59 protein-coding genes (1 of these 59 only partly in view) are annotated in these 56132 nt (G+C 71.1%); 25 read left to right on the top strand and 34 right to left on the bottom strand.

Annotated features, from left to right (window positions below):
* Nucleotides 1-10: 10 nt before the first annotated feature.
* The 4 genes from QYS60_RS15625 to QYS60_RS15610 form a co-directional block, all read right to left on the bottom strand.
* Nucleotides 11-1141 (bottom strand): ferredoxin reductase, encoded by a 1131-nt coding sequence (locus QYS60_RS15625; protein WP_003939120.1) that lies wholly within the window; start codon nucleotides 1139-1141, stop codon nucleotides 11-13.
* 99 nt (nucleotides 1142-1240) lie between these two features.
* Nucleotides 1241-1753: a hypothetical protein gene (locus QYS60_RS15620; protein ID WP_003939119.1), complete on the bottom strand. Its 513-nt coding sequence runs from the start codon at nucleotides 1751-1753 to the stop codon at nucleotides 1241-1243.
* 3 nt (nucleotides 1754-1756) lie between these two features.
* Entirely contained in the window at nucleotides 1757-3169 is a 1413-nt protein-coding gene (locus QYS60_RS15615) for a wax ester/triacylglycerol synthase family O-acyltransferase (protein ID WP_371383604.1), read from the bottom strand.
* Nucleotides 3166-3624: an HAD-IA family hydrolase gene (locus QYS60_RS15610; RefSeq protein WP_371383602.1), complete on the bottom strand. Its 459-nt coding sequence runs from the start codon at nucleotides 3622-3624 to the stop codon at nucleotides 3166-3168. The genes QYS60_RS15615 and QYS60_RS15610 overlap by 4 nt, the downstream gene beginning before the upstream one ends.
* Before the next feature lie 171 nt (nucleotides 3625-3795).
* On the opposite strand from QYS60_RS15610, the gene QYS60_RS15605 reads away from it, so the two are divergent.
* Entirely contained in the window at nucleotides 3796-4299 is a 504-nt protein-coding gene (locus tag QYS60_RS15605; protein WP_371383600.1) for an Rv3235 family protein, read from the top strand.
* A gap of 58 nt (nucleotides 4300-4357) precedes the next feature.
* Here QYS60_RS15605 and secA read toward each other — a convergent pair whose 3' ends face one another.
* From secA to QYS60_RS15535, 14 genes are all read right to left on the bottom strand, one after another.
* Nucleotides 4358-7159, bottom strand: coding sequence for a preprotein translocase subunit SecA (gene secA, locus QYS60_RS15600; protein WP_371383612.1), 2802 nt, complete (start codon nucleotides 7157-7159; stop codon nucleotides 4358-4360).
* 209 nt (nucleotides 7160-7368) lie between these two features.
* Nucleotides 7369-8043: a ribosome hibernation-promoting factor, HPF/YfiA family gene (gene hpf / locus QYS60_RS15595; RefSeq protein ID WP_371383598.1), complete on the bottom strand. Its 675-nt coding sequence runs from the start codon at nucleotides 8041-8043 to the stop codon at nucleotides 7369-7371.
* A 256-nt stretch (nucleotides 8044-8299) separates the two neighbouring features.
* Complete coding sequence (locus QYS60_RS15590; RefSeq protein WP_371383597.1) at nucleotides 8300-8944, bottom strand: ComF family protein; 645 nt, start codon at nucleotides 8942-8944, stop codon at nucleotides 8300-8302.
* A 41-nt stretch (nucleotides 8945-8985) separates the two neighbouring features.
* The gene (gene lpqB, locus QYS60_RS15585; RefSeq protein ID WP_003939113.1) at nucleotides 8986-10752 is read right to left on the bottom strand and encodes an MtrAB system accessory lipoprotein LpqB; all 1767 of its coding nucleotides are present in this window, start codon (nucleotides 10750-10752) and stop codon (nucleotides 8986-8988) included.
* Nucleotides 10749-12500 carry an MtrAB system histidine kinase MtrB gene (gene mtrB, locus QYS60_RS15580; RefSeq protein ID WP_289381409.1) on the bottom strand — a complete coding sequence of 584 codons (1752 nt, stop codon included), beginning with the start codon at nucleotides 12498-12500 and terminating at the stop codon, nucleotides 10749-10751. The genes lpqB and mtrB overlap by 4 nt, the downstream gene beginning before the upstream one ends.
* Complete coding sequence (gene mtrA, locus QYS60_RS15575; RefSeq protein WP_003939111.1) at nucleotides 12497-13174, bottom strand: MtrAB system response regulator MtrA; 678 nt, start codon at nucleotides 13172-13174, stop codon at nucleotides 12497-12499. The genes mtrB and mtrA overlap by 4 nt, the downstream gene beginning before the upstream one ends.
* Before the next feature lie 5 nt (nucleotides 13175-13179).
* Complete coding sequence (locus QYS60_RS15570) at nucleotides 13180-13845, bottom strand: dTMP kinase (RefSeq protein ID WP_003939110.1); 666 nt, start codon at nucleotides 13843-13845, stop codon at nucleotides 13180-13182.
* Between the two features lie 25 nt (nucleotides 13846-13870).
* Nucleotides 13871-15358, bottom strand: a complete 1488-nt coding sequence (gene ahcY / locus QYS60_RS15565) for an adenosylhomocysteinase (protein WP_371383596.1) — start codon at nucleotides 15356-15358, stop codon at nucleotides 13871-13873.
* Nucleotides 15359-15416: 58 nt separating this feature from the next.
* Nucleotides 15417-16079, bottom strand: coding sequence for a TetR/AcrR family transcriptional regulator (locus QYS60_RS15560; RefSeq protein ID WP_289381404.1), 663 nt, complete (start codon nucleotides 16077-16079; stop codon nucleotides 15417-15419).
* A 46-nt stretch (nucleotides 16080-16125) separates the two neighbouring features.
* Complete coding sequence (locus QYS60_RS15555) at nucleotides 16126-16548, bottom strand: amino acid permease (RefSeq protein WP_328517625.1); 423 nt, start codon at nucleotides 16546-16548, stop codon at nucleotides 16126-16128.
* Nucleotides 16481-17749: a mannose-6-phosphate isomerase, class I gene (gene manA / locus QYS60_RS15550; RefSeq protein WP_371383594.1), complete on the bottom strand. Its 1269-nt coding sequence runs from the start codon at nucleotides 17747-17749 to the stop codon at nucleotides 16481-16483. The genes QYS60_RS15555 and manA overlap by 68 nt, the downstream gene beginning before the upstream one ends.
* Entirely contained in the window at nucleotides 17749-18834 is a 1086-nt protein-coding gene (locus tag QYS60_RS15545; RefSeq protein ID WP_003939105.1) for an SIS domain-containing protein, read from the bottom strand. The genes manA and QYS60_RS15545 overlap by 1 nt, the downstream gene beginning before the upstream one ends.
* A gap of 82 nt (nucleotides 18835-18916) precedes the next feature.
* A complete protein-coding gene (locus QYS60_RS15540) occupies nucleotides 18917-20284 on the bottom strand; it encodes a phosphomannomutase/phosphoglucomutase (RefSeq protein ID WP_371383592.1) in 1368 nt (455 codons plus the stop codon).
* Nucleotides 20285-20356: 72 nt separating this feature from the next.
* Complete coding sequence (locus tag QYS60_RS15535) at nucleotides 20357-20752, bottom strand: DUF3499 domain-containing protein (protein WP_193788811.1); 396 nt, start codon at nucleotides 20750-20752, stop codon at nucleotides 20357-20359.
* Between the two features lie 87 nt (nucleotides 20753-20839).
* Between QYS60_RS15535 and QYS60_RS15530 the strand changes: the two genes are divergently transcribed.
* Nucleotides 20840-21334, top strand: a complete 495-nt coding sequence (locus tag QYS60_RS15530; RefSeq protein WP_040784265.1) for a metallopeptidase family protein — start codon at nucleotides 20840-20842, stop codon at nucleotides 21332-21334.
* A gap of 4 nt (nucleotides 21335-21338) precedes the next feature.
* Here QYS60_RS15530 and QYS60_RS15525 read toward each other — a convergent pair whose 3' ends face one another.
* Complete coding sequence (locus QYS60_RS15525) at nucleotides 21339-21602, bottom strand: WhiB family transcriptional regulator (protein ID WP_193788813.1); 264 nt, start codon at nucleotides 21600-21602, stop codon at nucleotides 21339-21341.
* 402 nt (nucleotides 21603-22004) lie between these two features.
* Between QYS60_RS15525 and cofD the strand changes: the two genes are divergently transcribed.
* From cofD to QYS60_RS15510, 3 genes are read left to right on the top strand one after another with little or no spacing between them, the layout of a single operon-like run.
* Nucleotides 22005-22994 carry a 2-phospho-L-lactate transferase gene (gene cofD / locus QYS60_RS15520; RefSeq protein WP_371383591.1) on the top strand — a complete coding sequence of 330 codons (990 nt, stop codon included), beginning with the start codon at nucleotides 22005-22007 and terminating at the stop codon, nucleotides 22992-22994.
* On the top strand, nucleotides 22991-24373 hold the full coding sequence (locus QYS60_RS15515) for a coenzyme F420-0:L-glutamate ligase (RefSeq protein WP_371383590.1): 1383 nt from the start codon (nucleotides 22991-22993) through the stop codon (nucleotides 24371-24373). Before cofD ends, QYS60_RS15515 begins: the two co-directional genes overlap by 4 nt.
* 1 nt (nucleotide 24374) lies before the next feature.
* Nucleotides 24375-24938, top strand: a complete 564-nt coding sequence (locus tag QYS60_RS15510; RefSeq protein ID WP_371383589.1) for an NUDIX hydrolase — start codon at nucleotides 24375-24377, stop codon at nucleotides 24936-24938.
* Here the strand turns inward: QYS60_RS15510 and QYS60_RS15505 are convergent.
* The 4 genes from QYS60_RS15505 to rfbD are packed head-to-tail and all read right to left on the bottom strand — an operon-like array spanning nucleotide 24935 to nucleotide 28591.
* The gene (locus QYS60_RS15505; protein WP_371383588.1) at nucleotides 24935-25690 is read right to left on the bottom strand and encodes an SGNH/GDSL hydrolase family protein; all 756 of its coding nucleotides are present in this window, start codon (nucleotides 25688-25690) and stop codon (nucleotides 24935-24937) included. The genes QYS60_RS15510 and QYS60_RS15505 overlap by 4 nt on opposite strands.
* A gap of 16 nt (nucleotides 25691-25706) precedes the next feature.
* A complete protein-coding gene (locus QYS60_RS15500) occupies nucleotides 25707-26792 on the bottom strand; it encodes a sugar phosphate nucleotidyltransferase (protein WP_010594761.1) in 1086 nt (361 codons plus the stop codon).
* A complete protein-coding gene (locus QYS60_RS15495) occupies nucleotides 26789-27694 on the bottom strand; it encodes a glycosyltransferase family 2 protein (RefSeq protein WP_289381646.1) in 906 nt (301 codons plus the stop codon). Before QYS60_RS15495 ends, QYS60_RS15500 begins: the two co-directional genes overlap by 4 nt.
* Nucleotides 27695-27730: 36 nt before the next feature.
* On the bottom strand, nucleotides 27731-28591 hold the full coding sequence (rfbD, locus tag QYS60_RS15490) for a dTDP-4-dehydrorhamnose reductase (RefSeq protein WP_054374220.1): 861 nt from the start codon (nucleotides 28589-28591) through the stop codon (nucleotides 27731-27733).
* Nucleotides 28592-28726: 135 nt separating this feature from the next.
* Between rfbD and QYS60_RS15485 the strand changes: the two genes are divergently transcribed.
* Nucleotides 28727-30256: an LCP family protein gene (locus QYS60_RS15485; RefSeq protein ID WP_371383587.1), complete on the top strand. Its 1530-nt coding sequence runs from the start codon at nucleotides 28727-28729 to the stop codon at nucleotides 30254-30256.
* A 48-nt stretch (nucleotides 30257-30304) separates the two neighbouring features.
* Nucleotides 30305-31012: a TIGR03089 family protein gene (locus tag QYS60_RS15480; protein ID WP_289381644.1), complete on the top strand. Its 708-nt coding sequence runs from the start codon at nucleotides 30305-30307 to the stop codon at nucleotides 31010-31012.
* Here the strand turns inward: QYS60_RS15480 and QYS60_RS15475 are convergent.
* The 3 genes from QYS60_RS15475 to QYS60_RS15465 form a co-directional block, all read right to left on the bottom strand.
* Nucleotides 30990-31337, bottom strand: coding sequence for a hypothetical protein (locus QYS60_RS15475; protein WP_003939091.1), 348 nt, complete (start codon nucleotides 31335-31337; stop codon nucleotides 30990-30992). The two genes, QYS60_RS15480 and QYS60_RS15475, sit on opposite strands and share 23 nt — an antisense overlap.
* An 82-nt stretch (nucleotides 31338-31419) precedes the next feature.
* Nucleotides 31420-31923: a 5-(carboxyamino)imidazole ribonucleotide mutase gene (purE, locus tag QYS60_RS15470; RefSeq protein WP_274521200.1), complete on the bottom strand. Its 504-nt coding sequence runs from the start codon at nucleotides 31921-31923 to the stop codon at nucleotides 31420-31422.
* Nucleotides 31916-33211, bottom strand: coding sequence for a 5-(carboxyamino)imidazole ribonucleotide synthase (locus tag QYS60_RS15465; RefSeq protein ID WP_371383586.1), 1296 nt, complete (start codon nucleotides 33209-33211; stop codon nucleotides 31916-31918). Before QYS60_RS15465 ends, purE begins: the two co-directional genes overlap by 8 nt.
* Nucleotides 33212-33346: 135 nt before the next feature.
* Between QYS60_RS15465 and QYS60_RS15460 the strand changes: the two genes are divergently transcribed.
* On the top strand, nucleotides 33347-33895 hold the full coding sequence (locus QYS60_RS15460; protein WP_054372189.1) for a GtrA family protein: 549 nt from the start codon (nucleotides 33347-33349) through the stop codon (nucleotides 33893-33895).
* 46 nt (nucleotides 33896-33941) lie between these two features.
* Here the strand turns inward: QYS60_RS15460 and QYS60_RS15455 are convergent, their stop codons facing one another.
* The 4 genes from QYS60_RS15455 to QYS60_RS15440 are packed head-to-tail and all read right to left on the bottom strand — an operon-like array spanning nucleotide 33942 to nucleotide 37437.
* Nucleotides 33942-35246, bottom strand: a complete 1305-nt coding sequence (locus QYS60_RS15455) for a HAMP domain-containing sensor histidine kinase (protein ID WP_054372188.1) — start codon at nucleotides 35244-35246, stop codon at nucleotides 33942-33944.
* A 10-nt stretch (nucleotides 35247-35256) separates the two neighbouring features.
* Nucleotides 35257-35940: a response regulator transcription factor gene (locus tag QYS60_RS15450; RefSeq protein WP_054372187.1), complete on the bottom strand. Its 684-nt coding sequence runs from the start codon at nucleotides 35938-35940 to the stop codon at nucleotides 35257-35259.
* 38 nt (nucleotides 35941-35978) lie between these two features.
* The gene (locus tag QYS60_RS15445; RefSeq protein ID WP_289382218.1) at nucleotides 35979-36524 is read right to left on the bottom strand and encodes a PH domain-containing protein; all 546 of its coding nucleotides are present in this window, start codon (nucleotides 36522-36524) and stop codon (nucleotides 35979-35981) included.
* Nucleotides 36525-36570: 46 nt separating this feature from the next.
* Entirely contained in the window at nucleotides 36571-37437 is an 867-nt protein-coding gene (locus QYS60_RS15440; RefSeq protein WP_371383585.1) for a biotin--[acetyl-CoA-carboxylase] ligase, read from the bottom strand.
* A gap of 117 nt (nucleotides 37438-37554) precedes the next feature.
* On the opposite strand from QYS60_RS15440, the gene QYS60_RS15435 reads away from it, so the two are divergent.
* The 5 genes from QYS60_RS15435 to QYS60_RS15415 all read left to right on the top strand — a co-directional run bounded on the left by QYS60_RS15435 (nucleotide 37555) and on the right by QYS60_RS15415 (nucleotide 41571).
* On the top strand, nucleotides 37555-39195 hold the full coding sequence (locus QYS60_RS15435) for an acyl-CoA carboxylase subunit beta (RefSeq protein WP_371383584.1): 1641 nt from the start codon (nucleotides 37555-37557) through the stop codon (nucleotides 39193-39195).
* Nucleotides 39196-39346: 151 nt separating this feature from the next.
* Nucleotides 39347-39664 carry an acyl-CoA carboxylase subunit epsilon gene (locus tag QYS60_RS15430; RefSeq protein ID WP_289382215.1) on the top strand — a complete coding sequence of 106 codons (318 nt, stop codon included), beginning with the start codon at nucleotides 39347-39349 and terminating at the stop codon, nucleotides 39662-39664.
* Between the two features lie 2 nt (nucleotides 39665-39666).
* Nucleotides 39667-40323 (top strand): nucleoside triphosphate pyrophosphatase, encoded by a 657-nt coding sequence (locus QYS60_RS15425; protein ID WP_371383583.1) that lies wholly within the window; start codon nucleotides 39667-39669, stop codon nucleotides 40321-40323.
* A 25-nt stretch (nucleotides 40324-40348) separates the two neighbouring features.
* Nucleotides 40349-41146, top strand: a complete 798-nt coding sequence (locus tag QYS60_RS15420) for a class I SAM-dependent methyltransferase (RefSeq protein ID WP_289382211.1) — start codon at nucleotides 40349-40351, stop codon at nucleotides 41144-41146.
* A gap of 65 nt (nucleotides 41147-41211) precedes the next feature.
* Entirely contained in the window at nucleotides 41212-41571 is a 360-nt protein-coding gene (locus QYS60_RS15415) for a cupin domain-containing protein (protein ID WP_054372180.1), read from the top strand.
* On the opposite strand, the gene QYS60_RS15410 is transcribed toward QYS60_RS15415, so the two are convergent.
* Nucleotides 41537-41938, bottom strand: coding sequence for a group III truncated hemoglobin (locus tag QYS60_RS15410; RefSeq protein ID WP_289378720.1), 402 nt, complete (start codon nucleotides 41936-41938; stop codon nucleotides 41537-41539). The genes QYS60_RS15415 and QYS60_RS15410 overlap by 35 nt on opposite strands.
* A 90-nt stretch (nucleotides 41939-42028) precedes the next feature.
* On the opposite strand from QYS60_RS15410, the gene QYS60_RS15405 reads away from it, so the two are divergent.
* From QYS60_RS15405 to QYS60_RS15365, 9 genes are all read left to right on the top strand, one after another.
* Entirely contained in the window at nucleotides 42029-42922 is an 894-nt protein-coding gene (locus QYS60_RS15405) for a sulfurtransferase (RefSeq protein ID WP_054372178.1), read from the top strand.
* A complete protein-coding gene (locus QYS60_RS15400; protein WP_289378718.1) occupies nucleotides 42919-43332 on the top strand; it encodes a SufE family protein in 414 nt (137 codons plus the stop codon). The genes QYS60_RS15405 and QYS60_RS15400 overlap by 4 nt, the downstream gene beginning before the upstream one ends.
* A 6-nt stretch (nucleotides 43333-43338) precedes the next feature.
* Complete coding sequence (locus tag QYS60_RS15395) at nucleotides 43339-44775, top strand: condensation domain-containing protein (protein ID WP_371383582.1); 1437 nt, start codon at nucleotides 43339-43341, stop codon at nucleotides 44773-44775.
* A 120-nt stretch (nucleotides 44776-44895) separates the two neighbouring features.
* Nucleotides 44896-46692: a biotin carboxylase N-terminal domain-containing protein gene (locus tag QYS60_RS15390; RefSeq protein WP_371383581.1), complete on the top strand. Its 1797-nt coding sequence runs from the start codon at nucleotides 44896-44898 to the stop codon at nucleotides 46690-46692.
* Between the two features lie 80 nt (nucleotides 46693-46772).
* Nucleotides 46773-47363 (top strand): DUF1707 domain-containing protein, encoded by a 591-nt coding sequence (locus tag QYS60_RS15385; RefSeq protein WP_371383580.1) that lies wholly within the window; start codon nucleotides 46773-46775, stop codon nucleotides 47361-47363.
* A 20-nt stretch (nucleotides 47364-47383) separates the two neighbouring features.
* Nucleotides 47384-47767 (top strand): DUF1707 domain-containing protein, encoded by a 384-nt coding sequence (locus tag QYS60_RS15380; RefSeq protein WP_371383578.1) that lies wholly within the window; start codon nucleotides 47384-47386, stop codon nucleotides 47765-47767.
* Nucleotides 47768-48028 carry a hypothetical protein gene (locus QYS60_RS15375; protein ID WP_371383576.1) on the top strand — a complete coding sequence of 87 codons (261 nt, stop codon included), beginning with the start codon at nucleotides 47768-47770 and terminating at the stop codon, nucleotides 48026-48028.
* Entirely contained in the window at nucleotides 48025-48366 is a 342-nt protein-coding gene (locus QYS60_RS15370) for a VanZ family protein (protein ID WP_371383575.1), read from the top strand. The genes QYS60_RS15375 and QYS60_RS15370 overlap by 4 nt, the downstream gene beginning before the upstream one ends.
* 103 nt (nucleotides 48367-48469) lie before the next feature.
* Entirely contained in the window at nucleotides 48470-48865 is a 396-nt protein-coding gene (locus tag QYS60_RS15365; protein ID WP_371383574.1) for an MmcQ/YjbR family DNA-binding protein, read from the top strand.
* A gap of 29 nt (nucleotides 48866-48894) precedes the next feature.
* Here QYS60_RS15365 and QYS60_RS15360 read toward each other — a convergent pair whose 3' ends face one another.
* Nucleotides 48895-49719 carry a tyrosine-protein phosphatase gene (locus QYS60_RS15360; protein ID WP_371383573.1) on the bottom strand — a complete coding sequence of 275 codons (825 nt, stop codon included), beginning with the start codon at nucleotides 49717-49719 and terminating at the stop codon, nucleotides 48895-48897.
* Nucleotides 49720-49996: 277 nt separating this feature from the next.
* Here QYS60_RS15360 and QYS60_RS15355 point away from each other — a divergent pair, with 277 nt between their 5' ends.
* Nucleotides 49997-51934: a sensor histidine kinase gene (locus QYS60_RS15355; RefSeq protein ID WP_371383572.1), complete on the top strand. Its 1938-nt coding sequence runs from the start codon at nucleotides 49997-49999 to the stop codon at nucleotides 51932-51934.
* A gap of 71 nt (nucleotides 51935-52005) precedes the next feature.
* On the opposite strand, the gene lat is transcribed toward QYS60_RS15355, so the two are convergent.
* Nucleotides 52006-53349 (bottom strand): L-lysine 6-transaminase, encoded by a 1344-nt coding sequence (gene lat / locus QYS60_RS15350; protein WP_289378707.1) that lies wholly within the window; start codon nucleotides 53347-53349, stop codon nucleotides 52006-52008.
* A gap of 66 nt (nucleotides 53350-53415) precedes the next feature.
* Nucleotides 53416-53865, bottom strand: coding sequence for an Lrp/AsnC family transcriptional regulator (locus QYS60_RS15345; RefSeq protein WP_054372167.1), 450 nt, complete (start codon nucleotides 53863-53865; stop codon nucleotides 53416-53418).
* A 36-nt stretch (nucleotides 53866-53901) separates the two neighbouring features.
* Here QYS60_RS15345 and QYS60_RS15340 point away from each other — a divergent pair, with 36 nt between their 5' ends.
* Both QYS60_RS15340 and QYS60_RS15335 read left to right on the top strand, forming a co-directional pair.
* Nucleotides 53902-55407, top strand: a complete 1506-nt coding sequence (locus tag QYS60_RS15340; protein WP_289378706.1) for an aldehyde dehydrogenase family protein — start codon at nucleotides 53902-53904, stop codon at nucleotides 55405-55407.
* A protein-coding gene (locus tag QYS60_RS15335; RefSeq protein WP_289378705.1) for a hypothetical protein crosses the window boundary here: on the top strand, nucleotides 55404-56132 show its 5' portion. 429 nt of this gene lie beyond the right edge of the window; only the first 729 of its 1158 coding nucleotides appear in the window; the start codon lies at nucleotides 55404-55406; its stop codon lies off the right edge, out of view. Before QYS60_RS15340 ends, QYS60_RS15335 begins: the two co-directional genes overlap by 4 nt.

Below are 56132 nucleotides of genomic sequence, written 5' to 3'. Positions count from 1 at the left end.
GGGTAGTGCGTCAGGCGCCGAGCGTGCAGTCTCCGGCAGCCGCGGAGATGCAGGTCTGCACCCGCTCCCCCTCGGCGTGTTCCTTGCCGGACCGAAGGTCGACGACATGCCCCTTCTCCAGGGGCACCACACAAGTCTGACAGATTCCCATCCGGCAGCCGAACGGCATCAGCGCGCCGGCGCTCTCACCGGCCTCGAGCAGGGTCGTCGCACCGTCGACGGTGACGACCTTTCCGGACTTGGCGAAGGTCACCGTGCCGCCGGCGCCGGAGGTGTCCGCGCGGGAGACGGCGAAGCGTTCCAGATGCAGCCGCTCCGGCAGGCCCGCGGAATCCCAGAACCGCTCGATGTCGTCGAGCATCGCCTGCGGTCCACACGCCCACACCTGGCGGTCCCGCCAGTCGGGGCACACCGTGTCGAGCTCGGGGAGGGCGAACTTGCCCTGCTCCCGAGTCAGGCGCACGTACGGGTGGTACTGCTCGTGGTCTGCCCCGAATCGGGCGATCTCGTCGGCGAACATCACCTCGGGGGCGGTGGGCGCCGAGTGGATGTGCACCACGTCGGGCAGCTGGGCATGTGCCTGCTCGGAGCGGCGGTCGAGGGTGCGCAGCATCGAGATGATCGGGGTGATGCCGCTGCCCGCGGTGAGGAACAGAATCTTCGGCGGCGGGGGGTCGGACAGGACGAACTCGCCCTTGGGTTCGGCGAGCCGCACGATCGTGCCGGCGGGCACGCCGCTGACGAGGTGGGTCGAGAGGAACCCGTCCGTCATGGCCTTGACGGTGATCGAGATGAGCTTGCGGTCCCAGGTGGGCGAGGAGGTGAGCGAGTACGAACGCCAGTGCCAGCGGCCGTCGACGTGCAGTCCGATGCCGATGTACTGACCCGGTGCGTACCCGAAGTCGAAGCCCCAGCCGGGCTTGATGACGAGCGTCGCGGAGTCCGCGGTCTCGCGGCGGACCTCGACGATGCGTCCACGCAGCTCGCGCGCCGACCACAGCGGGTTGGCGAGATGCAGGTAGTCGTCGGGAAGGAGGGGTGTCGTCAGCCGCGCGGCCGCGCCACGCAGGATGTTCGACACGGATCGGTCCTTCGTCGCGACGTGCGCCGCCGGCCGCTCGATCCAGTCCTTCAGACCCATCCGATCACTTCTCCTCGTCCACGGGCTACGCCTCCGTAGGTTACCAGTTCCCTACGGAGGCGTAGGTTGAGTCGAGACGGCGATCACACTCGGAGCCGATCAGAGCAGCTCCAGCAGGAACTGCAGCTCCTGCGTGGCGTACCAGGCGAGTTCGTGGTCCTCGGCGTCGCCCAGCACGAACTCCGCCTCCTCGTCGCCGAGATCGGCGGCATCGACGACCGGCAGGGCCCGGGCGATGTCCGGCTCCGCAGCGGCGAGGTCCACGTGCACCGACGCCACCGCGGACAGCGGCACCGGACCGGGCAGCCGGACCACCGCGTCGTCGAGGTCAGGACGCAGGGTCACTTCGTCGACGTCCGCGGCCACCACCACCCGGCGCAGACCGAACTCGGGCGGCGGGTCGTCGTCGGCCCGGCCGGCCAGCAGCCGCAGCGAGGCGCGAGCGGCCTCGGCCATCGCGACCTCGGCGAGTTCCTCGTCGTCGCCGGAGGTGTACGCCTCGCGCAGCGCCGGGGTGACAGCGAACGCGGTACGGCTCACCGCCTCGAACTCACCGTCGGCGACCAGCCGCTTCAACGTCTCGATGGTCGCCGGTACGTACACCCGCGTCACAACTCACCTACTGGCATCCAACAACTCCTCGAGCGACTCGTGCAGCAGCGACGTCAGCACCTCCACATCGGGCATGGCGTCGCGGTCCGCATTGAGACCGTAGTAGACGTTGCCGTCGTACGACGTCAACGCGACGCTCAGCGCCTGATTCTTCAGCAGGGGCGAGATCGGATACATCTCGAGGACCCGGGCCCCGGCGAGGTAGAGGGGATGCTGCGGGCCCGGCGCGTTCGTGATCATCAGGTTGAACACGCGCTGGGAGAATCCGCTCGCGACCCGAGCCCCCACCGCATGCATGGTCGCGGGCGCGAATCCGGACAGTCGCATCATCGACCGCGCCGGTACCCGCCGGCCCTGCCGCGAGTAGGCCTCCCCGGCGTGCGAGATGTGGGACAGACGGACGACCGCGTTCGGTTCCCCGACCGGAAGGTCCACCAGGAACGTCGAGACCTCCCCGCGCGGACCCGTCTCGGACTCCTCCCGGCCCGTCTCCGGCGCGTCCGGGTCCTGTGCGTACACGGACATGGGCACCATCGCCCGGACCACCGTCGCCTCCGTCAGCGGCTCCCCGCGGGAGAGCAGCCAGTACCGCAGCGCCCCCGCGATCACTGCCAGCACGACATCGTTGACGGTGCAGCCGTACCGCGCCCGGATCTTGCGGTACAACTCGAGATCCGCCTTGACCACTGCGAACCGGCGGTTACGGGAGATCGGGGCGTTCAACGGGCTGTCGGGCGCGGACTGGGCGGCGGTGCGCGCCAACCGGCCCACCACGTCCAGCGCCTCCCCGGCCGTCGCGGCCAGATCGCCGACCGCCGCCCGCACTCCCGACACCGCCTCACCGGGCCGGGCCACCAGCTCGGCGAGCGCACCGAGCAGCAGCGCCGAGTCGCTCGGCTCCGGCTCCGGCATCCACAACTCCTCCGGATCCACCCGGGGCGTCTCGGTGGGCTCGAAGAGGACCTGTCCGATCTCGAGTGCCTGATCGCCGTCCACCAGCGCCGAGTGGGTCTTGGTGAACAGGGCGCACCGGTCGCCGGCGAGGCCTTCGACGAGATACATCTCCCACAGCGGGCGGGAGCGGTCGAGGGGACGGGAGATCAACCGGGCCAACAGGTCGTGCAGCTGCGTTTCGGAGCCGGGCCGCGGAAGTGCCGATCGCCGCACGTGATAGGTGATGTCGAAGTCGCGGTCGTCGACCCACACCGGACGCGCCAGGCCGAGCGCGACCTCGCGCGCCTTCTGCCGGTACCGCGGCACCGCGGCCAGACGGCGCTCCACGAGCCGCAGCACGTCCTCGTAGTCGAGCCCGCCGCTCGGCTGCTCCAGGATGGCGAGCGACCCGATGTGCATGGGGGTGTTGCTCGTCTCCAGAAAGTAGAACGACGCGTCCTGAGCCGACATCCGGTGGGTCATCGCCCCGCATCCCTCTCGTCTTCGTCCCGTCGCGCCGCTCCGGCCTGCGACGGGACGTCGAGACCGAACAGCACCGTCAGTTCCGCCACCACCTCGGCGGCATCGGCGTGGTGCACGCCGACCATTCCCGCGGCGACCGCACCGTCCACGTTCACCCGCAGGTCGTCGACGAACACGCACACCGACGGCTCGAGCCCGAGACGCCGGGCCACCGCCAGGTAGCTACGCGGATCCGGTTTCGCGGTGCCCACGTCTGCGGACAGCACCACCTCGTCCACCAGCCGGCCCCGCCCCAGATCACGCAGGGGTGCGGCCGCGGCACCACCCGGATCGTTGCTGAGGATCGCGGTGCGCACGCCGCGCCGGCGCACCTCGGCGAGGATCCCGCCGAGCGCGGCCGCGTCCGTGCCGGGGCCCGCGAGCACCCCACCGAAATCGAGAACCAGTCCACGCATCGCCTCACCCTAGTTCGCGCGCACCGGTCAGGCGATGCAACGACCCGAACGACACGGCGACACCGGCGCGCGGATGTGGCACCATGACCGGCGACTCCGTCCTCTCCCGGGGTCTGTGCACCGCTGTCGGCTGTTCCGCGCCGACGTCGTCCCTCGGAACCGGGAGAATCGATGACCCCTCAGCACGACGCCCGCTACGTCCGGCGCATCATTCCGTTCGAGCCGCCGGTGCAGCGTTGCTGCCCGGCCGGACCGCACCGCCGGCACGCGAAGCGGCGCCTCACCCCGCACGACGGCCGTTCGATGCGGGTGAAGGCCGTGCCGCCGACCCGGCGACCACTGCCGGAGGTGGATCCGGCGGCACGACGGTTCGCCGACCTCGCGGCCCGGTTGATCCTCGAAGTAGCCGACCGCCGCCGCCCGGAGCCCCAGCTCGCCGCCGTGCTCCATCCGTCGCTGCATGCGTCCGTCGCTGTCGGCGCGAGGACGAACGATGCGGGGACGGCGGTGCTCCTGCGGACCCGGCTGCGTGCGGTGGACGCCGACACCGCCGAGTTGTTCGGCTCCTACGGCCGCGGCCATCGCGTGTTCGCGCTGGCCGGCCGGATCTCGCGCCACCCCGTGTCACGCCGGACGCCGCACGGATGGCTGCTCACCACGGTGTGGCTGGGCTGACCATGCGTCCGGGCTGACTATGCGTCCGGGCCGGCCACCTCCCGGCCCGGACGCACCGTCAGCGGCGGCGCTGCGCCTTGGCCTGCTTGCGTGCCGCCTCCCGGCGTTGCCGACGAGTGCCCGTCGTCCCGGGTGCGGACGCGGCCGGCGACGAGGTCGCGGAACTGCGCCGAACCTGGGCACTGCCGTCCTCGGCCGGCCCGGTGTAGGTGAGATTGCGATCGTCGTCCTCGTCGAGTCCCTTCGCGCGCAGCGTCGCCGGGGCGGGCGTGGGTGCCGGAGTCGGCGCGGGGGCGGCCGGGGTCGGAGCCGGCTTCGTCAGGGTGGGGGCGGCCTGCGCGGTGGCCGCGGCGGACGCGGCGGTGACACCGACCCCCGGGGCCGGCTGCGGCCGCGCGGCCTCGACCTGCAGGTTGAACAGGAATCCGACGGACTCCTCCTTCAGGCCCTCGAGCATCCCGACGAACATGTCGTAGCCCTCGCGCTGGTACTCCACGAGGGGATCGCGCTGGGCCATCGCCCGCAGGCCGATGCCCTCCTTGAGGTAGTCCATCTCGTAGAGGTGTTCGCGCCACTTGCGGTCGAGCACCGAGAGCAGGACCCGACGCTCGAGCTCGCGCATGCCGCCCTCCCCGGCGATGGCGTCGATCTCCGCCTCACGGCGGGCGTACGCGGCGTGCGCGTCCTTCAGCAACGCCTCGCGCAGTTCCTCCCGGCTGAGATCCGCGGGTTCGCCGTCCGTGGAGGTGGCGAGCTCCTTGTGATCGAGGCCCACCGGGTAGAGGGTCCGCAGGGCCGTCCACAGCTGCTCGAGGTCCCAGTCCTCGACGTAGCCCTCGGCGGTGGCACCGTCGACGTAGGCGGTGACCACGTCCGTGATCATGTGCTCGACCTGGCCTTCGAGATCCTCCCCGCGCAGGATGCGGCGACGCTCGTCGTAGATGACGGTGCGCTGCTGGTTCATCACCTCGTCGTACTTCAGGACGTTCTTGCGGATCTCGAAGTTCTGCTGCTCGACCTGTGTCTGGGCGCTCTTGATGGCCTTCGAGACCATCTTCGCCTCGATCGGCACGTCGTCGGGCAGGTTCAAGCGGGTCATGATCGATTCGAGCGCCGCACCGTTGAACCGGCGCATCAACTCGTCGCCGAGCGAGAGGTAGAAGCGCGACTCGCCCGGGTCTCCCTGCCGGCCGGAGCGGCCGCGCAGCTGGTTGTCGATCCGGCGGGACTCGTGCCGCTCGGTGCCGAGGACGTACAGGCCGCCGGCGTCCCTGACCTTGTCGGCGTCGGCCTTGACCTCGGCGTTGATCCGCTCGACCGCCTCGTCCCAGGCCGCCTCGTACTCCTCGGGCGTGTGGACCGGGTCGAGACCCCGCTTGCGCAGCTCCACGTCGGCGAGGATGTCGGGGTTGCCGCCGAGCACGATGTCGGTACCGCGGCCGGCCATGTTGGTCGCGACGGTCACCGCACCGGACCGCCCGGCCTCGGCGATGATGGTCGCCTCCTGCTCGTGGAACTTGGCGTTGAGCACGTTGTGCGGAATGCCGCGCTTGGTGAACTGCGCGGACAGGTACTCGGAGCGTTCGACGCTGGTGGTGCCGATCAGGACCGGCTGCCCCTTGGCATGCCGTTCGGCGACGTCGTCGACGACCGCCGCGAACTTCGCCGTCTCCGTCTTGTAGATCAGGTCGCCCTGGTCCACGCGGACCATCGGCTTGTTGGTCGGGATCGGGATCACCCCGAGCTCGTAGATCTGGTGCAGCTCCGCGGCCTCGGTCTCGGCGGTGCCCGTCATGCCGGAGAGCTTGTCGTAGAGGCGGAAGTAGTTCTGCAGCGTGATCGTGGCGAGCGTCTGGTTCTCCGCCTTGATCTCGACGCGTTCCTTGGCCTCGATGGCCTGGTGCATGCCCTCGTTGTAGCGACGTCCGACGAGGATGCGGCCGGTGAACTCGTCGACGATGATCACCTCGCCGTCCCGGACGATGTAGTCCTTGTCGCGCTGGTACAGCTCCTTGGCCTTGATCGCGTTGTTGAGGTAGCTCACCAGCGGCGAGTTCGCCGCCTCGTACAGGTTGTCGATGCCGAGCTGGTCCTCGACGAGCTCGACCCCCGCTTCGTGCACGCCGATGGTGCGCTTCTTGATGTCCACCTCGTAGTGGACGTCCTTCTTCAGCAGCGGCGCGATCCGCGCGAACTCGGCGTACCACTTGCTCGACGCGTCGGCCGGGCCGGAGATGATCAGCGGCGTCCGGGCCTCGTCGATGAGGATCGAGTCGACCTCGTCGACGATCGCGAAGTTGTGGCCGCGCTGCACGAGATCGTCGAGCGAGTGCGTCATGTTGTCGCGCAGGTAGTCGAAGCCGAACTCGTTGTTGGTGCCGTAGGTGATGTCGGCGGCGTATGCGGTGCGCCGCTCGGCGGGCGTCAGACCGGACAGGATCACCGCGGTCTCGAGACCGAGGGACCGGTGCACCCGGCCCATCCACTCGGAGTCGCGCTTGGCGAGGTAGTCGTTGACCGTCACCACGTGCACGCCCTCGTCGGCGATGGCATTGAGGTATGCGGGCAGCACACAGGTCAGGGTCTTGCCCTCACCGGTCTTCATCTCGGCGATGTTGCCGAAGTGCAGGGCCGCGCCGCCCATGATCTGAACCGGGTAGTGCTTCTGCCCCAGCACTCGCCACGACGCCTCGCGGGCCGTGGCGAACGCCTCGGGCAGCAACTCGTCGAGGGACTCACCCTCCTGGTAGCGACGACGGAACTCGTCCGTCTTGGCCCGCAACTGCTCGTCGGTGAGGGACTCGAACTCGGGTGAGAGGGAATCGACGTGGTCGGCGATGTGCTTGAGCCGCTTGACCATGCGACCTTCACCGACTCGGAGCAGCTTCGACAGCGACAGCACGGGCGTGTTCGTCCTCAATCTCGGGTACAGCACGGACAACGAAAATCCGGCCGAGGCCTGTATCGACCCCGGCCGGATTCCATGGTAGGCGGTCTATCGACGAGGTGACCACGGGCGACCGCTCGGCGGGGTGGCACACACGGTGCCGCCGCTGGACGGCGCAGTGGTCACACGAGCCGGATCAACCCGTAGTCGAACGCGTGCCGGCGGTAGACGACGGACGGACTGTCGGTCTCCTTGTCGTGGAACAGGTAGAAATCGTGACCGACCAGCTCCATCTCGTACAGCGCGTCGTCGACGGTCATCGGCTCGGCTGTGTGTTCCTTCGTTCGCACGATCCGGCCGGGACCCGAGGGCTCGGGCTCGTACTGCTCCAGCGAGATCTCCGGTGAGATTCCGAGCGAGTCGTCCCGGGCGAGCTCGGCAGTGGCCTCGGCCACCGAGACGGGGGTCTTTTCCCCGTGGTGTACCTTGCGGCGGTCCTTCGTGCGGCGCAGCCGCGCCTCGAGCTTGTCCGTCACGGACTCGAAGGCAGCGTAGAAACTGTCCGCGGATGCCTCTGCGCGCACCACCGGCCCCTTGGCCCGAGCGGTGATCTCGACGCGCTGGCAACTCTTCAGCTGCCGGCGATTGCGCTCGTGCTGCAACTCGACGTCGAACAGGAAGATCGTCGGGTCGAAACGTTCGAGCCGAGCGAGCTTCTCGGACACGTAGACCCGGAAGTGATCCGGGACCTCGACGTTGCGCCCCTTGACGACGACGTCGGCGCGGGGACCGTTGGACTCCGCAGTACCGGCTTCGGTCTCAGCAGCGGGAACCTTGGACTTCGAAGGGATCGTCACTCGTACCTCCCGAGTACGGCCGGCGCAGCTCGCGCGCCGGCATGATCGACGAGCGCGAAATGCGCTCCGCCCGACACGACGGCTGAGGGGCGTTTTGCGCCCGCTACCTGTGTTTTCGGGTCTGAGGGCGACGGTAGTACGGAACGGCGGGGAGTGCCACCGTTCCGCTCAATTTCACGCCGTCGTCACCTGACGGTGGGACCGATGTCCCCGACGTGCCCGGCCCCTCGGCCTGCGGCTCGGGGTCCTCCGGCTCTCATGCGGCGGCGATCACCAGCACCCCGCACGGGCGATGTCCCGCTGCCCGCAGGACCCGCACCGATTCCGTGGCGGTGGCGCCGGTGGTGACGACGTCGTCGACGAGCAGCACGTCCGCTCCCGCCGGTGGCCCGGCCCTCCGCAGCCGCACCCGCCCGGCCAGATTGCGCTGCCGCTGCGCAGCCGACAATCCCACCGAATCCCGGACAGCACGTCCGGTGACGAGAAGGCCGCAGACCTCGAGACGCCGGTCGTAACCGGCGGCCACCCGCACCGCACGCAGCACCGGATCGCCGCCGCGAGCGCGCGCCGCGTGGGCCCTCGTCGGGGCGGGCACCGCGACGAGAGGCCCGGCGGGCAGCTCCCCCCAGCGCCGCAGCCGTGACACCGCGGTCGCCAGCGCGAGGCCGAGCGGACCGGCCAGGTCGCGCCGGCCGTGTTCCTTGGCCGCGATCACCGCGCGGCGGCGCGCACCGCCGTACGGCCCCAGGGCCCACACCGGAACGTCGGGATCGACTCGGGGCCGGACCCGGGCCGGCACGTCCGCCAGCTCCCGGGCGCAGCGCCGGCACCAGCCGACGCCGGGGCGGCCGCAACCGCCGCACTCGACGGGCAGCACCAGATCCAGCAGCGACGTCAGCACCGCGACAGTGTGACCGCCGGCCCCGACATCTTCCCGAGCCGTCAGCCCGGCAGGACGGGGACGGCCTGCAGCCCGGTCAGGCCGGGCACCTCCCGCCAGTACCGATCGCCGGCCGGATCGGCGTTGTTCAGCTGGAACACTGCCCGCGAGTCCGCCACGAACTCCGAGGTCGTCGACGCCTCGACGGCGACGACCGGCGGGGTGAGGTTGCGGCTCGGCAGGGCGTCCATTCGTGAGCCGTCGACCGCGACCTGCACGACCGGGACGTCGGAGGCGGCCCGGGCCACGACCACGGTGTCCGGGGTGCTCCAGTCCAGGGACAAGGCCGGGCTGCCGAGACCGACGGCGATCTCACGGGGTGACGTGAGCGAGAATTCCCCGTTCGATCTCTGCACGACCACCGCGACGTAGACACGTCCGTCCACGATCATCGCCGCGCGCACGCCGTCGCGGGAGAGGCGCAGATCGCTGATCGTGTTGCCCACCGCCCGCACGGCCCCGGCATCAACGGGCAGGACCGTGATCCGGCCGGTGCCCGGCTCACGCACCGCACGCACCACGTTCGTGCCGTTGACCACGGACCACACGGAATTGTCGTCGAGTGCCCACGTAGGCCGCGTGATCGAGTCGGCCTGGAGTGCGCGCGCCGCCGGGCCGTCGCGGTACGGGCCGATCAGCAACTCGGCGGTGGCTTCCGGACGCCCGGTGTCGGCGACGGCGGCCGCCAGTTCGCCGTCGTGCGACAACGCCACCGAGCGCAGGTTCGTGGCGGTGCCGAAGGTCCCGGGCACCGGAGTGACCCCGGTCTCGGCGACGCTGACCAGCCCGCCACCGCGCAGCGCGTGGAGGCCGATGGTGGCGCTCGACGTGGCCAGCGGGTTCATCGATGCGACGTCCGCGGTGGTCCAGCCGTTCGGAAACCGCTCGTCGAGGGGCTGACCGTCCGCGAGCAGGACGTACGGGCCGGTGATCTCGGCGTTGGCCAGCGTCCAGATCACCTGGGCGGCGAGCAACTCGCGGCTCTCCTTGCTCAGGGGCCGCAACCCCAGGAAGTCGATCCGGACACCCCCGAGACCGACACCGACCTGGGTGGTGCGGCCGTCGGCCTTGGTGATCGGCCCCCGCACGGACACCCCCGAGCCGAGTTCCGTGCGCACGGCCGGTGCCAGGGCTGCTTTCGGGCCCTCGATGAGCAGGTCGATCAGCTGGGCCGCGGTCTGCTCCTGAGTAGCGGCGATCCAGCGGGGGTCGGGGACGACCGTGCGCCCGGACGGGTCGACGAAGTACAGCGAACGCCGCTGGTAGCCGTTGAGGAACTGCGGGCGGTCCATGACCACGCCCGGCCCCATCTCGTCGATGCGCCACTCGCCGCCGCTGAGCACGAGGGTGATCTTGGTTTCGAACGGTCCTTCGTCGGGGCGGTAGACCCCGCCCTCCTCCAGGTGGCCGACCCGGTTGGCGCGGATGACGTACGTCGCGCGGTCGGCGCTGCGCGACTCCGGGAGCACGTCGACCTTGTCGACGATCGTCGCGCTGGCGGCGTCGTCCCACTCGGCCGACATGTCGGCGGTGAGGAACTGCCGGGCGGCGAGGTGACGATTGGCCGGGTCCGTGCTGGCGCGCAGGAAGTCCCGCAGGAGCAGGTCCGGTTCCCGCCCCGGCGCCGGAGCCGGGACCGACGTGGTGGTGGGCTCGCGAGCGATGGTGCCCACCGCCTGGGGCGACGACGAGTCCGGCAGGCTGGCACAGCCGGACACGGCGACGGTCAGGCCCGTGAGCACCGCGAGCAGCGTCTTCGTGCCCCTCATGGGGTGGCCCCCTCGGGCGGGACCGGTACCGCCGCCGGGTTCACAGCGGTCGCGGTGTCCTCGCCGGCCTCGGCGTCCACGGACGCGTCCTCGTCCGCCGCGGGCGCACCCGGCAGCGGACGGCCCTGGACCGCGCGGACCGTGCTGGGAACGAGGGGCAGCGGACTGCGGCCGACCTTGCGTCCCCGTTGTCGCGGGAGGGTGAGCCGGAAGCAGGACCCCAGGCCGGGTTCACCCCAGGCCTCGAGCTTGCCGTTGTGGAGGTTGGCGTCCTCGACGCTGATCGCCAGCCCGAGCCCGGTTCCGCCGGAGCGCCGCACCCGGGACGGGTCCGACCGCCAGAACCGGTTGAAGACGAGTTTCTCCTCGCCGGGCCGCAGACCGACGCCCTGGTCCCGGACGATGAACGCGGCGGCGGTGTCGTCGGCGCGCAGGCGCAGCAGGATGGGTTTGCCCTCCCCGTGGTCGATGGCGTTGGCGAGCAGATTGCGCAGGATGCGCTCGACGCGGCGTGGGTCGACCTCGGCCTCGACGGGCTCACCCGGCAGGTCGACGATCAGCTCGGTGCCGCTCTCGCGGGCGAGATGCCGGACGGTGGAGACCGCGGCGCGGGCACACATGCGCAGGTCGAGTTGCTCGGCGGCGAGTTCGGCGACGCCGGCGTCGTGGCGGCTGATCTCGAGCAGGTCGCCCAGCAGACTCTCGAAGCGGTCGAGCTCGGTGACGAGCAGCTCCGAGGCGCGCTTGAGGGACGGGTCGAGTTCGTCGCTGCCGTCGTGGATGAGATCGGCGGCCATCCGCACCGTCGTCAGCGGGGTACGCAGCTCGTGGCTGACGTCCGAGGTGAACCGCTTCTGCAGGTTGCCGAACTCCTCGAGCTGGGTGATCTGCCGCGACAGGCTCTCGGCCATCTCGTTGAAGGACATGGCCAGGCGCGCCATGTCGTCCTCGCCGCGTACCGGCATGCGTTCCTTGAGCCGGCCGTCGGCGAACCGGACCGCGATACGCGATGCCGAGCGGATCGGCAGGACCACCTGGCGGGCGACGATCATCGAGATCGCGGCGAGCAGCACGAGCAGCACCCCGGCACCGACGAGGAGCGTGCCCCGCACCAGCGACAGCGTGTTCTCCTCGCCCGCCAGCGGGAACACCAGGTACAGCTCGAGGGTGGAGATGTCCGATGCCGTCGGCGTGCCCACGATCAGCGCCGGACCGGAGTAGCCGTCGGGATCCGACACCGTCGCGAACTGGTAGGCGATCTGGCCCTTCTGCACGAAGGCGCGCAGGTTCTCGGGGATCTGGTCGGCGGGCCCGCTCGACGTCGGTGCGCGCGGACCGTCGCCCGGCACGATCAGCACCGGGTCGAAGGTGCCCGCGACGCCGGTGTCCTCGCCCGCGTCGCTGCCGCGATTGGTCAGCGCCGCAACGGCTCCGTCGAGCCGGACCTGCAGCGAGCCGGAGTCGTCGGCGCCGGCGAGTTGACCCTCGACGAGGGCGCGGGACCGCTCGACCTCCTCGGTGGCGGCGTTGATCTTCACCTCGAGCAGTCGTTCGGTGATCTGGCTGGTGAGGACGACACCGAGGACGAGCATCACGATCAGCGACAACGACAGGGTCGAGACCACGACCCGCAGTTGCAGCGATCGCCGCCACGTGTGGGCGAGCCGGTTGCTCACCGCACGTGACCACCTCAGCAGCGGCAGAGTCCTCCTGGTGATCCGCCGCCGCAGTCGGTACCCACCGATCACGGCGGTCCGGCCTTGTAGCCGACGCCCCGCACCGTCAGCACCACCTCGGGGTTCTCGGGATCCTTCTCGACCTTCGCCCGCAGCCGCTGCACGTGGACGTTCACCAGACGGGTGTCGGCCGCGTGCCGGTAGCCCCACACCTGCTCGAGCAGCACCTCACGAGTGAACACCTGCCGCGGCTTGCGCGCGAGCGCCACCAGCAGGTCGAACTCGAGCGGGGTGAGGGAGATCAGTTCGTCCCCGCGGGTGACCTTGTGAGCGGGAACGTCGATGGCGATGTCGCCGATGGAGAGCACCTCGGCCGGTTCCTGCTCGGTGCGACGGAGCCGCGCGCGGACCCGGGCCACGAGTTCCTTCGGCTTGAACGGCTTGACGATGTAGTCGTCGGCGCCGGATTCGAGTCCGAGCACCACGTCGACGGTGTCCGACTTGGCGGTGAGCATGACGATCGGCACGCCCGAGTCGGCGCGCAGCACCCGGCAGACGTCGATACCGTTCATGCCCGGGAGCATGAGGTCGAGCAGGACGAGGTCGGGCCGGATCTCCCGGACCGCGTTCAGCGCCTGCGAACCGTCCCCCACCACGTAGGGCTCGAATCCCTCGCCCCGCAGGACGATCGTAAGCATCTCGGCGAGCGCGGTGTCGTCGTCGACAACCAGAATCCTCGGCTTCATGGCTTCTATCGTGTCACTCCTCGACCGTGGTGAAGCTGATTTGAGATCTCGGCGGCGAGTTGTCGCGGATCGGCATCGGGTCCGGCAACCCGCCACGGCGACATCCACTGTCGGCGTGCGAGGTCGTCGTACACCTGTCCGGTGCGGGCCTGCAGACCCGAGTCCCGTTCGTAGGCGTCCCGGTCGCGGGCCGTGTCGGACGCGGCGCGGCTGCGGGCCCGGCGCGCCGCCAGCTCGACCGGCACTCGCAGCAGCAGCTGCAGATCCGGCACGGGCAGCGCGAACCGCTCGAACTCGAGCTCACGCACCCACTCCACCGCCGGTCCCGAGCCGCCCTCGTGGTGCCGGGCGGCGGTGTAGGCGGCATTGGACGCGACGTACCGATCGAGCAGGACGATGTCGTTGTCCGCCAGGAGCTTCCGCAACCCGTCGGCGGCGTCACGGCGATCGAGGGCCCACAGCAGCGCCATCGCCTCGATGCTCGAGGCGGTGTCACCGTGCCGGCCCCGCAACGCCTCGGCACCGAGGTCGGCGTGCACCGATGTCCCGTAACGCGGGAACGCAAGCGTCGAGACGACGAATCCGGCTGCGCGCCAAGCCTCGACGAGGCCGGCGGAGAGTGTCCGCTTGCCGGCCCCGTCGAGCCCCTCCACGACGATCAACGCACCCATCGGTGGTGTCCTGCGATTCCCGCGCTCAGTACCGGTAGTGCTCGGGCTTGTACGGGCCTTCGACGTCGACCCCGATGTACTCGGCCTGATCCTTGGACAGCTTGGTCAGTTCACCGCCGAGCGCCTCGACGTGGATGCGGGCGACCTTCTCGTCCAGGTGCTTGGGCAGACGGTAGACCTCGTTGTCGTACTCGTCCGGCTTGGTCCACAGCTCGATCTGGGCGATCACCTGATTGGCGAACGAGTTGCTCATCACGAACGACGGGTGGCCCGTGGCGTTGCCGAGGTTCAGCAGCCGGCCCTCGGACAGCACGAGGATGGAATGCCCGTCTGCGAAACGGAACTCGTCGACCTGCGCCTTGATGTTGATCCGGGTGACATCCGTCGCCCGCTCGAGGCCGGCCATGTCGATCTCGTTGTCGAAGTGGCCGATGTTGCCCAGGATGGCCTGGTGCTTCATGCGACGCATGTGATCGAAGGTGATGATGTCCTTGTTGCCGGTCGCGGTGATCACGATGTCGGCCTGCTCGATGAAGCCCTCGACGGTGACGACGTCGAAGCCGTCCATCAGCGCCTGCAGCGCGTTGATGGGGTCGATCTCGGTGACCGACACCCGCGCGCCCTGCCCGCGCAGCGCCTCCGCGCAGCCCTTGCCGACGTCGCCGTAGCCGCACACCAGGGCGGCCTTGCCGCCGATGAGGACGTCGGTGCCGCGGTTGATCCCGTCGAGCAGCGAGTGCCGGGTGCCGTACTTGTTGTCGAACTTGCTCTTGGTGACCGAGTCGTTGACGTTGATCGCGGGGAACGCCAGATCGCCGCCGGCCGAGAGCTGGTACAACCGCAGCACGCCGGTGGTCGTCTCCTCGGTGACGCCGCGCACCGACTCGGCGACCGCGGTCCACTTCTTGGGATCCTGTGCGAGGGATTCGCGCAGCAGCGCCAGGAAGACCCGGTACTCGGCGGAGTCCTGGTCCTCGTCCACCGGGGGCACCACGCCTGCCTTCTCGAACTGCGCACCCTTGAGCACCAGCATGGTGGCGTCGCCGCCGTCGTCGAGGATCATGTTGGCCGGGCGCGGGGTGCCGTCGGAGGCGGCGGGCCAGGTCAGCATCTGCTCGGCCGCCCACCAGTACTCCTCGAGCGTCTCACCCTTCCACGCGAACACCGGCACGCCCTTGGGCTCCTCCGGGGTTCCGTGCGGGCCGACGACGACCGCCGCGGCGGCGTGGTCCTGGGTCGAGAAGATGTTGCACGAGGCCCAGCGCACCTCGGCGCCGAGAGCGACGAGGGTCTCGATCAGCACGGCCGTCTGGACCGTCATGTGCAGCGAGCCGGAGATCTGCGCGCCCTTCAACGGCAGCACCTCCGCGTACTCGCGGCGCAGCGCCATCAGGCCGGGCATCTCGTGCTCGGCCAGCCGGATCTCCTTGCGGCCGAATTCGGCGAGGGACAGATCGGCGACCTTGAAGTCGATGCCGTTGCGCTGGTCGGCCACGAGCTTGTTGTCGGACACGTGAGGATGCCTCTCCTGTTGGCAGTCGGTTCTGCCAACAGGCTATACAACTCGCTGTTCAGTCGCGCCGGGCGGAGCGATCGATGAACGGGCCGAGCAGCTCGGCCAGGTCCGCGGCGACGTCCCGGTCGGACTCGGGCGGCATCGAGATGTAGCTCATCGCGACGCGCACGATCGCCCGCCCCAGAATGCCCGCGTCCGCCGAGGACGCCTGTACCCAACTGCGCTGGAAGGTTTCCGAGAGCCGGGCGGAGGCTCGTTCGATGAGCGGCGCCGAGTCCGTGGTGATCAGGCGCAGCAGATCCGGCTTGGCGTCGCCGCGCAGCAGCGACTGGATCAGCGGGTCGGCACTGCTCTCGACGAAGAACGAGGTGAACCCCTCGACGAGGGCGGCGCGCGCCTGTCCCACGTGGGTGTAGATCGCGTCGTCGACGGCGTCGACGAACTGATCCACCAGGCGCAGCGCGTACGCCTGAGCAAGTCCCTGCCGCGACGAGAACTCGTTGTACAGAGTCTGTCTGCTCACACCCGCGCCCCGCGCGACGTCCGTCATGGTGACCGCGGACCAGTCACGGGCGGTGAGCAGGTCCCGCATGGCGTCGAGCACCGAATTGCGCAGCAGCATCCGGCTGGCCTCGTGGAACGGTACGCGCTGCCGGTCTCCGGGTTCCCCGGCTCGCGGAGGCTCCCCGGCGGTGGCGGATTCGTGCACGATCGACATGCCGCGACGGTTTCACGCGAGGCCGATCCCGTCAACACGAACAGAGCTACCGGCGCGGTACCGCCGGTTCGGCGAGCACGGAGTGCCTGCGGCTGTAGGCGAAGTAGACGACCACACCGATCGACACCAGAACGAATGCGGACAGCGTCCCGATATCGACCATCTCCTCCAGGGCACCGAGCGGGACGAACCCGGCGAGCGCCGCGACGACGACCGGCACCGGCACGGTCGTCCGCACCGGAGTGCCGTGACGGCCCGTGTGCGAGAGACGGCGCGGGACGAGGCCGTCGCGAGCCATCGCGAACAGCACGCGGGTCCGGCCGAGCATGAGAACCAGCACCACCGTGGTCAGGCCGGCGAGGGCGCCGCCTGTCGTCGCCCGGGAACCGAGCGGGGCCACGCTAGTCGATCCGGGCGTCGACGTCCGCCAACCGGGCGCGGAACAGCTGCGCCGGCTCGCCGGCGGCACGCACGGTGACGGCCGGGTCGGACGCCGACAGCCAGACCGCCTGTCCGGCCGCCAGCTGCAGGGTCCGCCCCGCGCATTCCACGCCGGCGGACCCGGAGGTGCACAACAGGATCTGCGGGCCGCACGGCGGCAGTGCGACGTCCGGTGCCGCACCGGAGCCGGGGGCGAGATCGATCCGAGACAGGGCGAACTCCGGGGCCGGAGTCCGGTAGCGCACTTCCCCCGGGCCGGCCGGCTCGGGTTCGAGGATCGGCACGTCCACGGGCCGGAAATCGAGCACCCGCAGCAACTCCGGCACGTCGACGTGTTTCGGCGTGAGTCCGCCGCGCAGCACGTTGTCCGAGTTGGCCATGATCTCCACAGCCATGCCGTGCAGGTACGCGTGCAGGTTCCCCGCTGCGAGGAACAGGCCCTGTCCCGGCTCGAGAGTGATCCGATTGAGCAGTACGGCGGCGAGCACGCCCGCGTCGCCGGGGTAGAACTCGGCGAGCTGCAGCACCGTCCGGACCTCCTCGGCGAACGGGGCCGTGCCGTTGCCGTTGTGCGTCGCCAGGTAGGTCACGCAGCCGTCGAGTACCCGCGGCAACAGAGCCGACAGCACCGACTGCGGAAGGGTGATCCAGATGGTGAACAGGGCGCGCAGGCCGTCGGAGTCGGGTTGCCCGGCGAGCAGCCCGACGTACGGATCGAGTTCGGGTACCTCGAGGGCGGCGAGCAGCTCGACGGTGCGATGCGGATCCCGGAAACCGGCGAGTGCCTCGAAGCGGGTGAGCGCGACGACGAGCTCGGGCTTGTGGCTCGCATCGCGGTAGTTCCGCACCGGCGACTCCAGGGGCAGGCCCGCGGCCTCCTCGCGGGCGAAGCCCTCGGCAGCCTGTTCGGCACTCGGATGCGCTTGCAGCGACAGTGGTTCCTCGGCGGCCAGCAACTTGAGCAGGAACGGCAGCCGCGGCCCGAACCGGCTCAGTGTCGCCGGCCCGAGATGTCCGCCCGGATCGGCCTCGAGGACGTCGAGCAGGGAGGTGTCCTCACCCGGGCCGTCACCGTTGGTGCTCACCACCCGCGCCGGGTCCGCGGGGTGCGCACCCAGCCACAGTTCCGCTTCCGGATGCGCGGACGGCACCGTCCGGCCGCACAGCGCCGCGATCGCGGTGCGCGAACCCCAGGCATACGAACGCAGCGCACCTTCGAGTCGGAGCACTAGCGACCACCGACCAACCGCAGATAGGCAGCGGCCATCTCGAATCGCACGGCCAGCACCGCCACCTGCTCCGGCACCGACGGCACCGCCTTCGCCTCGAACTCCCCCACCACCGATACCAACTCCATGTCCGGCAGCGCTGCCGCGCGCCGCTCCGCCTGCCGCCGATCTTCCTCCACACTCAACACCAAGACCCGCACCGGGGGTGCGGGCACCGGCCCGTCGAGCTGTTCGTCGTGGAAGAACGGATCGTACGACTCCCCACCCGCCGGGGGTATCGCGACCAGTCGGTCCCGCGCGGCGAGAACGTCCGGCAACGCCGACGCCGAGGCGATCACCCCGGCCACCTGCAGCAGGGACTCCCCCGCGTGCCGGGCGAGCGCAGCCGTCACCGCCGAGTCGCCCGCCAGGGCCACCCGTCGGGACTGGATCCGGGAGGCCAGCGCCTTCGCCGGATTCCGGAACACCTCGCTGCCCGGCTGGTCGCGGCCGGCTTCGCCGTCCGCCGAGTCGGCGAGATCGGCCAGCGGGGGAACCACGCCTGCCGTGCGGGTGGCCTCCATCGCCACCACCACCGCGAGGAACACCGCCAGGTGCCGCAGGAGGGAGTACGCCACCGGCACTCGGATCCGCGGGGGCAACAGCATCGCCCGGCCCGCCGCCGCCCCACGGATCGGTCCCTCGTCCGGGGCGTCGACAACCACCTCGGCGCCGCGCCGCAGGGCCGCGGCGACCGATTCGGCGAGCTGAGGGTCGCCGGCGTCGTCGCCCGCGACGACCACGACGTCGAGCGGGCCGACCCAGGGCGGGGTGACGGGGGCCGTGACCAGCGGCACGGCCGAACGCGCCGCGAGCATCGCGACGACGAGTTCGCCCGCGCGAGCGGCGCGCGCATCGCCACACACGAGCACCACGCTGCGCGGATGCAGGCCGTGCAGGCGGTCGAGGATCTGCTCGTCGACGGCCGCGGCGGTGGCGCGGATCTGTGCCCCGCCGAGCGCGGCGAACCGCAGGATCCCGTCGACGTCGGCGTCGATCAGGGCACCGGTGTCGTCCAAGTCGAGGATCGAAGAGGGAGCCGTCATGGCTGCGCCACCGTCCTTCCGACTCGCACCGTCCCGGGACCGAGCCCCGGGAACTCGATTATCCCCGCCACGGATACTTCCGTCACGCGCGCACGATCGCCAGGATTTCCCTCACCAGCGCGTCGACCTGCTCCGCCGTGCGGGCCTCGACGTTGAGTCGCAGCAGGGGCTCGGTGTTGGAGGCCCGCAGGTTGAACCAGGCACCGTCGGCGAGATCGACGGTGACGCCGTCGAGCCGGTCGACTGCTTCGGCGCGGTCGCCGAAGGCCTCGAGCACTGCGGCGGTGCGCTCCGCGGCGTCGTCGACGGTGGAGTTGATCTCCCCGGACGCGGCGTACCGGTCGTATTCGCGCATCAGCTCGGACAGGGGCCGGTCCTGGCCGGCGAGCGCGGCGAGCACGTGCAGGGCCGCGAGCATGCCCGAGTCCGCGCCCCAGAAGTCGCGGAAGTAGTAGTGCGCCGAATGCTCACCGCCGAACACGGCCCCCGTCTCGGCCATCTGCTGCTTGATGAACGAGTGCCCGACGCGGGTGCGGACGGGCTTGCCCCCGAGTTCGGTGACGAGCTCGGGCACCGCGCGGGAGGTGATGAGGTTGTGGATGATCGTCGATCCGGGTTCCTTCGCGAGCTCGCGCGAGGCCACCAGCGCGGTGACCGCCGACGGCGTGACCGGCTCACCGCGCTCGTCGACGACGAAGCAGCGGTCGGCGTCACCGTCGAACGCGAGGCCGAGGTCGGCACCCGAGTCGCGCACCAGCTTCTGCAGGTCCACCAGGTTGGCGGGATCGAGCGGATTGGCCTCGTGGTTGGGGAAGGTTCCGTCGAGTTCGAAGTACAGCGGCACCAGGTCGATCGGGAGCGCACCGAACACCGCGGGCACCGTGTGCCCGCCCATACCGTTGCCGGCGTCGACGGCAACCCGGAGCGGGCGCATCGCGGACAGGTCCACCAGCGAGCGGACGAACGCGGCGTAGTCGGCGAGCACGTCCCGCTCGGTGACGGTGCCGGGGGCACCGTCGAAGTCCGGGACGCCGGCGACGAGTTCGGCCGTGACGGTGGCGAGCCCGGTCTCCTGTCCGACCGGCTTGGCCCCGGCCCGGCACAGCTTGATCCCGTTGTAGCGCGCCGGGTTGTGGCTCGCGGTGAACATGGCGCCGGGAGCCTCGAGGATCCCGGACGCGAAGTACAGCTGATCGGTGGAGGCCAAGCCGATGTGGACGACGTCGACTCCCTGGGCGGTGACGCCGGCGGCGAAGGCCTCGGCCAGCTCCGGGGACGATGCGCGCATGTCGTGGCCGATCACGACGCGGGTGGCGCCGCCGTCGCGCATCAGGCGAGCGAAGGAGGCTCCGACGTCCCGGACGAATCCGGCGTCGAGCTGTTCTCCCACCAGGCCACGCACGTCGTACGCCTTGACCACGGCGGACACGGACTCGGCAGTTCTCGCCACTGTTGCTGCTCCTGATCGTCGACTGGCGCCGCCGCCTCCGCGGCGGGGCACGGTCAGCCTAGTGCGCGGCGATCAGGACGTGGGATCGGGCAACACGCGCAGATGGCCACGACGGCCGGTGCGGGCGGTGGGGGGTGCGGCCAGGGTGGTGGGGACACCGGAATCGGTGTCGTCGGAGTCGGTGCGGCCCCGCTCGCCGAGTCCGGCTTCGCGCACCGCCTCGGCCAGTGCGGTCAGGTCGTCCTCGTCCGGAGTCCCGGCGGTGAAGGCGCCCTCGTAACGGACCAGCTCCCACCCCTTCGGGGCGGTGATCCGCGAGCCGTGCGATTCGCACAGATCCCACGAGTGGGGCTCGGCGACCGTTGCCAGGGGACCGACGACCGCGGTGGAGTCCGAGTACACGTAGGTCAGCGTCGCAACAGCAGGGTTCTTGCACCCAGGCCGGCAGCATCGACGCAGTGATCTCACAGTCGGAGAGTAGCGCGCCGTGCGCTCCGGGACTATCCGGACACACCGGAGAAGCGGGTTCGGATTTGCGTGTCGTACTGTCCAGGCATGCCCCGATCGCGCCGTCCCAGACCCGTGACGTCCCGCTCGGTCGCCCGTCGCGGCCGCGGTGTGCGCGGCCCGCTGTTCCCGCACGAGGTGCCGGCGTGGCGCTCGCGCGCGGAGAAGTTCGATCTGCTCGTGCTGGGGGCCTTCGCGCCGATCGACGCACAGTGGCACGACCGGCTGACCAAGCTCGACATCGCCGTCGACGAGGTGCCCAAGATCCGCGCCCTCGACCCGGACTCGGTGAACTGGCCGTCGGAGGTGGTCGCGGACGGCCCGGTGCCGCTGTCGCGGCTCGTCCCCGCAGGGATCGACCGGCGCGGCGCGGCGACGCGGGCCCGGATCGTGCTCTTCCGCCGCCCGCTGGAACTGCGGGCGAAGGATCCCGAGGATCTCACCGACCTGGTGCACGACGTGCTCGTACACCAGGTCGCGACGTACCTCGGCGTCGAGCCCGAGGTCGTCGACCCCGAACTCGGCGGTTTCGACGAGGACTGACGCCTCAGACGATGCCGCGCTTGAGGCGCCGGCGCTCCCGCTCCGACAGACCACCCCAGATGCCGAAGCGTTCGTCGTTGGCCAGCGCGTACTCGAGACATTCGTCCCGCACCTCGCACCCCAAGCAGATCCGCTTCGCCTCCCGGGTCGATCCCCCTTTCTCAGGGAAGAACGCCTCGGGATCCGTCTGCGCGCACAAGGCGCGTTCCTGCCACTGTTCGTCGGCACCGTCGGACGGGTCGCCGAAACCATCGATCAGACTGAGCACGGGCCGCGCAGGCGCGTCCCCCCCGATGCCGTCGATGTCGTCCCGGACGTCCTCGCCTGCAGTGTCGATGCCTGCAGTGTCGATCCGAGAGCTCTCGAACCATTCGCGCTCGTCGGCCATCGTTCGCCTCCTCACCTGCAGCGCTGCAACTCTCGTCGAAACCGGCCCACTCCGCGCCACCCCCATCGAACATGCGTTCGAATGCAGTTCGCCACAACCGATCTCGGCTCCGGTTCACTGGAAATGACACTTATGTGATTAGACACGTGGGGCGTGTCGCGGTCAAGCCGAGCGCCGCCGCTGTCTTACCATCCGGGGTTCTCCTCCGCGCCGCTGCGCACCTGCCGCCCGGGTGCGCAGGCACCCCGGCAGCCCTCGCGGCGCACCGCCTACGCTTGCCCTGTGAACGTGACTGTATTGGTCGGCGGCGTCGGAGGTGCGCGTTTTCTCACCGGCGTGCGCCGGCTCCTCGGCATCGAACCCGGCCGCGACCTCGACCCCGACGCCGCGCACCGGGTGACCGCGATCGTCAACGTCGGCGACGACGTCTGGATGCACGGGCTGCGCATCTGCCCCGACCTGGACACGTGCATGTACACCCTCGGCGGCGGGATCGACACCGAACGCGGATGGGGCCGGGCCGACGAGACCTGGCACGCGAAGGAGGAGCTGGCGGCGTACGGAGCGACACCGGACTGGTTCGGCCTCGGGGACCGCGACATCGCGACCCACCTGCTGCGCACCCAGTTGCTGAACGCCGGGTACCCGCTCTCGGCCGTGACCGAGGCGCTGTGCGACCGCTGGAAACCGGGCGTCGCCCTCCTCCCGGTCTCCGACGACCGCAGCGAGACCCACGTCGTCATCACCGATCCGGCCGACGGCGAGCAACGCGCCGTGCACTTCGAGGAATGGTGGGTCCGGCACCGCGCCCAGGTGCCCACGCACAGCTTCGCGCACATCAGCGCCGAGAAGGCCGCCCCCGCACCGGGTGTGCTCGAGGCGATCGACTCGGCGGACGTGGTGATCCTCGCCCCCTCCAACCCGGTGGTGAGCATCGGCGCGATCCTCGCGATCCCCGGACTGCGCGGCGCGCTGCGCACCACGTCCGCGAAGATCGTCGGACTGTCGCCGGTGATCGACGGAAAACCGCTGCGCGGCATGGCCGACGCCTGCCTCGGCGTGATCGGCGTCGAGACCACCGCCCAGGGCGTGGGACGGCACTACGGCGCCCGCAGCGGCGCAGGCCTGCTCGACGGCTGGCTGATCCACTCCACCGACGCCGCCGACGTGCCCGGCGTCGAGGTGCGCAGCGTGCCGCTGCTCATGACCGATCCCGACGCGACAGCCGAAATGGCTCGCGCCGCACTCGAACTGGCAGGAGTGACGCTGTGACCACGCCCTCCGACACGGCCGTCGGTACCGCCGCCGGGGTGCGCGACCACTCCCCCGGACGGCCGATCGAGATCCTCCCGGTGCCCGGCCTGCCCGAGTTCCGACCCGGCGACGACCTCGCCACCGCGCTCGCCGCCGCCGCGCCCTGGCTCGCCGACGGAGACGTCCTCGTCGTCACGAGCAAGATCTTCTCCAAGGTCGAGGGCCGCATCGTGGACTCCCCCACCGACCCCGAGGCCCGCGATGCGCTCCGCCGCCGCCTGGTCGACCAGGAGGCGGTGCGCGTGCTCGCGCGCAAGGGACGCACGCTCATCACCGAGAACCGGCTCGGGATCGTGCAGGCCGCTTCCGGGATCGACGGCTCGAATGTCGCCGCCTCGGAACTCGCCCTGCTGCCCGAGGATCCCGATGCGAGCGCCGCGGCTCTGCGCGAGCGTCTGCAGGCGCTGCTCGGTGTGAGCGTCGCCGTGGTCGTGACCGACACGATGGGCCGGGCCTGGCGCGTCGGCCAGACCGACGCCGCGATCGGGGCGGCCGGAATCCCGGTCCTGCACGAGTACGCGGGATCCCGTGACGGACAGGGCAACGAACTGTTCGTCACCTCCGTCGCCGTCGCCGACGAGATCGCGGCCGCGGGCGACCTCGTCAAGGGGAAGCTGGGCGGTGTCCCGGTCGCGGTGATCCGTGGCCTCGACCTGCCCGACAACGGTTCCACCGCCCGGCAACTCGTCCGTCGCGGCGAGGACGACCTGTTCTGGCTCGGCACCGCCGAGGCACTCGAGCGAGGCCGCCGCGAGGCGCTGTTGCTGCGGCGGTCGGTGCGGGAATTCTCCTCGGAACCGGTCGATCCCGAAGATCTGCGCGACGCCGTCGCCGAGGCTCTCACCGCTCCCGCGCCGCACCACACCCACCCGGTGCGGTTCGTCTGGGTCCGCACCGAGCAGGTGCGCCGCCGGCTGCTCGACCGCATGCGCGAACGTTGGGCCGCCGACCTCGCCGGTGACGGGCTCGCACCGGCGGCGATCGACCGACGGGTGGGCCGCGGCGCGATCCTCTACGACGCGCCCGAAGTGGTGATCCCGTTCTGGGTTCCCGACGGCGCCCACCGCTACCCCGACGCCCGGCGTACCGCCGCCGAGGCCACGATGTTCACCGTCGCCGCCGGCGCCGCCGTACAGGGGCTGCTGGTCTCACTCGCCGTCCGCGGGCTCGGCAGCTGCTGGATCGGGTCGACGATCTTCGCCCCGGACGTCGTGCGGCGTGAACTCGGCCTGCCCGCGGACTGGTCGCCGCTCGGCGCGATCGCGGTCGGACATCCCCTCGAGCCGGCGACGCCGCGCGTCGCCCCCGCGGCCGGCGACCGGCTGCTGGAGCTGTGAGATGACCGCGTCCACGCTGCACGCCTCGGCCGTCGACCGGCTGCAGGCCTGGCGGACCGATTCGGCGGACGCGGAGTCGCTGCGGCACACCATGCTCGCATTTCTCGACGCCGCCCCCGAGGGATGTCTGCGCCGGCACGTCCCCGGACACGTCACGGCGTCGTCGCTCGTGCTCGATGCCGACCGGCGGCACGTGCTGCTGACCCTGCATCCCCGGGTGGGACGGTGGATCCAGCTCGGTGGGCACTGCGAGGAATCCGACGAGACGGTCGTCGACGCGGCGCTGCGGGAGGCGACCGAGGAGTCCGGAATCGCGGATCTGACCATCGACCCGGGACTGCTCTCCGCGCACACCCACCCGATCACCTGCTCGCTCGGCCGCCCGACCCGGCACCTCGACCTGCGGTTCCTCGTCGTCGCGCCACCGGGAGCCGTAGCCGTCCGGAGCACGGAATCGACGGACCTGCGATGGTGGCCCGTCGACGCGCTGCCGCCCGAGGCCGAGCACGACACCCTCGGGCACCTGCTCGCTCTCGCGGGCGCACGCTTCCGGGCGGCCGGTTAGACCGGTTGCAGCGTGGGGCGTTTCGGCGCGACACCGTCCCCGGAGGACGTGCCGCGCACGCGCCGCCCGAGCCAGGGAATCAGGAATTCCCGCGCCCACCGGCGGTCCTCGGCCCGTTTCGCCGCGGACACCACCGGCGCGGCCTCGAACTCGGCCGGAGTGAGCGTGTGTGCCGCGCCGAGGAGATCGAGCACGCGGATCGCCATGTTCCGGTGCCCGGCCGCCGACATGTGGAGCCGGTCGAAATCCCACATCCGCAGGTCGCGGTACTCCGCGAAACGCCAGAAGTCGACGATCGTCGCACCGTGCCGGTCGGCGATCTCGCGGACGAGCTCGTTGTAGACGGCCCAGCGCCCGCGCAGGATCCGGAACACCGGCGCCCAGCTGCCGTCGTAGGCCGTCCACACGAGCACCCGGGCACCCGTCGCAGCGAGCTTGCCGACCGCCTCGTCGTACTCGGCGGCCAGCGCGTCGAGATCGAGCTTCGGGCGCATCAGGTTGTTGCCGCCGGCATAGATCGTCACCAGGTCGGGCCGCATCGCCACGGCCGCGTCGAGCTGTTCGTCGAGGATCGGGCGCAGCAGTCGTCCGCGCACGGCGAGGTTGGCGTATCCGAATCCCGGGTTGTCGCGGGCGAGTTCCTCGGCGACGAGATCCGCCCAGCCCCGCAACCCGTTGGGCCGGGCCGGATCCGGGTCCCCGACGCCTTCGGTGAACGAATCCCCCAGTGCCACATACCGTTCGAACTTCACTGCGGATCCCCCCGTGCTATACGTCGGTGCTGAAACGGATCCCGCCGTCGGGGATCTGCACCCCGGGCCAGACCCGGGCGCCACGCAGCAGCTCGCAGCGCGCCCCGATGTCGGCACCGTCGCCGATGACGCCGTCGCGGATCAGGGCGCGGGGGCCGACGCGGACCCCGAATCCGATGATGGACCGCTCGATCACCGCCCCGGCCTCGACCCGCGCGCCGTCGAAGATCACCGCACCGTCCAGACGCGCGCCGGCACCGATCTCGGCACCGCGGCCGACGACCGTGCCACCGATCAGCAGGGCGCCGGGCGCGACGGAGGCACCGGGATGGACGAGGGATTCGCCCCGCTGCCCACCGAGGGCCGGCGACGGCGCGATACCCCGCACCAGATCGGCCGAGCCCCGCACGAAGTCCTCCGGTGTGCCCATGTCCCGCCAGTAGGCCGCGTCGACGTGCCCGTACACCCGGCGGCCCTCCGCCAGCAGAGACGGAAAGACCTCGCGTTCGACGGACACCGGACGACCCTCGGGGATCGACTCGATGATCTCGCGCTTGAAGACGTAGCAGCCTGCGTTGATCTGGTCCGTCGGCGGATCCTGCGTCTTCTCCAGGAATGCGGTGACCCGGCCTTCCTCGTCGGTGGGCACACACCCGAACGCACGCGGGTCGCCCACGCGCACCAGATGCAGCGTCACGTCGGCGTCGGTGCGCAGGTGGGTGTCGAGCACCGCGCCGAGATCCGTTCCCCCGAGAACGTCACCGTTGAAGACCATGACGTTGTCGGCCCGCAACCTCGGCAGGACGTTGCGGATGCCGCCGCCGGTGCCCAGCGGCTCGGCCTCGGTGACGTACTCGATCTCGAGTCCCAGTTCGGAGCCGTCACCGAAGTAGTCCTCGAAGACCTCCGCCTTGAACGAGGTACCGAGCACCACGTGCTTGATGCCGGCCGCACGGATGCGGGTGAGCAGATGCGTCAGGAACGGCACGCCGGCGGTGGGCAGCATCGGCTTCGGCGCGGACAGCGTCAGCGGCCGCAGCCGGGTTCCCTGTCCGCCCACCAGGATCACCGCATCGGTGTGCGGCGCAGCATCGTTCGTCATCGTGTCCCCTGTTCCGTGGTGTTACCCGCCTCGGCTGTCCGCGCCCGTTCGCGCGCCGCCGCGGCCACCGACATCCTCGACCGGGCGGCGAGCCCGGCCCGCAGCGTCCATCGCAGCGGTGCCTGCCACCGATGCGGGTGCCGGTCCGCCTGGAACCGGTAGGCGCTCTCGTGGTGGGCCGGAAGCATGAGTTCGGGATGCCGGCCGGCAGCGTGCCCTTTCGCGTGCGTGACCTCCGCCGAGGGCACGTACACGTTGAGCCAGCCCGCCCGGCCGAACCGGTCGCCGAGATCGACGTCCTCCATGTACATGAAATAGCGCGAGTCGAAGCCGTCGACCGCGTCGAAAGCCGCCCGCCGCACCAGCAGGCACGAGCCGGACAGCCATCCCACCGGCCGCTCCGACACGGATTCGTTCTCCTGCCGGTACCGCTGCGTCCACGGGTTCTTCGGCCACACCGTGCCGAGCAGCGCGTGCCCCGCGCCGGAGACCAGCCCGGGCACCGATCGCGCCGACGGATAGACGGTGCCGTCGGGCTCGTGGATCAGCGGGCCCAGGGACGCGGCCCGCGGCCAGCGACGCGCCCCCTCGAGCAGCCGGTCCAGCGACCCGGGCCCCCAGCGCACGTCGGGATTGGCGACGACGACGAACTCCTCCGCCGGGTCGACCTCCGCGACGGCCCGGTTCACGGCCCCGCCGTAGCCGATGTTGCCGCCGGTGTGCAGCAGCCGCACGTTCGGGTGCCGCGCGGCGGCCTCTTCCGGAGCGCCGTCGGTGGACCCGTTGTCCGCCAGGATCACCCGGGTGGGCAGGGTCGTCGCGCCGGTCAGCGAGGTCAGGAAGTGCTCCAGATGCTCACCGGGCGAGTAGGTCACCGTCACCACGGTCAGCGTCGAACTCACGCCGTCACCTTAGCCGCCGGCCGCGGCCGCGCCGAATCACGCCCGGGCCCGTAGGGCGCCGATCGCGGCATGCAGGGCCGGCCGCCACGGCCGGAGCGGCGTCAGCCCGGTGGCGGCCCATGCGCTGCCGTCGAGGACGGAGTACGCCGGACGGGGTGCGGGCCGCACGAACTCGTCGCTGCCGCACGGCTGCACACGGCTCGGGTCGGCGCCCGCCTCGGCGAACACTGCCCGGGCGAGATCGAACCAGCTCGCCTCCCCGGAGTTCGTCGCGTGCAGGATCCCGCCGGGCACCGTGCCCGCGCGGGCGGCGAGTTCGAGGATCCCGTCGGCGAGATCGGCGGCGTAGGTGGGGCAGCCCACCTGGTCGTCGACGACGCGCACCGTGTCGCGTTCGCGTTCGAGCCGGAGCATGGTGGCGACGAAGTCGTTGCCGTCGCCGGTGTAGAGCCACGCGGTGCGCACCACGTGGGCGCCCGGTAGCCGGTCGAGCACCGCCCGCTCCCCGGCGAGCTTGGTCCGGCCGTAGACGGTGCGGGGCCCCGTCGGATCGTCGACCCGGTACGGGCGGTTCCCGTCGCCGGCGAACACGTAGTCGGTGGACACGTGGATCAGGTGCGCACCGGCGGCGGCGCATGCGGCGGCCAGGTTGGCAGGGCCGTGCTCGTTGACCGCGGCGGCGTCCTCGGGATGCGTCTCGGCCGCGTCCACCGCGGTGTAGGCGGCGCAGTTGAGCACGACGGCGCCGGGTTCGACGAGCGCGGCCACGGCGCCGGGATCGGTGATGTCCGCCTCCTCCGACCCGACGCCCCGGATCCGGAGGCCGGCCGCGGCGCCGCGGGCGAGCAGGTGACGGCCCAGTTGTCCGCGGGCTCCGGTGACGAGAACGGTCTGCACGGGCACGAGTGTGGCATGCCGCGGCGGCTGTCACCCGGTACGAGCCGGGCACGCCGCCGCGACGGGTGCCACAACGGCCGCCGTCTCGGCAGTAGCCTGAGTGCGACCGCCGACGCCCGACGAGAGGACCGCCAGGTGCCGCCAGAACCGCCCACACGCCGAGCTCCGGCGCGCGACGCGGGGGGAGGATCGGGGGTCCTGCGCGGTCGGCCGCTGCGGATCGCCGTCGCCGTCGCCGCGGCGCTCACCCTGGTCGCCACCGGCGTCGCGTGGCGCGGTGTCGATTCGCTGCGGTCCTCCCTCGCCACCGTGGGTGGGCTCACCCTGGGGGACGGCCGGGACGGCGCCCTCGACATCCTGCTGGTGGGCACCGACAGCCGCACCGACGCCCACGGCAATCCACTGTCCCAGCGCGAACTCGACGCGCTGCGGGCCGGCGAGGAAGTGGCCAACAACACCGACACGATCATCCTGATCCGGGTACCGCTCGACGGCACCTCGGCGACCGCCGTCTCGATCCCCCGCGACACCTACGTCGAGGTGCCCGACATCGGCATGTCGAAGATCAACGCCGCGTTCGGTGCCACCAAGGAGACCGAGCGGCTGCGACTCGTCGAGGCGGGTGAGTCCGACGCGGCTGCCGAGAAGGCGGCCACGCAGGCGGGCCGGGAGGCGCTGGTCGAGTCGGTGGCCGACCTGACCGGCATCACCGTCGACCACTATGCCGAGGTCGGCCTGCTCGGGTTCGTGCTGCTCACCGATGCCGTCGGCGGCGTCGACGTCTGTCTGAACAACGCGGTCGACGAGCCGCTGTCCGGGGCGAACTTCCCCGCAGGTGAGCAGACCCTCGACGGTGCGGACGCCCTGAGCTTCGTCCGGCAGCGCCACGACCTGCCGCGCGGCGACCTGGACCGGATCGTGCGGCAGCAGGTGTTCATGGCGTCGCTCGTGCAGAAGGTGCTCAGCGCGAAGACGCTGAGCAACCCGTCCAAGCTGAATCAACTCAGCGCCGCTGTGCAGCGGTCGGTGGTCCTCGATTCCGACTGGGACATCCTCGACCTGGCCACCCGGATGCAGGACCTGGCCGGCGGCGCCGTGCAGTTCTCGACGATCCCAGTCCAGGACCTCAACGCGATGACCGACTACGGCGAATCCGTGGTGCAGGTGGACCCGGAGGAGGTGCGCAGCTTCGTCGCCGACCTCGTCGATCCGGACGACGACGGGTCGCAGTCCACGACGGACCCGGCGCCGGACGTCGAGGCCGGCACGATCACGGTGGACGTCGCGAACGCCGGCGGTGTCGCCGGTCTGGCCTCCCGCGTTGCGGCCGCACTCGTCGGTGACGGCTTCGTCGAGGGCGGTGTGGGCAACCACACCGGCCGCGCGGTGGACGAGTCGACGGTCTTCGCCGCCGACCCCCGGTCCGACCAGGCGCGTGCTGTCGCCGAGGCACTCGGCGGCCTGGCCACCGCCGCCGACCCGTCGCTCGACGCCGACACGGTGCGAGTGGTGCTCACCGAGGACTACGCGGGTCCGGGCGCGGACGCGAGCGTCACCTCCGTGGCCTCCGGATCGGAACTCGTGAGCGCCGGGGCCGCCCCCACATCGGTTCCACCCGGCCCGCCGATCGATGCCGGCTCCACGGGCCCTCGCTGTGTGAACTGAAGGACTGTGTGAACCGAAGGACTGTGTGAACCGAAGGATGAGGACGCCGTGACCACGCTGACCGACACCCTGCTCGATCCGATCCTGGCCGCCGATCCGGCCGGCCCCCGCATCACGTGGTACGACGACGTGTCCGGCGCCCGGATCGAGCTGTCCGCGGTCACCCTCGCGAACTGGGCCGCCAAGACGGCGAACATGGTGCGCGACGAGTTCGGCCTGCTGCCCGGCGGGCGGGTGGCCGTCCTGCTCCCGGCGCACTGGCAGAGTGCCGCGGTCCTGCTCGGCGCGTGGTGGGCCGGTGCCGAGGTGGTGCTCGAACCCGACGACGCGGACCTCGCGCTGGTCACCGTGGACCGTCTCGACGAAGTCGCGGACGCTGCCGAGGTCGCGGTCCTCTCGCTCGACGCCTTCGGCCGGCCCGTGCCGGACCTGCCGGTGGGGGTCACCGACTATGCGACGCACGTGCGCGTGCACGGTGACCAGTTCCGCTCCGCCGGGGACGGCGGGCCGGTGCTCGACGGCCGGACGGCCGACGAGGTCGCGGCGGCAGCCCGGGAGGCCGCCGCGGCCGCAGGCATCACGGGTGCGGACCGGGTGCTCTCGAGCCGCGACTGGAGCACCCCGCAGGCACTGATCGAGGGCCTGCTCGCCGTCCTCGCCGTCGGCGCATCGCTGGTGCAGGTGAGCAATCCGGATCCGGCAGCCACGGACCGGCGGGCCGAGAGCGAGAAGATCACCGCCCGTCTGGACGGTTGACCCCGCCGGTGTAGCCACCGTCGGCGAGGCCGGCCTCGATCTCGAACCGGTTGCGGGCACCGGGACGGCGCAACTCCTCCCGGAGATACCGGATCGCGAACCCGACGCCGTGCCGCGCCCACTGATCGGCGTGGACCGCCTCGTGCCGCAGGATCCGCCGCGACGGTGACCGGCCGGTGAGGAACGCCCCGCCGATCGTCGTACCCGAGCGGGCGTAGCCGCCGCGCATCCCGCTGCAGACGTAGAGACCGAACTCGTCGTCGAAGTCGATGCGGCCGCCCCACGCGCGCGCCCACAGCAGAGCCAGGGCCGTCACCGCGCGCACAGCACGATCCGCGCGGCGCGCGGTCGTCCGCGCGCTCGATTTCGAGCGCGGACGACCGAAACGCGCGCGTACGTGCACGAAGTCAGCCGAGCAGCTTCTGCCGCAACGCGTCGTCCTTCTCGAGCACCATCTGCTCGAGGCCCGCCTGGAACTGTTCCATCCGTTCCCGCAGCGCGGGGTCGGCCGCGCCGAGGATGCGGGCGGCGAGCAGCCCGGCGTTGCGGGCTCCGCCGATGGAGACGGTCGCGACGGGCACCCCGGCGGGCATCTGCACGATCGACAGCAGCGAGTCCATGCCGTCGAGGTACTTCAGCGGCACCGGCACGCCGATCACCGGAAGGGGCGTCGCGGAGGCGACCATGCCCGGCAGGTGCGCGGCGCCGCCCGCACCGGCGATGATCACCTTGATGCCACGTCCGGCGGCGTCGCGGGCGTAGTCGAGCATGCGCTGCGGGGTGCGGTGGGCCGAGACGACCCCCACCTCGAAGCGGATGCCGAACTCGACGAGCGCCTCGGCCGCAGCCTCCATCGTCGGCCAGTCCGAGTCGCTGCCCATGATCAGGCCGACCTGTGCTCCGTCAGTCACCGTGAGAATCCCATCCGTCGGTCCACACTCCGTGCGAGAGCCAGTGCGCCGCGCGCTCCGCGCGTTCGCGCACCGCCGCCACGTACTGCGGGTCGTCGATCGACCCGGTCGCGTCCCCGAGCACGTTGACGTGCCCGATCTTGCGGTCCTTGCGCTCCCCCTTGCCGTAGAGGTGCACATGCACGTCGGGCATCCGGGCGAACAGGTGGTGCAGCCGCTCGTCCATGCTCATCTCGGGCGCTTCGGGGGCGCCGAGCACGTTCGCCATCACCGTCACCGGCGCGATCGGCGACGTGTCGCCGAGCGGGTAGTCCAGCACCGCACGCAGGTGCTGCTCGAACTGGCCGGTGCGGGCGCCGTCCATGCCCCAGTGACCGGAGTTGTGCGGCCGCATCGCGAGTTCGTTGACGATCAGCTCGCCGGTCTCGGTCTCGAAGAGCTCGACGGCCATGACCCCGACCACGCCGAGCTCGGCGGCGATGCGCAGGGCCAGCTGTTCGGCGGCGGCTTCGACGTCGGCCCGCAGGTTCGGGGCGGGCGCGATGACGACGGCGCACTGCCCGTTCAGCTGCACGGTCTCGACCACGGGCCAGCTCGCGCCCTGCCCGAACGGCGAGCGCGCGACCATCGCGGACAGCTCCCGCCGCCACGAGACCTTCTCTTCGGCGATGAGGGGCACCCCGGCGGCGAGTTGCTCCGCGACGATCCGCTGCGCCTCGTCCGCGTCGCCGATGATCCACACCCCGCGACCGTCGTAGCCGCCGCGGGCCGCCTTGATCACGACGGGCCAGCCGTGCTCGTCGCCGAAGGCCGTGAGGTCCTCGACCGAGGTGAGCTCCGCGAACGGCGGCACCGGAGCGCCGAGCTCCGCGAGGCGCCGGCGCATCGCGAGCTTGTCCTGCGCATAGATCAGGGCCTGCGGCGGCGGCTGCACACTGACGCCTTCGCGCTGCAGCACCTCGAGGTGCTCGGTGGGCACATGTTCGTGGTCGAACGTCAAGGCGTGGGCGCCGGTCGCGGCGCTGCGCAACGCGTCGAGGTCGGTGTGGCTGCCGATCACCACGTCGGGGCTGACCCGTGCGGCCGGATCGTCCGGGCTCGCGGCCAGCACCCGCAGGGTCTGGCCGAGCGCGATCGCGGCCTGATGGGTCATGCGGGCGAGCTGACCGCCGCCGACCATCGCGACGACCGGCATACCGGCGGGCAGCGTGCGGGGAGTGTGCGAGGGGGTGTCACCGGCCGCGGGGGCGGGAGTCGCGGCGGCCGAGTCCGGGGGTGTAGCGGTCACGGCTCACCATGGTGTCACAGCGGGCGCCGGGGGTGGCGCCGCGCTCCCACGCGACACCCCCGCGTTCCTGTGGTAAAGCTGATAATCCACCGGCGGGTTCGTGCCTTCGGGCCACGGTTTCGTAGACTCGTCCGGGTGTCTTTCGTCGATGCGGCCGTGAACCGAGTCCCCGAGCCTCTCCGGGGGCTGTTGCTGCGGCACCACGAGTTGATCAAGTTCGCGATCGTCGGTGGCACCACCTTCGTCGTCGACTCGGTCATCTTCTACACCCTCAAGCTCACGGTGCTCGAGGAGAAGCCGGTGACCGCCAAGGTCATCGCCGGGGTGATCGCGGTGATCTGCTCGTACGTCCTCAACCGGGAGTGGTCGTTCAAGAACCGGGGCGGCCGGGAACGGCACCACGAGGCACTGCTGTTCTTCGCCGTCAGCGGCATCGGCGTGGTCCTCAGCTTCATCCCGCTGTGGATCTCGAGCTACGTGTTCGACCTGCGGGTGCCGGACGTCAGTCTCACCGTCGAGAACATCGCCGACTTCGTCAGCGCGTACATCATCGGCAATCTGCTGCAGATGGTGTTCCGGTTCTGGTGCTTCCGCCGCTTCGTGTTCCCCGAGGAGATGAATCCGGACGGGGACGAGGTTCCCGGGCACGAGGAGTTCGCCGAGGAAGGCCTGGGACACTCCTGACCGGGTCCCGCCCTGCCCCCATTGCAGGTCAGGAGCCACTTCCGGTTCAGCGCGGTTCCCGGATCCCCGGGTGGGTGGACTCGTCGCGGGTGGACCCGAGGAACAGTGCGAACAGGGCGGGCCGGCGGCGCTGCAGTTCCAGGCGCCCGCCGTCGGCCTCGGTAAGAGCCCGGGCGAGGGCCAGTCCCACTCCGGTCGAGCCGGTACCGGAGAAGCCGCGGTCGAAGATGTGCGGTGCCAGCTCGTCGCTGACACCGTCCCCCTCGTCGGTGACCTCCACGCACACGGTCGATCCCCCGCCGAGGGTCGAGACCCGCCGCACGGACACCGTGCACGTCCCGTCGCCGTGCATGAGCGCGTTGTCGACCAGCACCGCGACGGCCTCGCGCAGCCGGGATCCGGTCACCCGGCTGCGCAGCGACGGATCTCCGCTCAGGTGCAGTTCCCGCCCCGCCTCCTTGTAGGGGCCGCGCCAGTCCGCGATCACCCCGGTCAGCTCCCCGACGACGGACACCTCGGTGCGCAGCTCGGAACCGCTGTTGCGGGACGCGCGGACCAGTTCGTCGATGGCGGTGGTGAGCCGGTCCACCTGGCGCATCGCTTCCTCGGCTTCCTCGACGACGGCCGGGTCGGTGTGGGTGGACAGCTCGTCGAGACGCAGCCGCACCGCGGTCAGCCGGGACCGCAACTGGTGCGAGACGTCGCCGACGAGGGCGTGCTCCCGCTGCAGGCGGCCGGCGATCTCGACGGTGGCGGCATCGAGGACGTCCGAGACGCGATCGAGTTCGGGGATGCCGTGCCGGCGCGGATCGGGCCGGAAGTCGCCTTCGCCCAGCCGGCGCGCCCGCGCTGCGACGTCGCGCAAGGGATCGGCCAGCCGGCGCGCGGTGACGACGGCGACGACGGCACCGACGGCCACGGACAGCAGCACGAGCAGCGTCACCCCCACGAGGACCTGCCGCTGCAGCAGACGCATGTCCTCGGCCGGCGCCTCGAGTCGCAGGGATCCCGATGTTCCCATCGACAGGGACTCGACGAGGGGGTCGGGCACCGTGGCGGCACCGATGTCGAGCCGGGCCGCGGCGTCCTCGGGGGTCGGGTAGACGACGAGGAGGCGGCCGCCGTCGGGCACGACGAGCCGCAGGGAACTGGTGTCGAGTCCGCCGACGACCAGTCCGTCGGCGCCCTCCTGGGCGATGACCTCCGCGGACATGCGCTCGAGCCGGCCCTGCAGGTCGCGGCGTGCGGTGTCCTCGACGAACAGCCAGGCGGTGTAGGCGAGCGGGACTCCGAGCAGCAGGGCCACGAGCAGCGAGCCCGCGAGGACCGCGAACAGGATTCGGCTGCGCACCCCGGCCCCGTCAGTCGGTGTTCAGCCGGAAGCCGACACCGCGGACGGTAGCGATGCGTCGTTCCCCGGCCGGGCCCTCGTCGCCTATCTTGCGGCGCAGCCAGGACATGTGCATGTCGAGGGTCTTGGAACCTCGCAGGTCGGCGTCGCCCCAGACCTCCTGCAGGATGGCATCCCGGGAAACCACCTGGCCGGCATGCTCGAGCAGCACCCGCAGCAGTTCGTATTCCTTGTTGGCGAGGGTGACCTCGGAGCCGTCGACGAGCACGCGCCGGGCCGCCCGTTCGAGCCGGATCCCGGAGACCTCGACGACGTCCTCGGACTCGCCACCCCCGCGGCGGCGCAGCAGCGCCCGGACGCGGGCCATGAGCTCGGCGAGCCGGAAGGGCTTGCCGACGTAGTCGTCGGCGCCGGCGTCGAGACCGACGACGAAGTCGACCTCGTCGGTGCGGGCGGTGAGCATCAGGACGGCGAGGTCGGAGCGGTGGGCACGGATCTGCCGGCACACTTCGAGACCGTCGATGCCGGGCAGGCCGAGATCGAGGATGAGCAGTTCGTACGCACCGGACAGCGCCCGTTCGAGCGCGTCGGGGCCGGTCTGTTCGACGGTGACGTCGTACCCCTCCCGGCCCAGCGCGCGGGACAGGGGCGCGGCGATGGCTTCGTCGTCTTCGGCGAGCAGGACTGCGGTCACGGATCCAGGGTACGGATCGGGGCCGGGCGCACGGCGCGTTACCAGGCTTTGCGGCCCGGCCCGTCGGGTCTTTCCTCCCGGCCCGGCACCGGGTCGGCGTGGAACGCCTGCTGATACAGCAGGGCATGCACGCGCTGCACGTCGGGGATGTCGTCGAATTCGAGCGGATCGTCGGCCGCGGAGACGATGACGAGGGTGCCGGTGCGCAGGATCCGGTCCAGCAGTCCGTGCCGGAACTGCACGTTGCTGATGCGTCCCATCGGGATGTCGATGCCGGAGTGGGTGAGCACGCCCTGCCGGACGAGAACCCGCCGATCGGTGACGATGAAGTGGGTCGACAACCAGCCGACGAGCGGCGCCAGGCACTGCCAGGCGACGATCGCCGCCCACGCCACCGCGAGCACGATCGTCAGGGTGCTCGCGGTGGAGCCGTCGAGCCGGGCCTGGCTCAGGCCGAGCAGGAATCCGGCGAGTGCGGTGGCGAGCACGAAGATCGCCGCCGGGACGATGAGCATCTTCCAGTGCGGGTGCCGGTGCAGCAGCAGCCGTTCCTCGGCGGCGAGGGCGTCCTCCGGGTATCCCATGCCGGACACGATGGCACAGCCGGGATGCGGGGTGCTCGAGTGCGGGTCAGGGCACCGGGCGCAGGTGGGTGATGTCCCCGGCCGACACCGCGATCGGCTCGCCGCCGTCGTCCGGGGTGATGACGATGCGGCCCTGCTCGTCGATGTCGGCCGCCACGCCGTGCAGCTCCGTGTCGCCGGGCAGCACCGCTCGCACCCGACGGCCGAGCGTGCCGCACCGTTCGCGGTAGGCGGCGGCCGGCCCGGTGACGTCCCAGCCCGCGACGTACCACTGCTGCCAGCGGCGGGCGAGTTCGCGCAGCAGCGCCTCGGCGAGTGCGGTGCGATCGAGATCGGTCGCCCCGGCGAGCGCGAGCGACGTCGCGGTGGGGACCGGCAGCTCGTCCTCGGTGAGCGAGACGTTGAGCCCGATCCCGACCACCACGACGGGCTCGGGATGGGTTCCGGCGACCTCGGCGAGAATTCCGGCCACTTTCCGGCCCCCGACGAGCACGTCGTTGGGCCATTTCAGCTCGGCATCCACCCCGGTGACCGAGCGGATCGCGTCGACGGTCGCGGTGCCGGCCAGCAGTGGCAGCCAGCCCAGATCGGCGAGGTCGATGCCGGGCATGCGCAGCAGCACCGAGACGATCACCTGGGCGCGGGGAACGCCGGCCCATCCCCGCGAGTGCCGGCCCCGGCCGCCGTGCTGGAACTCGGCGAGCAGCACGCGGCGGTCGGTGCCGGGGTCGCGGGCGGCCGCGAGCAGGTCGGCGTTGGTGGAGGCGGTCTCGGTGACCACGTCGAGGCGCCGGTAGAACGCGTCGGGATCGGCGCCGCGCACGAGGGCGGCGCGCAACCGCTCGGCGTCGAGTTCGTGTCGCGCCGGCGTGGGGCCGACGGGCGGACGCTGCGGTTCGGGTTCGGTGGGCATCCGCACAGCCTAGGATGGGCGGCGAAACGTACTGGCCGGTAGCTTCAGTTCAATGATTCAACACAAGCGGGGCCTCGGTGCGCGCTCGCTCACTGACGCTCGCTAAGCTCATGGCTCATGACCACTGTCCAGGAGCCGTCCGCGCCCGAGGCGGCGAGCACGCCCGATATCCACACGACCGCCGGCAAGCTGGCGGACCTGCGCAATCGCCAGGCTCAGGCGCAGGCCCCGAGCGGTGCGGCCGCCGTCGAGAAGGTGCACGCGAAGGGCAAGCTCACGGCCCGTGAGCGCATCGAAGCGCTGCTCGACGAAGGCTCGTTCGTCGAGCTCGACCAGCTTGCCCGCCATCGCAGCACCAACTTCGGCCTGGCCGAGAACCGGCCGGTCGGCGACGGCGTCGTCACCGGCTACGGCACCGTCGACGGCCGCGACGTGTGCGTGTTCTCGCAGGACGCGACCGTGTTCGGCGGCAGCCTCGGCGAGGTCTACGGCGAGAAGATCGTCAAGGTCATGGACCTCGCGCTGCGGACCGGTCGTCCGCTGATCGGCATCAACGAGGGCGCCGGTGCGCGCATCCAGGAAGGTGTCGTCTCCCTCGGCCTCTACGGCGAGATCTTCCACCGCAACGTGCAGGCCTCCGGCGTCATCCCGCAGATCTCGCTGATCATGGGCCCGGCCGCCGGCGGACACGTCTACTCCCCCGCCCTGACCGACTTCGTGGTGATGGTCGACCAGACCAGCCAGATGTTCGTCACCGGACCCGACGTCATCAAGACCGTCACCGGTGAGGACGTCACCATGGAGGATCTCGGCGGCGCCCACACGCACATGGTCAAGTCCGGGGTCGCGCACTACGTCGCCGAGGGCGAGCAGGACGCCCTGGACTACGTCAAGGATCTGCTGTCGTACCTGCCGAGCAACAATCAGGCCGCAGCGCCTCGCACGGCACCGACCGACCCGATCGTCGGCTCGATCGAGGACTCGCTCACCGAGGAGGATCTCGAGCTCGACACCTTGATCCCGGACTCGCCGAACCAGCCCTACGACATGCACGAGGTGATCCGTCGCCTGCTCGACGACGACGAGTTCCTCGAGGTGCAGGCCGAGCGCGCCCAGAACATCATCGTCGGCTTCGGCCGCGTCGACGGCCGCAGCGTCGGCATCGTCGCCAACCAGCCCACCCAGTTCGCGGGCTGCCTGGACATCGACGCCTCGGAGAAGGCCGCGCGTTTCGTGCGCACCTGCGACGCGTTCAACGTCCCGATCGTCACCCTCGTCGACGTGCCGGGCTTCCTGCCGGGCACCGAGCAGGAGTACAACGGCATCATCCGCCGCGGCGCGAAGCTGCTGTACGCGTACGGCGAGGCCACCGTGGGCAAGATCACCGTCATCACGCGCAAGGCCTACGGCGGCGCGTACGACGTGATGGGCTCGAAGCACATGGGTGCGGATGTCAACCTGGCCTGGCCGACTGCGCAGATCGCCGTGATGGGCGCCTCCGGTGCCGTCGGATTCGTCTACCGCAAGCGCCTTCTCGAAGCGGCCAAGAACGGCGAGGACGTCGACGCGCTGCGCCTCGAGCTGCAGAACGAGTACGAGGACACCCTGGTGAATCCGTACGTCGCCGCCGAGCGCGGGTACGTCGACGCGGTCATCCCGCCGTCGCACACGCGCGGACAGATCGTGGCGGCCCTGCGGCTGCTCAAGCGCAAGATGGTCACGCTTCCGCCGAAGAAGCACGGGAACATCCCCCTCTGACGGCCACACGGCCGAGACCATCCCGGCCGGTTCGGTTCCGCCGAGCCGGCCGGGCCACGACCCACGAGAGGGACGACATGACTTCGAACGCGCAGCGCGCCCGCTCCCGCGCCCTGCCCGCCGCCTCCGGTAGCCTCCCGGGAGGTGTGTTGTGACTGCGGTAGCTGAGGAGAAGACCATCATCGACACCGAGGTGACCGAGGTCGCAGCGACCGAGTCGGCAGAGGCGGCCGAGTCGACGGCTCCGGCGGCCGAGACCGCCGCCCCCGAGACGTCCGCCGCGATCCGGATCGTCAAGGGCAACCCCTCGGACGTCGAGATCGCCGCGCTGGTCGCGGTGCTCGCCGCGGCCGCCGGGTCAGCCGCCCCGGCAGCGGACGACCGCCCGCGCGAGACCTGGGGCGATCCCACCCGGATGCACCGCCGGACGGCGCCGTTCTCGCCGTACTCGTACCCGAACCTGGGCTGATCGTGGCCAGGCTGGTGCTCGCGTCGGCGTCCCCGGCCCGGCTGTCCGTGCTGCGCTCGGCCGGCGTCGACCCGATCGTGCGGGTCTCGGCGGTGGACGAGGATGCGCTGATCGCCGAGCTCGGTCCCGGCGCGGCCCCCGACGTGGTGGTCACCGAACTCGCGAGGGCCAAGGCGGCGGACGTCGTGCCGACCCTCGCGCGCGACGGTCTCGGTGACGACACCCTCGTCGTGGGCTGCGACTCGATGCTGCTGGTCGACGGGCAGCTCCAGGGCAAGCCGGGCACGGTGGAGGTCGCACGCGAGCGCTGGCGGACGATGGCGGGCCGCAGCGCCGACCTGCTCACCGGCCACAGCGTCCTGCGTCTGCGTGACGGTGAGGTCGTCGCCCGCGCCGCCGGGCACAGCAGCACCACCGTCCACTTCGGCCGCCCCACCGACGCCGACCTCGAGGCGTACCTGGCCAGCGGCGAGCCCCTGCAGGTGGCGGGGGCGTTCACGCTCGACAGCCTCGGCGGGTGGTTCGTCGAGCGCGTCGAGGGCGACCCCTCGTCGGTGATCGGGATCGGCCTGCCGCTGGTGCGACAGCTGCTGGCCGAGGTGGGCGTGTCGGTGGCGCAGCTGTGGGCGTCGAACACCGCCGACGCCCCTTCTATTTAGGTTTGCCTTCCCTTAACATCGGGACATGAGCGATTCCTCTGCCCTGCCCATGTCCGAACGCGACTCCGCCCACCTCCCCGGCCACTGGCTGCTCGCTCGCCTCGGCAAACGCGTGCTGCGTCCCGGCGGCGCGGGCACGACCACGCGGCTGCTCGCCGATGCGGGCATCGCGGGCAGCGACGTCGTCGAACTCGCTCCCGGCCTCGGGCGGACCGCGCGGGAGATCCTGGCTTCGGCGCCGCGCTCGTACACCGGTGTCGAGCACGACGAGACCGCCGCGGAGCTGACCCGCGACGCGATCGGCGACCGCGGCCGCTGCGTCGTCGCGGACGCCGCGGCCACGGGCCTTCCCGATGCGGGCGCCGACGTCGTCGTCGGCGAAGCGATGCTCACCATGCAGACCGACGCCGCCAAGGCACGCATCGTCGCCGAGGCCGCGCGCACGCTCCGCCCCGGAGGCCGGTACGCGATCCACGAGCTCGCCCTTGTGCCCGACGAGCTCGACGACACGGTGAAGACCGAGATCCGGCAGGGTCTGGCCCGCTCCATCAAGGTCAACGCCCGTCCGCTCACCGTCGCCGAGTGGCGGACCCTGCTCACCGACGCCGGTCTGAGCGTCGACGTCGTGCGGCTCGCCCCGATGGCGTTGCTGCGGCCGGCCCGGTTCGTCGCCGACGAGGGCGTCCTCGGCACCCTGCGCTTCGTACGCAACGTGCTGCGCGACGGCGACGCCCGCAAGCGGGTGCTGGGCATGCGTGCGACGTTCACGACGTACCGAAAGTCGATCGCGGCCGTGGCAATCGTCGCGACCAAGCCGCGGTAGGGCAATCGTCGCGACCAAGCCGCGGTAGGGCAATCGTCGCGACCAAGCCGCGGTAGCCTGCGCTCGTGAGCCCCGCCGCGCCGCAGCCCGAACCCGCCACCCCCGCCCTGTCGCATCTCGACGACGTCCGCGACGCCGTCGAGCCCTACCCGGACCGGCCGCGTCCGCAGCGTGTCCTCGTCGCCGAGGGGGCCCGCGTGGTGGTCTTCGCCTTCGACGCCGGGCAGGAACTGCGCGAGCACAGCGCCGCGTTTCCGGTGCTGCTGCAGGCCCTCACGGGTCACCTGCAGGTGACCGCCGACGGGCGCACCGTGGACCTCGAGCCGGGCGGGGTGGTGCACATGACCACCCGGCTGCCGCACGCGGTACGAGCCGTCGTGCCGTCGCGGCTCATGCTGACGATGCTCGATCCAGCCGCGCGCTGAGCGCCGCCGCGATCGACGCCGCCTTCGCCTTGGCGCGGTCGGCGTTCGTCCCTGCGAACAACTCGTCGACGGCCTCGTCCCACAGCCGCACCCAGCGGTCGAATCGCGCCGCGTCGAGCCCGTACTGCCGGTGCAGCGCGGCGTGCACCGGCACGAGGGCGCCGCGGTACCGGCCGGTGCGCAACAGCACCTGCTCCCAGAAGTCCCCGATCGTCGGCAGATGGTCGTCGAGACCCACCACGGCCAGGGTCGAGAACGGCGCCTCGAGTACGGGATCGACGAGCGCGCGCTCGTAGAACCGGCGCAGCAGCCGATCGATGTCGGCGCGGGTCGCGAGGTCGGTCGGGGCGGACGGGGAGCGCAGCACGTTGCCCGACGGTACCGCCTAGAATCGACGGCGCACGTCGTCACGGATTGTCGATCACCGAACTGTCCATCACTGCCTCAGGAGCCACTTGTGCCCGTCGCGCCCGACGCCAACCCGTCCTTCGCCGCCTACGCCGATCCGACCCGCCTGGTGTCGACGGAGTGGCTGTCCGCCCACCTGGGTGCACCCGAGGTGAAGGTCGTCGAATCGGACGAGGATGTGCTGCTCTACGACGTCGGCCACATCCCCGGCGCCGTGAAGATCGACTGGCACCTCGACCTCAACGACCCGGTCACCCGCGACTACATCGACGGCGCCCAGTTCGCCGCCCTGATGGACCGCAAGGGCATCCGTCGCACCGACACGGTCGTCATCTACGGCGACAAGTCGAACTGGTGGGCCGCCTACGCGCTGTGGGTGTTCACGCTGTTCGGCCACGAGGACGTGCGCCTGCTCGACGGCGGCCGCGACGCCTGGATCGCCGAGAACCGCGACACCACCCTCGACATCCCGGTGAGCACCACCAGCGGCTACCCGGTGGTCGAGCGGGACGACGCCGCGATCCGCGCGTTCAAGGACGACGTCCTGGACCATCTCGGTAAGGGACCGCTCGTGGACGTGCGCTCGCCGCAGGAGTACACGGGCGAGCGCACCCACATGCCGGACTACCCCGAGGAAGGCGCGCTGCGCGGCGGGCACATCCCCACCGCGGTGTCCATTCCGTGGGCGCGGGCAGCGGCACCGGACAGCCGGTTCCGGTCGCGCGCCGAACTCGAGGAGATCTACGCCGACATCGCGCGGGACGCCGACGTCATCGCGTACTGCCGCATCGGCGAACGGTCGAGCCACACGTGGTTCGTGCTGACGCACCTGCTCGGCTACGAGCACGTCCGCAACTACGACGGATCGTGGACCGAGTGGGGCAATGCGGTACGGGTGCCGATCGTCAAGGGCGAGGAGCCCGGAGAGGTGCCGGCCCGGTGACTCTGCCCGCACCTCTCGCCGAGATCGTCGACGACTTCGCCGCGGTCGAAGGTCAGGACAAGCTGCAGCTGCTGCTCGAGTTCAGCCGGGAACTTCCGCCGATTCCCACCGAACTCGAGGAAGCGGCCATGGAGCCGGTGCCCGAGTGCCAGTCACCGCTGTTCCTGTCCGTCGACACGGCCGACCGTGAGCATGTGCGGCTGCACTTCAGCGCGCCCCCCGAGGCCCCGACCACCCGCGGCTTCGCGTCCATCCTGCATCAGGGGCTCGACGGTCTCAGTGCCGAACAGATCCTCGGGGTCCCCGACGATTTCTACTCGGCCCTCGGCCTGGCCGACGCCGTCAGCCCGCTGCGCCTGCGGGGGATGAGCGCAATGCTCGCGCGCATCAAGCGGCACCTGCGCGCCTGAGAAGTCATGGAGTTCACCGAGCTGGCGGACTACCCGATCCCGGCGGGTGTACTGACCGAATGGCTGCCGTGCGCTGCGGAGGATGCCTGGAGGACCGATCCGCGGCCGGTGTCGCACGTCCACGAGGCGCATCTGCGCCGCACCGCGGGCAGCCGTTACGGCGACGTTCCGGATGCGTGGCTGGGTACCGCCTTCGAGGTCCGGGGGCATCTCGAGCCGGAGCCGTTCCGGCGCGCCCTCGAGCGCTGGATCGACCGCCACGAACCGCTGCGCAGCCACGTCACCCTGAGCGGCGACGCAGCCGCCGGCGGCGCGATCCGGCGCACCACACCCGCCGGTGCGGTGTCGGTCCGGTTCATCCGGCACCTGCCCTCCGCTCCGGACGACATCTGCGAGCACCTCGAGCAGCTGCTGGCCGACTGCACCGAGCCGCACACGTGGCCGGCGTACGTCTTCGCCACCCTCGAACCCGAGGACGTGGACGCGTCCGGCCCGTCGTTCACGGTGTTCTTCGCCGCGGACCATGCCGTGGCCGACGCCTACTCGGTCGTCCTGGTCGCCCACGAGATCACCGCCCTGTACGAGCAGGAGCGGACCGGCCGGCCGGCCGGGTTGTTTCCCGTGGGCAGCTACATCGACTTCGGTGCCACGGAACGGGCCGACGCCGCGGATCTGGCCGGCGACCACGAGGCCGTGCGGATCTGGCGAGACGCCCTGACCGCCGGCGGCGGTGGGATGCCCGAGTTCCCGTTGCCCCTCGGCCCCCGGCCGGCCGGTGCGTCGCCGCAGCGTCGACTGTCCGTGCGGATGCTCGACGACGACCGGGCCAACCGGTTCGCCGCCCGCTGCCGGGAGGCCGGGCACGGGTTCCTCGCCGGCACGCTCGCGTGCCTCGCCCGTGCCGCGGTCGAACTCGCGGGTGTCGAACAGTTCCGGACGATCGCGCCCGCCCACACCCGCAGCGGCCCGATGTGGGCCGGGGCCCTCGGCTGGTTCGTGGGATTGCGTCCGGTCGAGATCGACACGACCGGCACCGCGGACTTCGCGACGCTCGCGGCGCGCGCCGGCGCCGAACTGCGCCGCACCCGGGCGAGCGCCCGGGTGCCGTTCGACCTGGTCGGCGAACTGCTGGGGATACCCATGCGACCTCGATTCCTGGTGTCGTACATGGACATTCGCTTCGTCCCCATGGCCGCGCAGTGGCCGCAGTGGAACGCGCGGACGTTGCGCAGCCGCAGCTACACACACGACGTGTTCCTGTGGTTCAACCGCAGCCCGAAGGGAGTGAACCTGGCGGGCCGGTTCCCCGACACGCCGACCGCCGCGGCCAACGTGCCGCCGTTCGTCGAACGGGTCCGGACCTTGATGCACGAGGTGAGCGAGGACCGCGAGTGGGACACGCCGGAACGCGGGAACCGGGGCGATCCGACTACCGGCCGGTAACGTTCCCGGGTTCCGGGCGCCCCGTAAGGTGGAGTGGCTATCCGGTTACATCGTCTATCGGATTGGCGCATACACTCCCAGAGACGGCAATAACCTAACGATCGATCAACAGGAGGCTCCGTGCCCAGTCATGCCAGCGCGCACATCACGAAGGTGCTCGTCGCCAACCGCGGCGAGATCGCTGTGCGGGTCATCCGAGCCGCCAAGGACGCCGGTTACGGGAGCGTGGCCGTCTACGCAGAACCCGACGCCGACGCCCAGTTCGTGAAGCTCGCCGACGAGGCATTCGCACTCGGCGGCCAGACCTCCGCCGAGTCCTACCTGGTGTTCGACAAGATCCTCGACGCCGCCCGCAAGTCCGGCGCCGACGCGATCCACCCCGGCTACGGCTTCCTGTCCGAGAACGCCGACTTCGCCCAGGCCGTGCTCGACGCCGGCCTGATCTGGATCGGCCCCTCCCCGCAGTCCATCCGCGACCTCGGCGACAAGGTCACCGCACGGCACATCGCCGAGCGCGCCCAGGCGCCGATGGCCGCCGGCACCAAGGATCCCGTCAAGAACGCCGACGAGGTCGTGGAGTTCGCGAAGCAGTACGGCGTGCCGGTCGCGATCAAGGCGGCCTTCGGTGGTGGCGGCCGCGGCATGAAGGTCGCGCACTCCATCGAGGAGATCCCCGAGCTGTTCGAGTCCGCGACCCGTGAGGCCGTCGCCGCCTTCGGCCGCGGCGAGTGCTTCGTCGAGCAGTACCTCGACAAGGCCCGCCACGTCGAGGCGCAGGTCATCGCCGACCAGCACGGCAACGTCATCGTCGCCGGCACCCGCGACTGCTCGCTGCAGCGCCGCTTCCAGAAGCTCGTCGAGGAGGCCCCCGCGCCGTTCCTGACCGACGAGCAGCGCCGGCGCATCCACGAGTCCGCCAAGGCCATCTGTCGCGAGGCCGGCTACTACGGCGCCGGCACGGTCGAGTACCTCGTCCAGGGCGACACCGTCTCCTTCCTCGAGGTCAACACCCGCCTGCAGGTCGAGCACCCGGTCACCGAGGAGACCGCCGGCATCGACCTGGTGCGTCAGCAGTTCCGCATCGCCAACGGCGAGAAGCTCGAGATCACCGAGGACCCGACCCCGCGCGGGCACTCGTTCGAGTTCCGCATCAACGGCGAGGACGCCGGCCGCGGCTTCCTGCCGGCCCCCGGCCCGATCAGCGTGTACAAGGAACCCACGGGCCCCGGCGTGCGCGTCGACTCCGGTGTCGTCGCCGGCGACGTCATCGGTGGCCAGTTCGACTCGATGCTCGCCAAGCTGATCGTCACGGGTGAGACCCGGCAGCAGGCGCTCGAGCGCGCCCGTCGCGCCCTGGCCGAGTTCGAGGTCGACGGCCTGGCCACCGTGATCCCGTTCCACCGGCACATCGTCGAGCACCCCGCGTTCGTCGGGGACGGCGAGAAGTTCGACGTGTACACCAAATGGATCGAAACCGAGTGGGAGAACACCGTCGAGCCGTACACCGGCGGTGCGGCAGCAACCGAGGACGAGGACGAGGCCCTGCCGCGGCAGAACGTCGTCGTCGAGGTCGGCGGTCGTCGCGTCGAGGTGTCGCTGCCCGGCCAGTTCACCCTCGGCGCCGGTGGCGCTGCCGCCGGTGGCGCGCTCCGCAAGAAGCCGAAGCCGCGCAAGCGCGGGGGTGCCCACGGAGGCAAGGCCTCGGGTGACGCGGTCACCGCGCCGATGCAGGGCACCGTCGTCAAGGTCGCGGTCTCCGAGGGCCAGGAGGTCGCCGAGGGCGACCTGATCGTGGTGCTCGAGGCCATGAAGATGGAGAACCCGGTCAACGCGCACAAGGCCGGTGTCGTCACGGGCCTGGCGGTCGAGCCGGGCGCCGCCATCACCCAGGGCACGGTGCTCGCCGAGCTCAAGTAGTCCCGCGTGCGACGGCGCGCCCCGGGAATCCGAGGATTCCGGGGGCGCGCCGTCGCACGTCCCGGGTCTAGGGTGGTGACATGGCCGATTCACCGGAGATCCGTGTCGGCACGGTCGAGCGCGAGCAGGCTCAGCGCCTGCTCGGCGAGCACTTCGGTGCCGGCCGCCTCACCCTCGCCGAGTTCGAGGACCGCAGCGGTCGCATTGCCGCCGCCACCACCCGCCGCGACCTCGCACTGCTGTTCACCGACCTGCCTCCCGTGACCGGCCGGACCGACGCGCGCCGGCGCGGGTGGTGGCTTCTGGTCCCGGTCGTGGTGCTCGGACTGTTCGCGCTCCACGAACTCCTGGAACCGGGCGTGTGGATCATGACAGGTGCGGGCGCCGCCGCCACCGTCGCCGTCCTCGCCGTCCGCGCCCGCACCGGGCGGCCCCGCCCGGCCGAGCCGGCCTTCCTGCGCGACGGCCCTCCGGTCCCCGCCCCTCGGGAACCGCAACCGCCCGCCGCCCGCGACGTCCCCGACGTGGTGTGGCTGCTGGCGATGAGCATGTTCGCCGTCGCCCCGGCGCTGGTCCTGCGGCATCCGGTGGCGCTGCTGATCTCCGCGGTCGCGCTGATCCTGATCATCTCCAGAGCATTTCGGACCGGCACCGGCGGGTCGGGCGGCTGACGACCCACTACTGTGGACCCATGGCCGACTCCCCCGAGGTCCGTATCGGCACCGTCGAACGCGAGCAGGCGCTGAACCTGCTCGGCGAGCACTTCGGTGCCGGCCGGCTCACCCTCACCGAATTCGACGAGCGCAGCGCCAAGGCGGCGGCCGCCACCACCCGTGCCGAACTCGACGCCCTGTTCACCGATCTTCCCCCCTCCACCCCGAACACGCCTGCGCCGGTGAAGGACACCGCGAAGGCCGAGCAGTGGGAGAAGTGGCGCACCACCGCCATGGCGCTGGTCCCGTTCGTCGCGCTGGTGCTGTTCTTCGTCTTCGACAACAACTGGCTGTGGTTCCTGCTGATCCCGGTCGCGGGAATCCTGTTCTCCGCGACCAAGGGCACGAAGGGTGGCTGCTGAGTGGAGCCCGTCGAGATCAACGCGGGCAACTGGTATCTGCTCGCCGAGGACCCCGAGGCGTGGGCCGCAGACACCGGCTACCACTGGTCGGTGCGGGAGGCGACGACCGCCGCCGTCGAAGCCACCGTCGAACTGCGTCCCGACGGGACATTGACCGGCACGGCCGAACCCGGCTGCTCCGACGCCCTGGCCGCGGGTTCGGCCGCGGTGCGACGGTTCGCCGAGGGCGCTTTGGGCATGACGGTCACCGAAGGTCCATGACCGCCCGGCTCGCGCCGGTGACGCTCACGCTCGTGGTCGTCACCGTGCTGCTCATGCTGCCGGGCGATGCGACCCCGTCCGGCTTCCCGCACGCCGACAAGATCACGCACGCGCTGATGTTCGCGGTACTCGCGTACGCCTCCCGCTTCGCCCGCATCCCGCCCGCCGCGACCGTCGTCTGGCTCGCGGTGTACGCGGCGCTCACCGAGGTCCTCCAGGCCGCCGTCGCGGTGCGCCGGTCGGGGTCGGTGTGGGACTGGTGCGCAGACCTGGCCGGGGCGCTGCTCGGCATCGCGCTGTTTGCCGCGGTGCGTCGCCGTTCCCGAGCACGGGCGTAGGCGCCCGCGTCCGCCGGGACGACTTCCCCGCTGCCGCGAGGCGCCGCGAACAGCGGAAACGGACGCCAGCCGTGGTGTCGCCTCCGGGCGGTACGCTGCGCGCATGCCGCATCCCGTCATGTTCGACGAGTCCGATCCGCTGCTGGCACGGGTACGTGGGCTGGCACTGACCTTCCCGGGTGCCGCCGAGAAGATCTCGCACGGCAGGCCGTTCTTCCACACGAAGACTGCGTTCGCCGTGTACGGCGGGTCGGTGAAGGCCACGGGCGCGCAATTCCCGCGGTCTCTGCTCGTCAAACCGGACACCGCCGAGCACGACGCTCTGCTCGGGCAGCGGCACACCTTCACTCCGGCGTATCTGGGTCCGTCGGGGTGGATCGGGTTCGATCTGGATCGGGCCGACGTCGACTGGGACGAGGTCGCCGAGTTGCTCGACATGTCGTTCCGGGTCACGGCACCGGCGCGGCTGGTGCGCGAGTTGGACGGCCGCGTCGGATGATCCGGGCCGCGGTACCGCCGGTCCGGATCTCACCCCAGTAGAGCCTGCCCGAGGCGGTCCCGATCGGTGTTCGTGAGCCCCAGGCCCTCGTCGAGGTACCGGTCGAACGACCCGAACGTGTCCTGCGCCGTCGCGAATGCCACCTCGAGGTACTCGGCGCGGACGCCGAGAACGGATTCGAGGTCCGCACGGTCCACCCCCTTCTCGGTGAGCGCCGCGAGGATCGGTTCGAACACCGGCAGCAGCAACTCGTTGGTCAGGAGGTAGTCCTCGAACACCGAGTCGAGCTCGACACCGACCGCCCGCAGGAGCACCGCTGCGGCCCAGCCGGTGCGGTCCTTGCCGGTGGTGCAGTGCACGAGAACCGGGGCACCGTCGTCGGCGAGCAGCGAGTGCAGCAGCGTCCGATACGCTGCCCGGGCGCTCGGCAGCAGCACGAAGTCGCGGTAGCTGCCCCGCAGGTAGTCGGCGCCGCGGCCGTCTCCGAGAATCTCCCGGGCGAACGCGGCGTCGGTCAGCAACTCCTTCATGTGCGCGGCAATCGAACCGTGCTCACGATCGGCGAGCACGTCGAGGGGTAGATGCCGGGCGCCGGCCGGCATCCGGTCGGGCGCCGCCTCCCGTTCCGCGGCCGTGCGCAGATCCACGACCGCCGTCAGGCCGAGGCCTTGGAGTACGCGTGCATCCGCGTCGGTGACCCGGCTCAGGTCGGTCGAGCGGTACACCACGCCCCGTCGCACGGACGCACCGTCCCGGGTGGCCCACCCGCCGATGTCGCGCAGGTTCGGGATCGACTTCGGTTCGAGCCCGGGCCCGGACGTTCGGGCAGGGCTACCGGCGGCGGAGTCCGACATGGGCCCACCCTAGCCGGGTCGATTCAGGCTGTCGTGCCCGCTTCCTCGGCGGACTCGCCCGCTACCGCGTGAGAGCGCGGACGTCGTGCTCGATGGTCGCGTCGCTGGGGAGCGCCAGTGCCGGCAGGTCGACGAGGGCATTGACGATGACGGCGAACAGCATGGGATTTCTCCTTCGGTTTTCGCGAGGCGCACTCGCTACCGCTTTCCGGGGTGTTCCGGCGAGTTCCGCACACGTCACGACTGTGGCTGTCGCTGCCCGTTCGGCGGATCCGTGGTGACACCGGATTCCGGCACCGTGGTGACACCGGAGGCGATCCGTGCCAGCACGGTGGTGCCCGCGTCGACGTGGGAGGAGACTGAGACGGTCCGGGAGGAGGCCGGGGTGCGGCAACGGGTGATTCAGCTGCTCGTCGTGGTCACCGTGGTGCTCGTCGCGTCGATCGCCGCGGCAGTGGACCGCTCGCCGACGGGACTGCGGGATCCGGCGCGCACGCTCCTGCTCGGACCGCGCGAGTCCTTCGCTGCCGCCGAGGGCCCGTTCCTGCCGGTGTTCGGCCCAACCGAACTCGGGTTGTTCCTCGGCGCCGGTGTGGCGTTCGTCGTGGCCGGAGCGATCGCGTGGAACACCCGCCCGCACGACCTGACCGGTCCCCTCGTCCTCATCGCCGGCCTGCTGTGGTTCCTCGGTGGTCTGCGACGCTCCGGCGAGCCCGTGGCCTTCACCGTCGGCGTGGTGGCGACGAACCTGTACCTGCCCGTCCTGCTCCAGGCTCTCGTGGGGTTCCCGACCGGTCGGCTGGAACGACCGTGGCAGCGCGTGTTCGTCGGTGCCGCCTGGATTCTCGCCACGGTCGGCATCGTGGCCGAGTGGCTGTTCTTCGATCCGCGGACCGCACCCGCGGCGTCCCCGTCGACGTCGACGAATTTGCTTCTCCTGCGCGATGACCCGGCCCTTGCACGGATCGTGCAGCTCGTCGTCGGGTTCTGCGCGTTCCTGATCGTGGTGACACTCGTGGTGGTGGTGGTCGCGCGCTGGCGGTCGGGGTCGCCGGCGTACCGGTCCGGGTTCGCGCCCCTCGGCATCGCATACGGTCTCTCGGCGGTGATCACGCTCGCCGTGCTCTCCAGCGCGGTGAACCTGCCGTGGTCGCCCCCGCCCTGGGTGCTCAACCTGCGCTACCCGGCCACGGCGTTGTTCCCGCTCGCGGTCGCGGTCGGCCTCGTCCGGTATCGGCTCGCACGAGCTGCGGTCAGCGACGCGATGGTCGAGATCGGCACCGCGCCGCTCGGTCTGGGGTTCGTCGACGCGCTCCGACGCGCCGTGCACGATCCCAGCCTGGTGCTGTGGACGTACGTCCCGGAGCGGGCGACGTACGTCGATCCGGACGGTGCGGTACGGGCGCTGCCCCGCCGGTCGGATTCCCGGGCGGCGACCGTCCTCGAGCGCGCCGGCACACCGGTGGGCGCGCTCGTGTACGACCCGTCGCTCGAGACACAGCCCGAGCTGCTCGCCGCGGTCCGCAGCGCCACCGCGCTGGCTCTCGAGCACGAGCGACTGCACGCGGACCTGCAGCTCCGGCTCGACGAGGTGCGGCGCTCCCGCGAACGGATCGTCACGGCCGGCGACGTCCAGCGCCGGCGTCTCGAGCGCGACCTGCACGACGGTGCGCAGCAGCGTCTCGTCGCCGCGTCGCTGCTGCTGCGCCGTGCGCAGCGCGCCGGGGACGAGCCGACCCTGCGGCGGCTGCTCGCGGACGGTGCTGCCGAACTCGACGTCGCGCTGCGGGAACTGCGCGAGCTCGCCAGAGGCGTGTACCCGGCGGTGCTCACCGAGCGCGGGCTCGCGGCGGCGCTGCGATCGCTGGCCGAGCGGGCACCCGTGCCCGTGGACATCGACGACGCACTCGACGAACGGCCCTCGGCCCCGGTCGAACTCGCCGCGTACCTCATCGGCGCGGAGGCGGTCACCAACGCAGGTAAGCACTCCGGGGCCTCCGTCGTCCGGATCGGCCTGCACCGGGCGGGCGACATGCTGCGCATGACGATCCGGGACAACGGGCACGGCGGTGCGCGAGCCACCGCCGGTGGCGGCCTGGACGGGCTGCGCGATCGGACCGCGGCGCTCGGCGGCGAGTTCGTCCTCGACAGCCCCGAGGGCGGGGGCACGACCGTCGACGTCACCCTGCCGTTCCGCGTCGACGCCGGGTCCTGACCGGGAACCCGATGGACGGTTCTGTGATCGCGCAACGCGCGGGCCACCTCCGCGGCCCTCGGGCGACCCCGTCAGGTCCGCGCGATCGCCCCCAAGACCCGGTCCAGGGCGTCGAGTGCCTCGTCCAGTTCGGCGGTGGTGACCGTCAGCGGCGGCCGGAACCGGATGCCGCGCTGCCCGGTGCCGATCATCAGCACGTGCTCGTCGACCCGCAGGTGGGTGAGCACGGCGTCGCGCACGGCCGGCGTGGGCAGGGTGAACGCACACATCAGGCCGCGCCCTCGGGGCTCGCCGACCAGCCGGTGGCGGACGGCGAGCTGCTTCAGCCCGGACAGCAGGTGCGCCCCCGTCATCCGTGCGCGGTCGACGAGGCGGTCCCGCTCGATCACCTCGAGAATCCGCCGCGCACGGACCATGTCGGTCAGGTTGCCGCCCCACGTGGAGTTCAGCCGCGACGACACGGCGAAGACGTTGTCGGGGATCTCGTCGATCCGGCCGCCGGCCATGATGCCGCAGACCTGGGTCTTCTTGCCGAAGGCGACGATGTCGGGGGCGACGCCGAACTGCTGGTACGCCCACGTGGTTCCGGTCAGCCCGACGCCGGTCTGTACCTCGTCGAAGATCAGCAGCGCATCGTGCCGGCGGCACAGTTCGGCCATGGCCTGGAAGAACTCGGGCCGGAAGTGATGGTCACCACCCTCGCCCTGAACGGGTTCGGCGATGAAACACGCGATGTCGTGCGGATTCTCGGCGAACGCCCGGTGCGCCTGCTGCAGTGCGTGCGCCTCGGCGGCCTCGACGTCGCGATCGTCGGCCAGGTAGGGCGCGTCGATGCGCGGCCAGCGGAACTTGGGATACCGGGCCGTCTTCACCGGGTCCGTGTTGGTGAGGGACATCGTGTAACCGGTGCGGCCGTGGAACGCCTCGGTGAGGTGGAGAACGCTGCCCCCGAGGTCGGAGCCGAGTCCGCGCGCCTCGTTGAGCCGGCTCTTCCAGTCGAAGGCCGCCTTGAGTGCGTTCTCCACCGCGAGTCCGCCGCCGTCGACGAAGAACAGGTGCGGCAGGGCCGGGTCGCCGAGCACCCGGGCGAAGGTGTCGACGAACCGGGCCATCGCCACGGTGTAGATGTCGGAGTTGCTCGGCTTGTTCGCGGCGGCCGCGGTGAGTTCGGCGGTGAACGCCGGGTCGTCGACGATGTCGGGGTGGTTCATCCCGAGTGCGGAGGACGCGAAGAACCCGAACATGTCGAGGTAGGTCGTGCCGTCCCGTTGGTCGACGAGCCGCACCCCCCGCGATCGATCGAGGTCGAGGACGAGATCGAACCCGTCCACCAGCAGATGTTCGCGCAGAACGGCGTGTACCCGGCTCGGGGGCAGCTCGCGGGCACCGTCCGGGTGTCGGAATGCAGTGCTCATGCCACGAGAGTACGTTAGTTTTCCCCCTATACCGGGTGCATACCGGAAGATCGATCCACAGACACGCTATCGTTCGTAAAATGTTTGGAGAATGACTGTGCTGCGGGTGGCCACGTTCGCCGTCGCGCGGATCTCCTGCAGGAGTTGTTCGAGCGCCCGCGGCGAGGCGACGCGCACGAGCAGGATGTAGCTCTCGTCCCCCGCCACGGAGTGGCAGGATTCGATGGCGTCGATGTGCCGCAACCGCGCCGGCGCATCGTCCGGCTGGGACGGGTCGAGAGGGGTGATCGCGACGAACGCCGACAGCATCAGCCCGAGTGCCTCGGGATCGACCTTGGCCGTGTACCCGCGGATCACCTGCCGGGCTTCGAGACGGCGGACCCGGGACTGCACCGCGGAGATCGACAATCCGGCCTTCTCCGCGAGTGTGGCCAGCGTCGCCCGGCCGTCCACCACCAATTCGCGCATGAGCAGCCGGTCGATCTCGTCCAGGGACTCCTTGGAGTTTTCCGCCATCAGCGCAGGCTAACCGACCCGGAAAGGACATCGACGATGAATCCGACTGGCAATCTCCACGATCGCGCCGCGGCCGCGCTGCGCCGCTGCGGGGCGGGCGCGCCCGCGCTCGACGGCCCCCACCCGGTCACCAGTCCGATCGACGGTTCGGAGCTCGCGCGGCTGCACCCGGCGAGCGCGGGGGATGTCGATGCCGCGGTCACCGCGGCGAGCGCGGCCTTCGAGCGCTGGCGGCAGGTCCCTGCGCCGGTGCGGGGGCGGCTGGTCCGCAGGCTCGGGGAGCTGCTCGGCGAGCACAAGTCCGACCTTGCCGAACTCGTCACGCTCGAGGCCGGGAAGATCCCCTCCGAGGCCCTCGGCGAGGTGCAGGAGATGATCGACATCTGTGAATTCGCGGTGGGCCTCGCGCGCCAGCTCTACGGCCGCACCATGCCGTCGGAGCGCCCCGGCCACCGGCTGATGGAAACCTGGCATCCACTGGGCGTCGTCGCGGTGATCTCGGCGTTCAACTTCCCCGTCGCCGTGTGGTCCTGGAACACCGCGATCGCGCTGGTGTGCGGCGATCCGGTGGTGTGGAAGCCGTCGGAGAAGACCCCGCTCACGGCGCTGGCCTGCCACGCCCTGCTCGAGCGGGCCACCCGCGATGTGGGTGCCCCCGGCGGCCTGCACCACGTCCTCGTCGGCGATGCAGCCGTCGGCGAGGCGCTGGTCGACGACCCCCGCGTCGCACTGGTCAGTGCGACGGGTTCGATCAGGATGGGTCGCATCGTCGCGCCCCGGGTGGCGGCGCGGTTCGGGCGCTGCCTGCTCGAACTCGGCGGCAACAACGGCGCGATCGTCGGCCCCTCCGCCGACCTCGAGCTCGCCGTGCGGGCCGTGGTGTTCGCCGCGGCCGGCACCACCGGTCAGCGTTGCACCTCCCTGCGACGGCTCATTGCCCATCGCTCGGTCGTCGACGAAGTGACCGAGCGGATCGCCAAGGCCTACTCGGGGCTGCGGGTGGGTGATCCGTTCGGCGAGGGGGTGCTCGTCGGCCCGCTGATCGACGGCCGTGCCCACGCCGCGATGCGGGCCGCGCTCGAACGCGCCGAACTCGACGGCGGCATCGTCGTCACGGGCGGGGACCCGGTCGAGGTCCCCGGCGACGGGGTGTACGTCCGGCCTGCGATCGTGCGAATGCCGGCCCAGACGGAGGTGGTCCGCGAGGAGACGTTCGCACCGATCCTCTACGTGCTGACCTACGACGACTTCGACGAGGCGATCGCCCTACACAACGGAGTGCCCCAGGGGCTTTCGTCGTCGATCTTCACCACCGACCAACGTGAGGCCGAGCGTTTCCTCGCCGCCTCGGACTGCGGCATCGCCAATGTCAACATCGGCACCTCCGGCGCCGAGATCGGAGGTGCGTTCGGCGGGGAGAAGGAGACCGGCGGCGGACGCGAGTCGGGTTCGGACTCGTGGAAGGCGTACATGCGCCGCGCCACCAACACGATCAACTTCTCCGACGATCTCCCCCTGGCGCAGGGTGTGGAGTTCGGTTGAGCGACACGTTGGTTCCGTACCGGCTGTGGGGGTGCCGACCGGATCGGTTCGACACCGAAATCGAGGGCGAGTTCGCGTGGACCGACCACATCGTGCGGACCCTCGGCGCGGCGTTCGATCCGGCCGGTGCCGAGATCCGGAGGGACGTGTCCCTGCTGCCGGAGACGCACGGCGTCAGCGTGCGCGCCGACGGGCTGACGCTCGGGATCCTCGGCGACGGCGACGCGCTGCGCTACGGGCCGGTGCTGCGCCGCGTCGTCGCGGGCGGGTACCTGCCGACGGTGCCGGGCCGCATCTGGGCCGCGGACGCGGGCACCTACAACGACGACCCCGCCCGCAGCGGGCGCATCATCGCGCGCGTCACGGTCAGCCTCGGCGCCCCGGCCCGGCTGGTGCCCCGCAACGATCCGCCGGACGTGCCCTACACCCTGTTGCCCGCGGGTCGCACCCTGCAGGTCACCGGGGAGGAACAGCACTTCGACCTGCTGCACCCCTATGCCGACCCGCCCGGCAAGTACGCCCTGCTCGTCACCCTGCACGACGCGGACGGCACGCTGGTGGAGGTGCGGGTGGACGACCGGCCGTGCGGGCATCTCGGCCGGCGGTCCAGCGCGCGTCTGCTGCCGATCGTGACCCACCTGTCCGCGCGGGGGCTGCGTACCGCCGCCCGTGCCGCGGTGAGCGGATCCCGGCTGGCCGCCGAGGTGACGGTGTCGGTGACGCCG

Origin of the sequence: Rhodococcus sp. GXMU-t2271 (assembly GCF_041414735.1) — a bacterium.
Taxonomy (GTDB): Bacteria; Actinomycetota; Actinomycetes; order Mycobacteriales; family Mycobacteriaceae; genus Rhodococcus; species Rhodococcus indonesiensis.
The sequence above is the reverse complement of the archived record's forward strand: the minus strand, read 5'-3'. Positions and strand labels throughout refer to the sequence as shown.

What these genes read in the sequence shown, in the direction of transcription:
- QYS60_RS15625 (WP_003939120.1), bottom strand. Translation starts at nt 1,141, where the DNA reads ATGGGTCTGAAGGACTGGATCGAGCGGCCGGCGGCGCACGTCGCGACG.
- QYS60_RS15615 (WP_371383604.1), bottom strand. Translation starts at nt 3,169, where the DNA reads ATGACCCACCGGATGTCGGCTCAGGACGCGTCGTTCTACTTTCTGGAG.
- QYS60_RS15610 (WP_371383602.1), bottom strand. Translation starts at nt 3,624, where the DNA reads ATGCGTGGACTGGTTCTCGATTTCGGTGGGGTGCTCGCGGGCCCCGGC.
- QYS60_RS15605 (WP_371383600.1), top strand. Translation starts at nt 3,796, where the DNA reads ATGACCCCTCAGCACGACGCCCGCTACGTCCGGCGCATCATTCCGTTC.
- secA (WP_371383612.1), bottom strand. Translation starts at nt 7,159, where the DNA reads ATGGTCAAGCGGCTCAAGCACATCGCCGACCACGTCGATTCCCTCTCA.
- lpqB (WP_003939113.1), bottom strand. Translation starts at nt 10,752, where the DNA reads ATGAGGGGCACGAAGACGCTGCTCGCGGTGCTCACGGGCCTGACCGTC.
- mtrA (WP_003939111.1), bottom strand. Translation starts at nt 13,174, where the DNA reads ATGAAGCCGAGGATTCTGGTTGTCGACGACGACACCGCGCTCGCCGAG.
- QYS60_RS15570 (WP_003939110.1), bottom strand. Translation starts at nt 13,845, where the DNA reads ATGGGTGCGTTGATCGTCGTGGAGGGGCTCGACGGGGCCGGCAAGCGG.
- QYS60_RS15560 (WP_289381404.1), bottom strand. Translation starts at nt 16,079, where the DNA reads ATGTCGATCGTGCACGAATCCGCCACCGCCGGGGAGCCTCCGCGAGCC.
- QYS60_RS15545 (WP_003939105.1), bottom strand. Translation starts at nt 18,834, where the DNA reads ATGACGGCTCCCTCTTCGATCCTCGACTTGGACGACACCGGTGCCCTG.
- QYS60_RS15530 (WP_040784265.1), top strand. Translation starts at nt 20,840, where the DNA reads ATGCCCCGATCGCGCCGTCCCAGACCCGTGACGTCCCGCTCGGTCGCC.
- QYS60_RS15510 (WP_371383589.1), top strand. Translation starts at nt 24,375, where the DNA reads ATGACCGCGTCCACGCTGCACGCCTCGGCCGTCGACCGGCTGCAGGCC.
- QYS60_RS15500 (WP_010594761.1), bottom strand. Translation starts at nt 26,792, where the DNA reads ATGACGAACGATGCTGCGCCGCACACCGATGCGGTGATCCTGGTGGGC.
- QYS60_RS15445 (WP_289382218.1), bottom strand. Translation starts at nt 36,524, where the DNA reads ATGGGATACCCGGAGGACGCCCTCGCCGCCGAGGAACGGCTGCTGCTG.
- QYS60_RS15440 (WP_371383585.1), bottom strand. Translation starts at nt 37,437, where the DNA reads ATGCCCACCGAACCCGAACCGCAGCGTCCGCCCGTCGGCCCCACGCCG.
- QYS60_RS15435 (WP_371383584.1), top strand. Translation starts at nt 37,555, where the DNA reads ATGACCACTGTCCAGGAGCCGTCCGCGCCCGAGGCGGCGAGCACGCCC.
- QYS60_RS15420 (WP_289382211.1), top strand. Translation starts at nt 40,349, where the DNA reads ATGAGCGATTCCTCTGCCCTGCCCATGTCCGAACGCGACTCCGCCCAC.
- QYS60_RS15395 (WP_371383582.1), top strand. Translation starts at nt 43,339, where the DNA reads ATGGAGTTCACCGAGCTGGCGGACTACCCGATCCCGGCGGGTGTACTG.
- QYS60_RS15385 (WP_371383580.1), top strand. Translation starts at nt 46,773, where the DNA reads ATGGCCGATTCACCGGAGATCCGTGTCGGCACGGTCGAGCGCGAGCAG.
- QYS60_RS15380 (WP_371383578.1), top strand. Translation starts at nt 47,384, where the DNA reads ATGGCCGACTCCCCCGAGGTCCGTATCGGCACCGTCGAACGCGAGCAG.
- QYS60_RS15370 (WP_371383575.1), top strand. Translation starts at nt 48,025, where the DNA reads ATGACCGCCCGGCTCGCGCCGGTGACGCTCACGCTCGTGGTCGTCACC.
- QYS60_RS15365 (WP_371383574.1), top strand. Translation starts at nt 48,470, where the DNA reads ATGCCGCATCCCGTCATGTTCGACGAGTCCGATCCGCTGCTGGCACGG.
- QYS60_RS15360 (WP_371383573.1), bottom strand. Translation starts at nt 49,719, where the DNA reads ATGTCGGACTCCGCCGCCGGTAGCCCTGCCCGAACGTCCGGGCCCGGG.
- lat (WP_289378707.1), bottom strand. Translation starts at nt 53,349, where the DNA reads ATGAGCACTGCATTCCGACACCCGGACGGTGCCCGCGAGCTGCCCCCG.
- QYS60_RS15345 (WP_054372167.1), bottom strand. Translation starts at nt 53,865, where the DNA reads ATGGCGGAAAACTCCAAGGAGTCCCTGGACGAGATCGACCGGCTGCTC.
- QYS60_RS15340 (WP_289378706.1), top strand. Translation starts at nt 53,902, where the DNA reads ATGAATCCGACTGGCAATCTCCACGATCGCGCCGCGGCCGCGCTGCGC.